Origin of the sequence: Rhodococcus artemisiae (assembly GCF_036327795.1) — a bacterium.
Taxonomy (GTDB): domain Bacteria; phylum Actinomycetota; class Actinomycetes; order Mycobacteriales; family Mycobacteriaceae; genus Rhodococcus; species Rhodococcus artemisiae.
Window position 1 is genome coordinate 227499 of sequence record NZ_JAUTXY010000004.1, and the last position, 56797, is coordinate 284295.

A 56797-nucleotide genomic window follows, 5' to 3' on the forward strand; every position below is an offset into this window, starting at 1 on the left:
ATGCCTCGGCGATGGTGCGTGGAATATCGGCCGGGTCGGTGACCAGGAAGTTGTGTTTCGTGATCGGCATCGTGATGCCGCAGATGTCGGCTTCTTGGAAGGCATCGGTGCCGATCAGGCCGCGTCCGACCTGTCCGGTGATCGCGACGATCGGGACGGAGTCCATCTGTGCGTCGGCGAGAGGCGTCACGAGGTTGGTGGCACCGGGTCCGGAGGTGGCCATGCAGACGCCGACCTTGCCTGTCGCCTGGGCATAGCCGGTGGCGGCGTGGCCGGCGCCCTGTTCGTGGCGGACCAGCACGTGTCGCACTTGTGTCGATTCGAGGAGTGGGTCGTAGACCGGGAGGATTGCACCGCCGGGGATGCCGAACACGCAGTCGACGCCGAGTTCTTCGAGAGAGCGCACGACGGCCTGCGCTCCGGTGAGTTGCTCGGGCAGGTGCCTGACCTCGGGTCGGGCCTGCTGGTCGTCGTGGGTTTGCTGATCGTCACGGAGTCGAGTCGGTGCACTCACGGAATGTCCTCTGAATCTGGTTCGGCTGTCGAACGGCGCCGCCGGGCGAAGGAGCAGATTGTGGCTTCGCGGGACTGCCGGACATCCTCGGGATCGGAGGATGGTGCGCAACACAAGCTTTGCTCGGTGGTGGGCGAGCACGCGTGAGGAGTGGACCACGCGCGCCGCTTCACTGGCAATCGGCGGCTATCGGCTTCAGCATTCTGCCCGCGCCCGGGCGTCGACCTGCATGGGTAGTGAGCACATTGCCCAAGAAGGATGCAATCATGGTCGGTCGATGAGTGGGGCCAGCAGCGGTGTCAGACGGAAGTCGATCAGCTTTCGCATGACGAGCGAGGTGGTGGTTTGCTCGACGCCGTCGATGTCGAGGATGCGGCCGGCGATGCGGTAGAGGTCGTCGGTGTCGTGGGCGACGACGTGGATGAGGAGGTCGGTGACGCCGCTGAGTCCGTGGACCTCGATGATCTCCGGCACTCCGTCGAGCGCCTGCGCGATCTGCGACAGCTTGCGCTGAGTGACACTGGTGAGGATGAAGGCCGTCAGCGGATATCCGAGGGCGCCGGGATCGATACGGCGTTCGAATGAATGCAGTACACCCTGCGTTTCGAGCTTGCCGAGCCGGGCCTGCACTGTGTTGCGGGACAGACCGGTTCTGTCGGCGAGGGCGATCACGGTGGCACGGGGCTCCTCGCTCAGGGCGGCGAGAATCTTCGCGTCTATCGAGTCGACTGTGGGCTTGGTGGGCATTCTGTTTACCTCCGAGGGGAGCGAGCCGGCGGTGCCGTGCAGAATGCTGAGATTCTGCGGTCGGTATTGCGGAAGTGTATGCCTGTGCTCGACTCTCATGAGAGATCTGCACAGGGATTCCGCATAGTTCGCCTACTGGACGGCGCATCTCGCAAACCGGCTATCTGCTACGACGGGCCGGACATACTGTGGTCTGGCGTGACCTAGATAACAATTCGAAGGGCAGGCCGGGCACACGGAACTTCGGTGTCACCACACCGGTTCGGTGCTCTTCTCTCGACCAGTCCACTCGGCTATATCAGGAAGTGACCCATGAGTACCTCGTCCGCTGATCTGCACGCACCGGTGTCCGGTGGAAGCTCGGACACACTGGCTGAGATCGAGCAGCGCGTGTTGTGGCTCTCGACCTCGATGATCCACCACGCCAACCGTATTCGACCGAACCCCACTGGCCTCAAGGTGGGAGGCCATCAGGCGTCGTGCGCATCGATGGTGTCGATCATGACATCGTTGTGGTTCGAGCAGTTGCGGCCGGGGGACCGCGTGTCGGTCAAACCCCACGCGTCCCCGGTGCTGCACGGCATCAACTACCTGCTCGGCGAGCTGGACGCGAAGTACCTGACGACACTGCGTGAATTCGGCGGACTGCAATCCTACCCGTCCCGGTCGAAAGACCCGGATCCGGTGGACTATTCGACCGGGTCGGTCGGCATCGGCGCGACCGCCCCGATCTGGGGTGCCATCGCCCGCCGCTATGTCGACACCGCCATCGGCGGCGCAGGCACCGGCAGGCAGTACTCCCTCGTCGGCGACGCCGAACTCGACGAAGGCGCTGTGTGGGAAGCGGTCCTCGACCACTCGGTCGCCGAACTCGGCGAGATCGTGTGGATCGTCGATCTGAACCGCCAATCCCTCGACCGGGTCGTGCCGAACATCGCCGCCGGCCGGCTCGAAGCCATGTTCGCGGCCGCCGGGTGGCAGGTGATCACCGTCAAGTTCGGGACTCTGCTGGAATCACTGTTCACCCGCCCGGGCGGTGCAGCGTTGCGCACCCGGATCCTGGACATGCCCAACCCCGAGTATCAGCGGATGCTGCGATGCGACGCCGACGAGGTGCGCACGCGGCTGCCCGGTGACGGCCCCGATTCCGCAGCGGTTGCATCGTTGATCGCCGAGTTGGACGACGCCACCCTGCTGCAGGCGATCCGCAACCTCGGCGGACACGATCTCGACGCGTTGCGCGCAGCGTATGCGCAGATCGACGACACCCGCCCCACGGTGATCATCGCCTACACCGTCAAGGGCCGCGGCCTGCCCACCGAAGGCCACCCGCAGAACCACTCGTCGCTGCTGACCGTCGAGCAGTACGACCAGCTCGCAGCAGGGCTCGGCATGGACACCTCCGACCCGTGGGCCCGGTTCGCTATCGACAGCGCAGCCGGACGTCTCTGCCGGGCCACCGCCGAGCGTCTGACCCGCGACAAGGTAGAACTCGGCACACCACCGGCCGTCCCGTCCGACATCGGACGCACCCCGTCCGGGACGTCCACCACCCAGGCCGCGCTGGGGCGGGCCTTGCTGGATTTGAGCCGTGAAGCACCGGATGCGGCGAAACGCGTCATCACCGTCAGCCCCGACGTTTCGTCCACCACCAACCTGGCGGGCTGGTTGAACAAGGTCGGCGTGTGGTCGCCGAACGAACGCCGCAACTGGTTCGACGACGATGCCGAGACGATCATGCACTGGCGGGAGAAGCCGACCGGGCAGCACATGGAGCTCGGCATCGCCGAGACCAACCTGGTCGGGTTGATGGGTGAGCTCGGTGCCACCTGGAGCCGCTGGGGTCAGCCGCTGTTCCCGATCGGGGTGATGTACGACCCGTTCGTCGAACGCGCGCTCGAGCCGTGGTCGTACGGGATCTATGCGGGCGGCCAGTCGATTCTGGTCGGTACCCCTTCCGGTGTCAGCCTCGCCGCGGAAGGTGGTGCGCACCAGTCGATCAAGACCCCGTCGATCGGGTTGGAGCAGCCCGGGTGCATCAGCTACGAACCGGCGTTCGCGATCGATGTCGAGTGGACACTGCTCGACAGCATTTCCCGGCTCGGCCGGCCCGACGGTTCGTCGTCGTATCTGCGCCTGTCGACCCGTCCGGTCGATCAGTCTCTCGCTGCTGTTCCGTCGGATCCGGCGGCGCGGGAACGTCGTCGCCGGCAGGTGGTGGCAGGGGCGTACACGTTGCGGCAGTGCGAGAATCCGGCGGTCACGTTGGTCGGTATGGGTGCGGTGATCACCGAAACCCTCGCTGCGGCAGATAGGTTGGCCGATCAGGGTATCGCGGCCGAGGTGGTGTGTGTGACCAGTCCCGGACAGCTGTTCGAGGCGGTGCAGGCCCGTCGCGGACTCGCCGATGGTCCGTCGTGGATCCTCGACCAGGTGTTCCCCGCTGATCGGGCGGCACCGATGGTGACCGTTCTCGATGGACATCCGCACACTTTGGCGTTCTTGACGGGTATCAACAATGTTCGTGGTGCCGCGTTGGGTGTGAGCAGTTTCGGGCAGGTCGGTTCGCTCGAGGATGTGTACAAGTATCACGGGATCGACACGGACAGTGTCGTGCGTGCCGGCCTCGATCTGATCGCCTGACCAAGGAAGACGAAGACATGACGACGACACAAGAAGGCATCTCGGTGACGCTGCCGTCCCTCGGCGAGAACGTCACCGAGGCCACCATCACTCGATGGCTCAAAGCGGTGGGCGACAGCGTCGAAGAAGGTGAGGCGTTGCTCGAGGTTGCCACCGACAAGGTCGACACCGAGATCCCCTCACCGACCAACGGTATTCTCGTCGAACTACTTGCCGCCGAGGACGAAGTTGTCGAGGTCGGTGCAGCGCTCGCATCGATCGGCTCTGCAGATCCCGAGCCGTCCGCACCAGAAGTACCGACCCCCGCACCCGCGGACCCGGTGACAGCGGCGGTGCCCACCGTGACGGTGTCTGCGCCGGCGCCGACAGACGCTGGGGACCGAGTCGAGAAGTTGCCCCGGATCCGCCAGACCATTGCGCGCCGCATGCTCGAATCTCTGCAGACCTCGGCGCAACTGACGACGGTGGTTGAGGTCGACATCACCGAGATCGCAAGACTACGCACCGCACACAAGGAGGAGTTTCTCAGCCGCACCGGTACGAAGCTTTCGTTTCTGCCGTTCTTCGTCGCCGCTGCCGTCGGCGCGCTCGCTGAGCATCCGGTGGTCAACTCGTCGCTCAGTACCGACTGCACCGAGGTCACCTACCACGGAGCGGTGCATCTGGGTATGGCCGTCGACAGTGACAAGGGGCTGATGGTGCCCGTGATCCGTCATGCCGACGGACTGACCATCACCGAACTCGCCCGTGTCATCGGCGATTCCGCGGACCAGGCGCGGTCGGGGACGATCCGGCCCGACGATCTGTCCGGGGGCACATTCACGATCACCAACACCGGCAGCCGCGGCGCACTGTTCGACACCCCCATCATCAACCAGCCCCAGTCCGCCATCCTCGGTATCGGGACCGTCGTCGAGCGCCTCGTTCCCTCCCGTGGCGTCGGCGGATCACTCCAGATCGAGGTGCGAGCGATGGCCTACCTGTCCCTCTCCTATGACCACCGCATCGTCGACGGTGCTGACGCTGCCAGGTACCTCGGATCCGTCCGGCAGCGGCTGGAGGCGGGATTCTCAGCGGAGGACCTTCGGTGATTCAGTATCCCAATTCTCAATCGGGCAAGTCGAATTGGACGACTCTTTCCACGATCACCCACTTGGGTCCGCGACGTTCGAGTGTGTCCAGGTATCGCCCGATCGCTGATGGGGTGAGGTGTGGTGCGACGGTGCCGGGTCGCTGGATGTATACGGTGAAGTACGACTCGGACTGCAGCCGGCAGTCGGGGAGGGTGGCCACCCGGGTATTCGTGACCACGTGTCGCATGACGGTACCCGCTGCGAGGTTGGCTACGAACTCCCTGATGCCGTCGTGTCCTGCGACGTCACCGTCGGGGCGCCGCCATACCCCGGATACCGCAAAGTGCTGGATCATCTCGTCGGCGTCGAGCCGATCGAGCGCTGCGGTGAACGCGAGGACTACTTGCTGGGCGGCCCAGGCGTCGAGTGGTGGGGCTGGACGGTGTCCTGTGCTGGCTGTGGTGGTCACGCTGAATGTCCGTTCGGTGCGGGTCGGGTGGAGAACGTGTGAACCATGGTCCCGATACCCTCTATGTACGTGGTCAACTCGTCGCCGGGGCGCAGTAGGACTTTCGGATCTCTGGTGGCGCCGATACCGCTGGGCGTGCCGGTGAAAACCACGTCGCCGGGGAGCAGGGGCACAATCGACGACAGGTATGCGATCACATCGGCGATCGAGAAGATCATGTCGCTGGTGCGAGATTTCTGCATCGACACACCGTTGAGTGTGCAGCCGAGCTCCAGGTCGGTCGGGTCGGTGAACTCGTCCGGAGTCACCACCGCGGGGCCGAGCGGGGAGAAGCCGGTGAACGATTTGCCGAGTCCGAACTGTTGAGGCGCCGAGCCTGCCCACTGGGTGATCCGCTCGGAGAGGTCCTGGCCGATCGTCAGACCGGCAATGTGGGTCCACGCATCTGCAGTGGCCACATTTTCGGCCCGCTTGCCGATGACAACAACCAGTTCTGATTCGAAGTCGACCTGCCCTTCGGGCAGTGAGATCGTGGTGCAGGGGCCCGTCACCGAAGCAGGGAACTTCGTGAACACCACCGGGATCTCAGGAATGGGAAGGCCGGCTTCGACCGCGTGCTCGCGGTAGTTCATACCGATCGCGAACACCTGGGGTGGCAACGGAACCGGGCTGTCGAGAGCGGACTCGTCGATAGTCAGCGTTGGCGATCCTGTGAAACCTGACGCCCACGCGGTGAACTCTTCCCACCGGGTATACAACTGTTGAGGGCTGGGAGAGAAGAGGCCGTGGCTGGCGTCTGCGATGTCGACGGCACCGCCGTCGACGCCGAGGGCAGCGCGCCCGGAGAGGTTGTAGATCCGCATGGTCGATTGCCTTTCGGAAGCATCTGTTATTGGACCCCGCGACGTAGCCCGACGAACTGGTCGAGCAGGTTCGGGTCGTCGAGGGCATCGCGCGAGGCGACGGTGGCCGGCGGGTGGCCGAGGAGGATCTTCTTGATCGGCACTTCGAGCTTCTTACCCGTGCGTGTATGCGGCAGCCCGGTCACCTCGAGGATGTCGTCGGGTACGTGCCTGGGCGACAGGTGAGTGCGAATCGCGGCGACAATCCGGTCGCGCAACACGTCGTCGAGCACATGTCCGTCGTCGAGGACCACGAACATCGGCATCCAGTAGTCGTCGTCCGGCAATTCCAATCCCACGACGGCACTCTCGGCGATTCCAGGCACAGCCTCGACGACAGCGTAGATATCTCCGCTGCCCATACGGACGCCGTTTCGGTTCAGTGTGGCGTCGGAGCGGCCGTGCAGCACCGCTGATCCTCGTTCGGTGAGCGTGAGCCAGTCGCCGTGACGCCACACACCTGGGTACTCCGCGAAATATGCATCCCGATAGCGCGATCTGTCCGGATCGTTCCAGAACATGACCGGCATGCTCGGCATAGGCGCGGTGACGACGAGTTCACCGACCTCGCCGGGCTCGACCGGAAAACCGCGTTCGTCCCAGGATTCGACCCGCACGCCGAGCGCGCGGGCGGACAACTCGCCTGCCCAGACCGGAACGTCGGGGGCGCCGAGAAGAAAAGCGCCGGCGACGTCGGTACCGCCGCTGCTGGAGTTGAGCGGGATGTCGCCGATGTGCTCGCGTGCCCAGCGGTGCACGTCTGCCGAGAGGGGGGAACCGGTGGCTCCCATCCCACGCAGCGCGGACATGTCCAACGAACGTGGCTCCACCCCGGCTGCGGCGCAGGACTGTAGGTATCCGGGGCTGGTGCCGAAGAAGGTGACCTCATGGTCGGCGACAAGGCGCCACATCGCTGACGGACCCGGATGTGCAGGAGCGCCCTCGTAACAGACGATGCTCGCACCAGTCGCCAGGGCGCTCGCGAGCACATTCCACATCATCCAGCTGGGTGAGGTGTACCAGAAGAACCGATCGCTGGGACCGATGTCCATCTGGAGTCCGAGCATGGTGAGCATCTCCAGAAGAACGCCGCCGTGACTGTGCACCAGTCCCTTCGGCACTCCTGTCGTGCCGGACGAGAACAGCACCCACAACGGATCCGAGAAGTCCACCGCCACCGGTTCGACCGTCGAGTCGCCCGCCACTGCGTCGTCCCACAGGTGACGGTTCGTTCCCGCAGTCGCTTCACCGATCCGGTCGATGACGACGGTGTGTCTGATAGTCGGTGTCGCGGTGAGGATGTCGTCGATGGCGGTGAGCCGGTTTTGAGTGCGTCCGTTGAACCGGTACCCGTCTGCAGTGATCAGTGCGACGGGGCTCAACTGGCTGAGCCTGCTGATTGCCGCACCGGAAGCGTAATCCTGGCCGACCGACGCCCAGATAGCGCCGAGCGTCGCTGTGGCTGTCAGGGCGACGACGGCGTGCGCGGTGTTCGGGAGGTAGCCGGCAACCACGTCACCGCGGCGCACGCCCGCACTTCGCAGGTGCGCGGCGAGCGCTCCGGTTTGGCGACGCAACTCGGCACGGTCCATCCACTCCGCAGAGCCGCGTTCGTCGATGGTGAGGATGGCACGGTCCGCCGGCTCACCGCGGGAGAGCAGATACTGCGCGAAATTGACTGTCGTGCCGGGGAACCATCGGTAGTTCGGCATTGGTCCACCCACCAGCACATCGGCTTCAGGGGTGCGGGTGCCGACATCGAAAAAGTCCCAGATTGCTGCCCAGAACTGCTCGATCTCGGCCACCGACCAACTCCACAGGGCATCGTGGGTCGGCAGATCGAGACCTCGGGTGTCTCTGAGGAATCTGCGGAACTGGGCGATCAGGGATTGCTCGACCACATCCGGGGTGGGCCGCCACAGCAACTCCGGTCGGCTGGTGTCGGTCAACGCCCGGCTCCCGTCGCGAATACGTCGTCGAGGAATTCGCCCACCGCGCGGGCGGTTGATGCAGGTGCGTCGAACGTCATGTGGTGCCCTGCTCCGGCAATGATCTCGAGGCGAGCGTGGGGGATCGCTTCCGCCATCGGCGGACCCCAGAACGCGCGCACGTCTTCCTCGCCCCACAGAACCAGAGTGCGGCACTCGATGTCTGGTAGCTGCGTCTCGACCGAGCTGTACGAAGCCGGAACCCGGACCACGAGCGGCATCGCGTCCCGGTCGTGTCCGAGCATCACCTCCAGTTCTCGCTGAGCGGCTTCGGGGTTGGCGTCCACCCAGCCATCGGCGTGGAACATCTGCTGCTGCCGGGTCGCGATTTCGAGGCGCTCGTCGTCACCCGCCGATCGAAGAACCCGGCCGAGTTCGGCCATCGCTTCCAGCGCTGGAGCGGCGGGACCGTCGGGCCCCGCATTCATCGTCACCAGGGCATCGACCACCTCGGGGTGGCGGAGAGCGACTCGCAGAGACACTGCGCCTCCCTGCGACAACCCGACGAACGCCGCCGACGGCTCACCGAGCGCGTCGAGGAACCGGACCAGGGACTCCACGAGATCGTCCGAGGTCCATCCATCGGGGTCGTATCCGCTGTGTCCATGGCCGGGCCAGTCCACCGCGATGCAGTGGTAGCGGTCGGCGAGGGAGTCGACGAGCGCGTCGAACATCGCCGAACTCGATAGGGTGCCGTGCAGGAACAGCACCAGAGGGCCGGAACCCTGCTCGGTGTACGCCCAGCGCACACCGTCGATTTCGATCGATTGTGGCGAAGTACCTTCAGTCGAGGTCATACGGCTGCCGATTCCACAGCTGCTTCCGAGCCGCTCGAGGGGACGGCAGCCGCGCCGCGGACCACATCCAGGAGGGGTCCGGCATCTACCGGTAGGACGTCGGCCCGCCAAGCCACGTGCTGATCCGGTCGGATCAGGGCGAACCGCGCACCGTACAACTCGCGCAGCCCTTGGTGGTCGGGGGTCAGCACGTCGAGAGGAATGCGCCGTTCGCGGGCGGCCGCCACGAACCGTCCGGTGTCAGCACCGCCTTCGGTGACGAGCAGGGTGTAGCCGACACCGAACCGGTCGTAGAGGGAGGTGGAGTCGTCGAGCCACACGTGCGGTGCCCGGCAACCTGGTACGGCGGACGGTGTGTAGTCACCTTGGGTCAGCAGCGGCGGCTCGGTGCCGTCCGGAATCACGATGGCCGAGCCGTGGTAGTTGGTACCGAGTTGGGCTCCGAAGCTCTTGAACTCCTCGACTTTGACAGTGGCAATGTGGTGGCCCACCTGTTCGCGCAGAGCAGCCGATTCGGGAGTGTTGCCGGAAAGTCCGTCGGTGGTGAAGGATTCGGCGTTGCGTTGGGTGTTGCCGATGCAAGCCTCCTGGATCCAGGTGATCACCGAGGACCGTTCGGCACCGTAGGACTCGAGCAGCGCGGGCCCACCCCAGCCACCCAGCACGGCGGCCAGCTTCCATCCGAGGTCGGCCGCGTCGCCGATACCGAGGTTCATGCCGAACCCGCCCATCGGGGAGATCAGGTGCGCGGCGTCACCGGCGAAAAAGACACGGCCCTCGTTGAACTTCGGGGTCAGTAGCGAGTGCACCCGCACCCGGCCGCCGGCGAGCGGTTCGACGTCGAACTCGAAACCGACGTTGCGGAACAACGCGGCGCGGGCTGCGTTCCAGTCCTCGGGGTCGACGTCGGGAGAGACAGGAAGCAGGCCGAACATGTAGTGGTCGTCGCTGTCCTGCGCGATGAGCATCATGTTGTCGCGGAATTCGTTGATGAAGAAGAAGAACGACGACCGGCCGACGGTCATGCGCTCCTTCAACCCGGGTGCGTGGATGTGCCAGATGCTGGCCTGTACCAGATCCGGTATGCCCTCCATGCGGATACCCAGCTCGTGCCGGATGGGGCTGCGACTGCCGTCTGCGGCAACGAGGTACTGCGCCGCGAGGGTGTGTTCGCCGATGGCGTCACGGTACGTGACGTGCACGCTGTCGCTGTTCTGCTGTACGTGGGTGACCTCGGAGCCGAAGCGGATGTCGATCGACTCGTTGGCGCTGGCAGCCTGCTGCAACGTCTCCTCGATGCCGGCGTTGGGTGCGAACTCGGGTCGGTCGGATGCGAACGGTATCTGGTCCTCGAACGCGAAGATCTTCGTCAGATCGGCGACGATGTGTCCGTTGAGCGCGGTGACGTAGGTGATGCTGCGGACGAAATCGTCGCCGACCGGGTCGTTTTCGCGTAGCAGGTCGGAGATGCCCCAGCGCCGGAAATGCTCCATCGAGCGCAGGTTGGTCAGGTTGGTGCGGGCGGGGTAGTGCTCCCCGCGGCGGCGCTGCTCGAGAATGACCGGCCGGACGCCGTGGCGGGCGAGTTCGATTGCGGTGCTGACGCCGACGGGACCGCCGCCGACGACCACGACCGGGTGCGTCGCAGCCTCGATGCTGTTCGACATTCGTGTGCCTTTCGCTGGAGGTGGCGCTCGGTCAAATGGTGACGTCGGTGGAGGTGAGCGCGATCATCGGATCGGGCAGCGTCGGTCCGGCGTGCGCCCAAGCGCGGGTGGTGAGCTCGTCGACCGTTGCGCCTGCCTTGCGGGCCTCGATCATCCGCTTGACGTCGAAAGCCGGGCCGACGCCGTCTTCGTCGTAGTCGGGGCCGCGCATATAGGCGGTGGCTTCGTCCGGGTCGGCAAAATTGTCGATCTGGAGTTCGACGAAGTTGCCGTCGGGATCGCGGTAGTAGAGAGAAGTCGTCACACCGTGCTGGATCGGTGTTGCTGGACGTATCCTCTTCGCCGCGAGTTTCTCGAAGCGCTCGAGTAGGTCGTCGAGGGTTTCGAAGGTGAAGGCCATGTGGTGCATTCCAGCGCTGGTGAGGCTTTTCGGCTCGACGCCCTCGGGTGGTGCGACGAACGCGATGCGGTGGTGTTCCTCGTCGCAGGTGATGAAGGTGAGGCCGTGGCCGGAGAAGACGACATGGCCGTCGAGGAGGGTGGTGTAGAACTCGGTCATCGCTTCGGGTTGACCGGTCTGGAGGACAACGTGCGCAAGCCGGGGGGCAGATCCCATGTGAACTCCTCGTTGGGCGCACCTGATGTGCGAACTCGCTTCGGGGTGTGACACACGTTACGATTAGATCTTATAAGATGTCAACTATCAAAATGTGGAAAGACGCGTTACGGTGGATGTCATCGTGGGTGTGCACCGAGGAGGGAACTTGTGACCCGGGAGAATGTCGTGCGTTCGGTCGCACCACGTGCCGCGTCGGCGGTGGATCTGGTGTTACATGAAATCCGACGCTCGATTCTCGACGGATCGCTGGCGCCGGGTGAACCACTGGTCGTCCAATCGCTCACTGAACAGTTGGGTGTGAGCCACGTTCCTGTCCGAGAAGCATTGCGCCAGTTGCAGGCTCAGGGAATGATCCGGCTCTCCCGGTCGCGGAGTGCTGTCGTGGCACCGATCGACCTGGACGACCTGCGCAGCATCTACCGGCTACGCCTCTGCATGGAACCGGAACTCGCCGTGCAATCGGCGATGAAACGCTCCGACGATGAGCTCGATGGGCTCGATGAACTCGTGACCGCCCTCTGCGACCACGACGACACCGAATCTCGATGGGATCTGCACCGAGAGTTCCATGCGCAGCTCATTTCCCCTGCTGCGGGTGAGTGGGGCATGCGTTTCCTCAACCAGCTCTGGGACGCGTCCGAGCGGTACACCCGGTTGACCTTCGACCCGATCGATGCTGCCTCAGAGGACCGAGTCAACCGCGAGCGGTCGCACAGGGCACTCGTCGACGCCGCTCGCAGCCGTCTTCCGGAGAAAATCAACGAGGAGGTGCGTAACCACCTCTTGGTCAACGAGGCCACTGCCGTTGCGAGACTCGCCAAGGCCGTGACGCGCGGCTGATTTCGGTATTCCGCGTTGGATTCTCGTCCTGAGAAGGGCAATCATGTCGCGGATGTGACATTGCAGGTCTCGGTGTCCCCTTCATCCGGGTCGAGCGGGATCCAGCGGTGGGACCACTCGATGACCGAGGCGAACACCGGCTCGAGCTGCCGGCCTTTGTCGGTGAGGTGATACTCCACCTGGACCGGTGAGGTCGGCAGCACGTGTCGTTCGACGATGACCTCCGCCTCGAGAGTACGAAGCCGCTGAGTGAGCATGGTGTCGCTCAGGCCCGGAACTGCGGTTTTGATCTGCGAATACTGATGTGCCCCTGTGAACATCGCACGCAGGATTGCGCCGGTCCAGCGTGCCCCGATCAGTTCGATCGCCGTATGGAAACGGGTGCAGACGGGGTGAACGTGATCCATGGATCCTCCTGTTCTGAGCGGAGGCCGTCGCTATTCGCCTGAGCGCAGTGGCCGCAATGCCTCACTGACCCGGACCAGTTCGTCGAACATCACCTTGGCGGAGCCCGTCATGGTGTCGTCCGGGACGAGGGATCCGTTCTCGTCGAGGAACTGGGCAACGAAGGGGATGGATACTGCTTCCATGACCGGGGTCATCTTCAGGGTGGTCACCACCTGTTTGATCATCTGGGCCGCACGCGTTCCCGCGGAGACGCCGCCATAGCTGACCAGCCCGACCGGCTTGTACTTCCATTCGTTGTGGAGGTAGTCGATCGCGTTCTTCAATTCGGCGTTGTAGCCGTAGTTGTACTCCGGCATCACGAAGACGAAGGCGTCGGCTTCGGCGACCTTTGCGCTCCAGTCGAGGGTGTGCTGGTGGGTGTACTGGCCCAGGCGGGGGTGATGGGGTTCGTTCATGAACGGCAGGTTCACCTCGGCGAGGTCGACGAGTTCGACCTCGGAGAAGCCGCCGTGCGCAACCGCGTCTGTGAGTATCCACTGACCGATCTGACGTCCGATCCGTCCGGGACGGGTGCTGGCAACGATGATTTCGAGTTTGGCCACAGGAAACCTCACTTGGTTCGGGGTACGGGAACAGTGTCACACCCAGCGGTGGGGGCGGACCTTGTGTTCGAGCCTATACTCAGAATAACTGAGTAACAAAGTTTGCCTGACTAGCGCGGCATTGGTGGCCACGCAGTGGGGTATCGCGTCGTCTGCCTTTACTGTCGAGTCGGTGCCACGTTCTGCCTGTCGGTGGCGCAGCGGAAGCCGACGTTGGCCGAGGTCGACTCGGGTGTATTCGATGATCGCGCCGACACCCGATACCGGTGGCAGTACGAGTCGTGACACAGGTAGGACCCACCTCGCATCACGCGTTGTGTGCCGGCCTCGGGACCGGTTGGGTCATGGGTGACGGAGCGTGCGTAGTAGTCGTCAGCGAACCAGTCGTGGCACCATTCCCAGGCATTTCCCGCCATCTGCCACAAGCCGTAGCCGTTGGGCCGGTATCTCTTTACCGGCGCCGTGGTCAGGTATCCGTCCTCGGCAGTGTTCTCCACGGGAAACTGACCCTGCCAGATGTTGCACCGCCACTGACCCCGGGGGTTCAGCTCGTCTCCCCACGGGTATCGCATGCGGTCCGACCCGCCCCGTGCGGCGTACTCCCACTCGGCCTCGGTGGGGAGACGACCTCCTGCCCACGTGCAGTATGCGTTTGCGTCCTCCCACGAGACGTGTACCACGGGGTGGTTCTGGCGACCGGAAATATCCGACGCAGGCCCGTCTGGATGTTTCCAGTCCGCACCCTTGACGGCGAACCACCACGGAGTTTCCCGGGCTCGGTGCAGTATGTCCGATCGGTGTCCTCGAAATGCCAGGTGGAACACGGCCGACACGCCGAATCGCTCTGCCGTCGTGATGTGCCCCGTCGCCTTGACGAAGGCGGAGAACTGCCGGTTCGTCACCGCCGTTGCAGCGATGCCGAAGTCCGACAGGGAAACCGCGTGTACCGGGGTTTCACCGTCTTGCGGGTAGCCCTCCCCGAAGTGGTCGCCCATGAGAAATGTGCCCGCGGGAATGGCGGTCACCGTGGGATGCCGATTCCCGCGAGATGGCGTCGATGCCTCATCCAGCTCGCTGGAGACGCGTTTGTCTGACTCGGTGAGCCGCGTGGGAAGATCCCCCGCAAGGTTCGTCGGTGTGCAGCACTTGCTCATTCCGAACGCCCTTCGCTGCCGGTTCCTTACTCTGCCCAATCGATCGAGTACATGATCCCTGCGGTACGGGGGGCGTCGGCATTCACTGCTTCGAATGTGGCTGGTACGACGCCGTTGTCGGAGGCGTACTGATCCCATCTGTCGGCGAGTTGTTGCGCGATGTCCGGGTGCGCGTCGATCAGATCGACGGTTTCGCCCGGATCGTTGCCGAGATCGTAGAGGGAGTAGCTGCCGCTACCTCCGGTGGTGGTGGGCGCGAAGACCAGCTTCCAGTCGCCGTCGCGGTAGACACGATGGCCGAACATTTCCATGCCGAACTCATCGTCGCCGATTGCGTCGGACGTGCCGTCGAGCAATGCCTTCGCCGAGTCACCCAAGAGCGCACCGGGGTTTTCCAGGTTCGCTCCCGCGTATTCGGCGAACGTGGGGTACAGGTCGCTGATGTGGGCGAAGGTGTCGACCACCCTGGGCTCGTCGCCATCAACGTTGTCGTCGCCGAGCGGTGTCTTGACGATCGCCGGTACCCGCGTCCCACCCTCGAAGACCGTGGTCTTGGAATTGAAGAAGGGTCCGGAAGAGACTTGAGCGTTGGGCAATCCGAGTGTGGCGTAAGAACCGGGCCGACCGTATGCCTCGACCTCGCCGGCCAGTGGATAGTGTTCGTTCTGCCATTCCAGGCTACCGGGCTGGGATGTGTACAGCTCCCGAGATGAACCGGCGGCACCGTTGTCGCTGGCGAGGACGATCAGCGTCTTGTCGTACTCGCCCACCTCCTTCAGATGGTCCGTCAGCCGACCGACCTGCGTGTCCACATCCTGAATCATTGCGGCGTACACCGCCATACGGTAGGCGAGGTCGTACTGTTGCTCCGGCGTCAGGGTGTTCCAATCGGGGGTTTGCGTCGGCCAGCGGGTGGCGACATCCGGATCGATCAGGCCTCTTTCGGACAACCGGTCTAGCCGCGCTGCGCGCAATTCGTTGTAGTTGTTGCTATCACGGTACAGATCGAGGTAGTGGTCGATCAGGTCCGTATCCGGTGCCTGCAGTGGATCGTGCACGGCGGTGTACGCGAGGTAGCCGAAGAATGGACCCTCCGAATCCTGTCCCTGATCGATCATGCGCAGCATCTCGTCCGTGTACGCGTGTGTGGAGTAGAAGTCTGCGGGCAGGTCGTCGACCCGTTCGCCGTTACGCTCGTAGTGGACGGTGTCCTCGGGTGGGGTGGTGCCGGGCGCGTGGCGGAGCATGTCCGCGTAGTGGGAAGCGGCGCCGTTGTACATGGTGAAGTTCTGGTCGAATCCGAGAGCCTGGGGTGTCTGTTCCGGTTCTTCACCCAGATGCCACTTTCCTACCTGGTAGGTCGCGTAGTCGGCATCCGACAGAACCTCTGCGATTCCCGTGTATTCGCCTTCGAGTGAGCCACGGTAACCCGGCGTGGTGGGTGGGACCCCTGCAGGTGCAAATCCCTCCATCGATCCCAGTCCCACTCGGTGGGGGTCCTGACCGGTCATCAGCGCTGCGCGGGTGGGGGCGCAGACGGGATATGCATGAAAGTTGCTGAATTGCACCCCTTCTTGCGTCAGGTCATCGATATTGGGTGTGGCTGCCTCCCCGCCGTATGGTCCCAGGTCGGTGTAGCCGAGGTCGTCGATGAGCACCATCAAGATGTTGGGCTTACCGACCTCCTGGGAAGCGGAGGGGGCGGGACCGCTCTCAGCTGGGCCGGCGCACGCGACGGTGACTCCCGTCAGGAGAGCGGATGCACATAGCGCCATGCCCAGTCGTCCTGAAGGTCGTTGCCGCGATATCGATCCCATTGAGGCTCCTCGTTGGTGTCGTGAATAACAGTCATGCACGGTGTGTTATCTGTCGCACTAGTTGGTTTGGGGATCACGGTAGAGAGCGCGCTTCTCGATGAATAGCCGCTTTGCGTCGACGACTGTCCACTTGGCGAACTGGAACAGGCCGCCGCCACCGCACAATGCAGCCGCGCCGACACCGCCACCACGACGCTTCAATTCGAGCGCGAGATGCAGTGCGATCCGGGCCCCGGACATACCCAGCGGATGACCGAGGGCGATCGCGCGGGCGGCCGCTGCTTCGCCGTTGTCGACGGAAGCGAGTATCACTGCTCGGGATAGGGTGTTGTTCCTGTATCAGCGGGAGGGGACGGGGAACTGGACAGAGCTCTTGTCCTGCAGGTGGGGCTCGATGAGTTCGGTGACGATGCGCTGGTGTTCGGGAGAGGCCATGTATGCGGTGAGGGCATCGTGGTCGGTGAAGACTGCGGAGACCGCGTAGTCGGCGTTTCCGGGACGAACCCCCAAATCAGTTCAGTGCCAGTATGATTCGATTCCGGTGACCGACGCTGACAGGGCGTCGAGGGACTCTCCGAGCGCTGTGACTTCCTCGGCGGACAGGTCTGGCGTGAAGGTGAAGGTGACGACATGGCCGATGGGCATGGCAGGCTCCTCAGTTGGTTCGCTGTGCAGGGGTGGACGCGGTGAGTGCAGTTCGTCGGTCGAGTTCGGAGGTTCCGCCATAGACGCCGTAGCGTTCGCGGGTCGGGAGGGGCATGCTCGGTGAAGGTGGGGTGTGTACGGGGTACGGCCTGGGAATTGACCACCAATTCCCAGGCCGCACCCACTTCGGCCCGTGCCTACGGGTGAAGAGGCGCTCCGGTCGCGGCACGGACCCGTTCTTGGCGGGATGGGTGCGCTATCACGCGCATCCCAACCGGTCTGCGGTCCCATCGACGGCGCGGAGTGAGTCACCCTGTTGTGGAGTGTGCTCCGGTCATCAGGGCCGCGAGGTCGTCGGGTTCGAGGAACGACGGCGGCGGCGGTGGACCCCAGGCGTACAGTCCTTGCAGGCCGTGTAGCACTTCCGGGCTCCAGAGTTCGTCTTCGGGGACGGTGTCCATGTCGGAGTAGTACTCGGAGAAGTTCCCCGCCGGGTCCTTGAGGTACCAGAAGAAATTCGCGCCGGCGTAGTGCCGGCCGAGTCCCCAGATGTGCCGTTCGGGATTGCCCTCGAGCATCGCGTGCGCGCCGCGTCCGACCTCGTCGATGTCGTCGACCTGCCAGCTGGTGTGGTGCATGAAGTTCACCGGTGCGGCCATGACGAGCACATTGTGATGCTCGACCGAGCAGCGTAGAAACGCTGCTTTGTCGCCCATGTAATCGCTCACCTTGAAGCCCAGGCCGTCGGTGAAGAACTTCATCGTCGTCTCGAGGTCGGTGGATCCGATCACCGCGTGCCCGAGCTTGCGCGGGCGCACCGGTTCGGTGCGGGAGAGGAACGGTGCCCGCCCCCAGCGGTCGATCCGGCCCGGGCCGTTGTACGGCGTCGGCGATACCTCGGGTGCGATGACGATCCGGGGACGGACCACCACCCTGACGATCGTGCCGGTGATCGGTTCGACGGCACTGACGGAGGTGCCGTCCTCGTCGACCGGCGAGCCGAGCCCACGCAACCGCCTGGCGATCGCGGCGATATCGTCGGTGTCATCGGCGGCGACGGCCAGTTCGACCAGCCGCCGGGTGGGGGCATGCACGATCTCGAGTTGTTCGCCGCCGTTGCGGGTCGCGAACAGTCCGTGCCCGCGGTGTTCGAGACCGAAATCGTTGTAATAGGCGATGGTGTCGTCGACGTTGGGGACGCCGATGGTGACCTTACCCAGTCCGTGCAGAGCCATGGTCCTGGTTCCTTACCTATTTCGCGTCGGGGTCGGTGACGAAACGCTGGTGCAGCTGACCGATCCCGTCGATCCAGCTGTCGAGTTTCTCGCCGGCCTGCAGGAACCGCTGCGGCTCGCGGCCGACACCGACCCCGGCCGGGGTTCCGGTGAAAATGACATCGCCCGGGTAGAGAGTCACGTTGCGGGAGAGGGTGGCGATGAGTTCGGAGACGGGGAAGATCAGGTCCCGGGTGCGGCCTTTCTGGACTTCTTCGCCGTCGATGGTGCAGCCGAGTTCGAGGTCGTCGGGGTTGGTGAACTCGTCGGGGGTGACCAGCCAGGGGCCTTGCGGGGAGAATCCGGCGAAGGACTTGCCGAGGCCGAACTGCGGTGCCGGACCACGGGTCTGGGTGATCCGCTCAGAGATGTCCTGCCCGGCGGTGAGGCCGGCGACGTGTGCCCACGCGTCGGCGGCGTCGATGTTGCTGGTTTCGCGGCCGATGACGGCGACGAGTTCGACCTCCCAGTCGACGTTGCCGCCGGTGGGGATGACCACGTCGGTGTCGGGGCCGGTGAAGGACGAGGCGTACTTGGTGAACACCGGCGGTAGGTGGGTGGGGGAGTCGAAGCCGGATTCGGCGGCGTGGGCGTGGTAGTTCAAGCCCACGGCGAAGACCTGACGCGGTGCCGGCGACGGCGCGCCCAGCAGGGTGCGGTCGATCGCGAAGCTGTCGTCGGCCAGGGCAGTCAAATCCTGGTCGGCGACCCAGGCGGTGACGGCGTCCCATGCCTGGTAAACGGCGGGCAGGTCGGGTCCGAACCGGCCGCCGGAGGCGTGGGCGAGGTCGACGCCTCGCTCGGAACTCTCGTCTCCGATGACGAGTGCGGCACGGTTGTCGATATTGGCGATACGCATGAAAGCAGTTCTCCTGGAGTGGTGTTGGTCAGGCGGACGTAGACGCGGGGTGCGAGACCGTCGGGACGATGGTGACGCGGAGGCGGTCACGGTATTCGGCCAGCAGACCTGGCAACTGCCCACTGTCTGTGACGGCCGCGAAGATGTAATGGTCGGGGCGAATGAGGACGGCTTCGATCCCGTTCCCGTCGAACCAGTGGGACCACGTGCCGGTCACGTCGTGCAGATTCGGTGCGCCGTGGTCGCCAACGGTGACCAGGTGGACCACGGTGTCGACGAGAAGCGTCTGTAACCCGGGATCGGGCTGCGCGGCGGCGTCACTGCGCACCAGCAGAACGCCGCCGTAGCCGGTGGCCTCGTCCAGCAGCTGTTCGCGGCCATTCGCGCGCACCGGGAACTGCGGCGCGAGAGTGCCCCGCAGGGCGGCGACGTCGCCGCTCTGCGCGGTGACCCCCTTTCCGAGGACGGGAAGAGCGGTGACGGGCAGAACCTTCGCAGGGTCGGCGCCGCCCGCGATCATCCGGGTGTCGCGTTCGGCGGCTTTCTTCTCGTCGAGGACGCAGATGACCCGGCCGAGTTCGACCGACATCGTGATCGCATGCTGCAGGTGCTCCCTGCGCTCGGAGGTGTAGGAATCGAGCAAGGCGAGGTCGGATTCTCCGCGCAGGACCCGGTCGAGCTTCCACGACAGGTTCGCTGCATCCCGGATTCCCGAGCACATGCCCTGCCCGGCGAAGGGTGGCATCTGGTGCGCGGCGTCGCCGGCGAGGGCCAGACGCCCGGCGTTCCAGCGGTCCGCCCAGCGTGCGGCGAAGGTATAGACGGCGTGGCGTTCGAGTTCGCTGTTCTCGGGGGTGCGGTCCCAGGCAGCGAGCAACTCCCACGCCTTTTCCGGAGTGTTCAATTCATCCCGGGTCTCACCGGGCAGGCGCATGAACTCCCACCGGCGGCGTCCCGGTCCGCCGGATACCACGGTGGTCGGCCGGGTGGGATCGCACAGTTGCCAGTTCTGGGGCGCCCACGTGCGGTCGTCGAGCGGAATGGTGTCGACGATCAGCCAGTCGAAGAAGAAGCCCTGATCGTGCATGGTCGCGCCCATGCGTTCGCGGACGAAGCTGTTGGCGCCGTCGCAGCCGATCACGTACCGGGCCGACATCTGGCGCTGCTTGACGACGGTGCTGGTGAAGGTCACTTCGACGTTGTCGGCGCGCTCGTCGATACCGACGACCTCGGCGCCGCGGAGCAGGGTGACGTTCGGCATCTCCTCGACCGCCGCGTCGAGGACCTTCTCGAGTTGAGGTTGGGAGAAGAAGCTGGCCGTCGGCCACCCGCTCGGACCGGTTCCGGACCAGTCGATCTTCACCAACGATTCCCCGGCGGCGTTGCGCCACTCGTAGTAGTCGGGTACTGCCTCGGAGATTGCCTTGATCTCCTCGGTCAGGTTCATGGACTGGAAGACGCGGCCGATCTCGTCGTCGAAATGGACGGCCCGGGGCAGTGGGTACGGCTCGGGCCAGCGTTCGAGGATCGTCACGTCGTGGCCGCGTAGGCCGAGCATTCGTCCCAGCGCCAGACCTACGGGTCCGGCGCCGACGATCACAACGTCGTGGGTCTTGTCCTGCATGGTGGTTGCTCTTCCTCGGGTTCGAGTGCAATAGGAACGGCAATTCAGCCCTATTGAGCATGTTCAATAGATACAGAATGCTGTGACCCACCTCGCATGTCAAGCATTTCGACCGAATTGATCCCTATCAAGCATGCTCAATGGGCTAAAATGGGCATGCCTCGCTCGACGGCGCCGAGAATGACACCGGCAATATGGGGCTGGGCACGACGGAACGAGGACACGATGACCGATCTCGCGCAGCGGATGATGATGGACGCATCGCTGAGCCGCACCGAGCAGGCCGCGCTGGCTGTCGGCCAACTCGCAGAGCAGGCGCCGCCCGGCGCGCGTCTCGGTACCAAGAAGGAACTCCAGGAGCAATGCGGCGTCGCGAAGGGCACCTTCAACGAAGCTCTGCGCATACTGCAGTCGCGCGGGGTGATCACCGTCCGCTCGGGGCCGGGTGGGGGATTGTTCGCTGCTTCACCCACTCCCATTGCCCGCCTGGGGAATTCCATCCTCTCCCTCGATGCAGCGGAAGGTGATGTCGCGGACGCCGTCCGCATCCGCGACGCCCTGGATCCGTTGCTCGTCGAGGACGCGCTTCAGTACGGTTCCGCGGCGGATATCGCTCGGATGCGGGTGGCTCTTGCCGTGATGCAGGAAGCAGTAGACGCCGGAGATCCGACGGGTTTCGTGCGTGCCAACTGGGACTTACATGCTGCGATCGCACGGGTCAGTCCCAATGGAATCTTGAAGTCGATCTATGTGAGCCTGCTCGATCTGATCGAATCCCACACGGTCTCCGTGGAACCCGTCGGTGATCGGCCCTTGTCGGAGTACATCGCCGAACGTCAGCAACTCCACGTCGATCTCGTCGACGCGCTCGACGCCCGTGATCGCGACCGCGCACTTCAACTCATTCACGAGCACAACACCACTCAGGCTTCGGTGCACTGACTACTTCGCACGCCGACGGACGACGATAGGCCGTTTCACCGGGCTGACAGGGCCATGCCGACGCGGTAGTTTGGTGTAACTCCAATTTCTACTCACCGGTAGGGGTGCGACATGCCTGCTCCGAACGCTGCGACCTTCACGAGGCTCGCCGACCTCATCGCGATCGAGGACACCTCCTCGCGTCCCACGCGACCCGTCGTCGAGGCCTTCACCGGCAGCGAGATCGCGACAGTGCCCGTCGGCACGGCCGACGACGCGAAAGCCGCGATCGACCGCGCACGGAAGGCGCAGGTCGCGTGGGTGCAAACGCCGGTCCAGGAGCGCGCCGAGATCTTCCACCGCTATCGCGACCTGCTGATCTCGAAGCGCGAGTCGCTCATGGACATGGCGCAGGCCGAAACAGGCAAATCCCGGGCATCGGCGCAGGAAGAAGTGCTCGACATCGCGATGACCGCGCGCTACTACGCGCGCACAGCCGCGAAACTGCTGCGCCCACGCAGTGCCACGGGAATGCTCCCCGTCCTGACGAAGACCACGGTGCGGCACCATCCCAAGGGGGTTGTGGGGGTGATCGCGCCGTGGAATTACCCGATGACCCTCGCCGTCTCCGACGCGATCCCCGCGCTGCTCGCGGGCAACGCCGTGGTGCTCAAGCCCGACAGCCAGACCCCGTACTGCGCACTTGCGGTCGCCGACCTGCTCTACGAGGCGGGGCTGCCGCGCGACCTGTTCGCCGTCGTGCCGGGCCCCGGTTCGGTGGTGGGTACCGCACTCGTCGAGAACACCGACTATCTGATGTTCACGGGTTCCTCGCAGACCGGTCGTCTCCTCGCCGAGCAGGCCGGGCGACGTCTCATCGGCTTCTCCGCCGAGCTCGGCGGCAAGAACCCCATGATCGTCACCGAGGGCGCCGACCTGCGCGAGGTGACCGAAGCCGCGATGCGCGCGTGCTTCTCGAACTCCGGTCAGCTGTGCATCTCGATCGAGCGGATCTACGTCGAGAAGTCGATCGCGCCCGAGTTCCTGCGGATGTTCGGTGATCGGGTGCGTAAGGTCGCGCTCGGTGCGAGCTACGACTTCGGCACCGAGATGGGATCACTCATCAACGAGGATCAGGTCAAGACCGTGTCGGGGCACGTGGACGACGCCGTCGCGAAGGGCGCGACCGTCGTCGCCGGCGGTAGGCCGCGCCCGGACCTGGGGCCGCTGTTCTACGAACCGACCGTCCTGACCGACGTTCCCGAAGACGCCGAGTGCTACGCCGATGAGACGTTCGGGCCGCTCGTGTCGGTGTATCCGGTGGACGATGTCGAGGATGCGATCCGTCGTGCCAACGACACCGAGTACGGCCTCAATGCGTCGGTGTGGGCGCGCACCAAGGCCGAGGGCGAGGCGATCGCAGCGCGTATCCACGCGGGCACCGTCAACGTCGACGAAGGGTACGCGCCGGCCTGGGGTAGTACCGACGCCCCGATGGGCGGCATGGGCATCTCCGGTGTGGGCCGGCGACACGGTCCCGACGGTCTGCTCAAGTACACAGAGGCGCAGACCATCGCAACGACGCGCTTGCTCAACCTGGACGGTCCACGGGGATTGCCGAAGAAGGCGTGGGCGAAAGTGCTGGCGCCGTTCGTCGCCGCGATGAAGTGGTTGCCCGGACGCTGAGCGTGCAGGGGTGTCAGACGCTGAGCGTGCAGGGGTGTCAGACGCTGAGCGTCAGGGTTTCGAGACTGTTGCTTTCCGCTCGATCGTCGTCGCGAGCGGTTTCTCGATCACGAAGAACAGGCACACCGCTGCGATGAGCGCGAGCGGAGCGATCGCGAGGTAGATCGGGGTGAGAGCCTCGTTGTACGACTCGATGACCGCCAGGTGCAGCGATTCGGGCAGACCTTGCACGATGGCGGGGGTGAGTGAGTCGGCGTGGATCCCGGCATCTGCTGCGTCGGGAATTCGCTCGGTGATCAGCGTGGCCACCCGGGTCGTGAACACGCTGCCGACGACGCCGACGCCGAGTGTCGCGCCGACCTGCCGGAAGTAGTTGTTGCTCGCCGTGGCGGTGCCGACCTCCTCGATGGGGAAGGAGTTCTGCACGACGAGGACCAGCAGCTGCATCGAGGTTCCCAGCCCCAGACCGAGGAGACCCACGAAACAGCCGAGCAGCCACAGCGGGCTGTCGACGGTGAGCGTCGACAGCGCGGCCATGGCCGCCGCAACGAGAACAGCGCCGAAGATCGGCCAGTTCTTGTAGCGGCCGGTGCGGGTCACGTATCGGCCGATGAGCGTGGAGGTGACGAACAGCGTGCCCATCATCGGAAGCATCATCAGTCCTGCGGCGGTGGCTCCCATTCCGGCAACCATCTGCAGATAGGTCGGCATGTAGGACGCCACACCGAACAGCGAGACGCTGATGAGGAGCCCGGCCAGGGTGCACATGTTGAAGTTGCGGTCACGGAACAGATGCAGCGGGATGACGGGCTCCGCAGTCCGGGATTCGATGACCAGGAACAGTACCGCCGCCACGACGGTCGCAGCGATCATCGTGAGAATGGTCGGTGACGACCACGCGAACTGCGCGCCACCCAAGGTGGCGACCAACACGAGAAGCGTTGTCGCGACCGACAGGACGGCCATTCCGGCGACGTCGATCCGGGGGCGTGTCCGCCGTCGCTCGGGCAGGCGCAGGAAGAAGGCTGCGGCCAGGAGCGCGAGTAGACCGACGGGGATGTTGATCCAGAACACCCAGCGCCATCCGGGGCCTTCGGTGAAGAACCCGCCCAGCAGTGGACCGCTCACCGACGACAGCGCGAAGACACTGCTCATGATGCCCATGTACTTGCCGCGTTCACGGGCGGGAATGACGTCGGCGATCGTCGCCTGGGAGAGGATCATCAACCCGCCGCCGCCGAGCCCTTGGATGGCTCGGCCGGCGATGAGCCAGATGATGTCCGGGGCGATGGCGCTGACCACCGAACCGATCACGAAGACCGAGATGGCAAACATCAGAATCGGTTTGCGTCCGAGCAGATCTCCGAGTTTGCCGTAGATCGGCATCATGATCGTCGACGCGAGGATGTAGGCGGTGATCACCCACAGCATCAGGTCGGCGCCGTGCAGTTCGCCCACGATGGTGGGAAGCGCGGGGTTGAGGACGGTCTGACTCAGTGATGCCGAGAGCATCGCCAGCAGCAGCCCTGCGAAGATGAAGCCGATCCGGATGGGGGGCGCCGACGATTCCTGTTCGGTCTTCGTGGATTCCGCAGTCATGGTCGCGTGACGCTTCTGAACTGTGCGCATTTGCGATGCAGGATCGCATCGGCATCGGTTCCCTCGAGGTCCGGGCGCGTGAGGATCGGGTGCATCGCGGCCCTCATCACGGCGCCGGCGACGGTGACGACCATCTGCGCTGCCTCTTCGGGGGATTCGTCAGGGTGGGCCGACGTCCAACCATCCGAAGCGACGAGTCGTTCGGTGACGAACTCGGCGACGAGTGCCTGCACGTCGTCGATGTACCGGAAGCGCCGGCGGGCGAGTTCGGGGTGACGCTCCATCAGATCGGCGTATTCGGTCTGCGTGATCTGCTTGTGGTTGGTGGTGCGGAAGACGGTGAGGAGAAGGAACGCGACCTTCTCGACGAGGTCGTCGCCGGGTTCGATGAGGAACTCGTCGACGACGGTGTCGCTGATGACGGCCGCGCGCAAGCCGAGCACTGCGTCTTCCTTCGACTTGAAGTAGTTGAAGAACGTACGCGGCGAGACGTAGGCGGCGTCGGCGATCGATTCGATGGTGATGTCCGACAGGTGGTCGTGCGTCGCGGCTGCGTTCGCGGCGGCGAGGTGGATTGCCGTCCACGTGCGGGCGCGCTTGCGCTCGCGATGCGATACCTGGTCGGTTGCAGTCATGAATATTTACATTATGGCAACTACCGGCGGATGCAAATCGGATTCTCGAATCTCGGAAAGTGGATCTGCGGAGAGGCGCTCTCGGTCGGGCGTCTCGATGCCCAGTAGTCTACGGTCCCTATATGCGACCCTCGGCTCAAAGTCAATGGTTGACGGGATCCAGTGTTCGAGGTTACATCTTAGCGGTAAGTCTTTAAGGGCTTAAGTAATGGCCTCCGACACCGAGGATCCCGATGACACCGGTATCGACCACCATGTCCACTAGCGCCGAGATGATCAGCGCCCGCCTCGAGCGGTTGCCGATGAGCCGATGGCACATCAAGGCACGCGTCATCGTCGGCGCCGTCACCTTCTTCGACGGCTTCGACCAACTGATGATCGCCTATTCGTTACCCGTCCTGATCCCGAAGTGGAACCTGACCCCGGCAGGCGTCGCGTGGGTGATCGCCATCGGCGGCATCGGCATGCTGGTCGGTGCGCTCGGCGGGGGCTGGCTCGCAGACCGAATGGGTCGTCTCAACGTCATCATCGTCTCGCTTGCGCTGTACGCCGTGATGAGCCTCGGCATGGCGTTCACCGATTCGCTGATGCTGTTCCTGGCGTTCCGATTCATCCAAGGGATCGGGCTCGGAGCCGAGGTGCCCGTCGCGGCGACCTACATCGGTGAGATCACCAAGGCGCACAAACGAGGTCGCTTCGTCCTGCTGTACGAGGTCATCTTCCCCGTCGGGCTCGTCATGTCCGCGATCGTCTCGGCCTGGGTGGTGCCCCGCTTCGGCTACGAGATCCTCTTCGCGCTCGGTGCTATTCCGATCGTTCTGCTGCCCGCCTTGTTCAAGCTCCCTGAATCGCCACGCTGGCTCGCGTCCAGAGGGAAGTACGACGAGGCCGATGCCGCCATGCGACGGATCGAAACCGAGATCACCGAGCGCTCCGGGAAGACTCTGCCCGAACCCGAGCCTCTCGCGACCGCCGTCGTCGACACGTCTCGTGGTCGATTCCGTGAGGCATTCCAGGGCATCTATCTGCGCCGGACGCTCATGCTCGCTGCGATCTGGGGCTGCGCCTACTTCGTCAACTACGGCATCGCGTCGTGGCTGCCGACGCTCTACCGCTCTGTGTTCGAGGTCAGTGTCGACACGGCCCTTCACTACAGCATCTTCACGACGGTGGCCGGGCTCATCGGTTGTCTCGTGGTGGCGTTCTTGATCGACAACCTCGGTCGACGCATCTGCATCACGGCCTCGATGGTGCTGTGCTCGACGCTGTTGTTCCTGCTCGCTGCCACCGGAACCGGTTCTGCCATGGCAGTGCTGGCCTGGTCGGCCGGTGCGGCACTGTTCGTCTTCGCCGTCAATATGGCCCTGTACGTCTACACCGCGGAGCTCTACCCGACCCGGATGCGGGCGATCGGCTGCGCAATCGGTGGAGCCAGCGGCCGGCTCGGCATCATCGTCGGCCCCCTGGTCGTCGGTGGAATTCTCGGAGCCGGCGGCACCCTGGCGCTCGTGTTCGGAATGTTCGGTGTCGTCGCGCTGATCGGCGCCGTCGTCGTCGGATTCTTCGCGATCGAGACTCGCGAAAAGACTCTCGAGGAGATCTCCCAGTGACCACCGCACTACGTACCGGCGCCGCACTCGACTTCGTGCCCGTCGCCGACGAGATCCTGGTGGGCGGCACCTGGCGCCGCGCCACCGGCCCCGCCTTCGCGGTCACGGATCCCGCCGACGGGGAAACCCTGCAGATCGTCCACCAGGCCACCGCCGAGGACGTCGACGAGGCCGTCGCCGCGGGCCGCGTCGCCGCAGCCGACCCGGCCTGGCGCGGGATGCTCCCACACGAACGCGCCCGGTACCTGCACCGCATCGCGGACGAGATCGAGCGGGAAGCATCGCGGCTTGCGCTGCTCCAGAGCTACAACACCGGCAAGATCCTCGCCGAGACGACCGCGCTGGTCGGCAGTGCCGCCGCAACCTTCCGGTACTTCGCGGCGGTCCTCGAAACCTCCGACGACGACCTGACGACGCAGCGCGGCAACTACCTCACGATGAGCATTCACGAGCCGATCGGTGTGATCGGTGCGATCGCCCCGTGGAACTCGCCGATCGCCAGCGACGCGCAGAAGATCGCGCCCGCGCTGGCCGCCGGGAACGCCGTTGTGCTCAAGCCCGCAGAATGGACGCCGTTGGTTTCGATGGCGCTCGCCCGCGCGATCCACGACACGGGGTTGCCGCCGGGGCTGCTGTCGGTGCTCCCGGGCAAGGGCTCGATCGTCGGCGACGCCATCGTGCAGCATCCGCATGTCGGCAAGGTGACCTTCACGGGCGGTACCCGCACCGGGCGTGCCGTCGCGCATGCCGGGGCCGAGAAGTTGATGCCGGTGTCGCTGGAACTCGGCGGCAAGTCGCCCACCATCGTGCTCGACGACGCCGATATCGAAGCCGCGGTGGCCGGTGTGATGTACGGGATCTTCTCGTCGACCGGTCAGAGCTGTATCGCCGGGTCGAGGTTGTTCGTCGACCGGTCGCTGTACGAGCCGTTCATGGAGCGGCTGGTCGAGCGGACCCGCACGCTCAGAATCGGTAACGGGCGCGACCCGCACACCCAGGTGGGGCCGCTGGTACATCACACGCATCGCGCTTCCGTCTCCCGCTATGTCGACCTCGCTCGTCGCGAGGGTGGTCGCGTGCTGTGCGGCGGCTCTGCCCCCGACGACCCGGAGCTGGCAGCGGGCGCGTACTATCTGCCGACCGTCATCGACGGCCTGAGCAACGACTCCGCGGTATGTCAGGATGAGATCTTCGGCCCCGTCCTCATTGCGCTGCCGTTCGATGGTGAATCGGATCTTCTTGCCCAGGCCAATGATTCGGTGTTCGGATTGGCTTCGGGTATCTGGACTCGTGATTACCGTCGGGCATGGAGGCTGGCGCGACAGCTCGAGGCGGGCACCGTGTGGGTCAATACGTACAAGCGGTTCAGCATCTCGACCCCGTTCGGGGGTATCAAGGAGAGCGGTCTCGGTACCGAGAAGGGGCGCGCCGGCATCGCTGCGTATTCGCGGCAGAAGAGCGTCTACCTCGGGCTGGACGACGAGCCTGATCGCTGGGCCGACTGACGCCGACGTATGGCCGAATGTCACCTTCGGCCACATGGATCGACCGAAGGTGACATTCGGCAAAATGGGGGCTGTACAAGTAAATATCTTAGCGCTAAGATAATATCCATCGCTCCATCGGAGGAATTCTCATGAATCAACCTATCGCCCGGCTGCGGCGCCTGCGCTCGGTCGAACTGCGCACCCATGCCGCCGCCGACTCCGCCGAGTTCTACTCCGAGGTCTGGGGTCTGAGTGTCGTCGAATCGGGCCGGGAAGGCGCCTGGCTGCGCGGAACCGGCGACCAGCACCACGCCCTCCAGCTCACCCAGGCGGACCGAAACGGACTCGGGCGCATCAGCTTCGCGGTGTCTACGCCGGCCGAAGTCGACGAAGCGGCCCGACGTGTCGCGGAGCGCGGCATCCTCGTCGTGCAGGGACCCGGCCCGGTGGACGACGCCGGAGGTGGATACGGCCTGCGCATCGTCGACCCCGAGGGGCGCATCATCGAGCTCATCGCCGACACCCTCGCGGTTCCGGCTCTCGGCGGCGATGATGCCGTGCCGGTGGGCGTCACCCACGTCGTCCTCAACACCGTCGACATCGACGCCGCGGTGCAGTTCTACTGCGATGTCCTCGGAATGCGTGTCTCCGACTGGTCGGAACACCAGATGGCATTTCTGCGCTGCAATTCCGACCATCACAGCATCGCTTTCAACCAGGCGGAATGGGCGTCGGTCAATCACGTCGCCTACGAGATGCCGAGCGTCGACGATTTCATGCGCGGCATCGGCCGTCTTCGCCACCACGGACAGCTCCCACTGTGGGGTCCGGGCAAGCATGGCCCGGGCGACAACACCTTCTCGTACTTCGCCGATCCGGCCGGCCTCGTCTGTGAATACACCTCGGGTATTGCGCAGGTCGATGAAGACCGCTGGCTGTGCCGTGTGTGGCGTCGGGTGCCCGAACTCTCCGACCTGTGGGGAACTGCCGGTCCGCCGTCGCGCCAGGTGCGCGAGCACATGGCAGGTATCCCGGACCCGGGCGCGTTCGAACGCCACGATCTGGAACGAGCATCATGACGTACGCAATCGACTACGGGACCGGACCCGCCGTACTGATGCTGCACGGAATCGGCGGTAGCTCCGACAGTTTCGCGTCGCAGGTCGCCGGGCTCGGTGATTCGCTCCGGGTGATCGCTTGGGATGCACCGGGATACGCCCGAAGTGAGGACCCTTCCCGGGAGCTCGATCTCGACGACTACGCCGACGCTGCGGCCGAACTCATCCGTGACAAGTGCGCGGATGCGGGCGCACACGTACTCGGTATGTCGTGGGGCGGAGTGATCGCGACGCGATTGGCGCTGCGACATCCGGAACTCGTACGCAGCCTCGTTCTCGGAGCGTCGACCGTCGGGTCGGGCACCGACGCCGACAGCGCCGCAGCCATGCGATCGCGGATCGCCGATCTGGGTCGCAGCGGGCCCGGGGACTTCGCCGTCCGCCGCGCGCCGCGACTGTTGTCCCCGAACGCATCCGACGACCTCGTACAACGCGCGACCGGCATCATGTCCGACGCGGTTCGGTTGCCCGGATACGGCTACGCCGCCGAATCGATGGCTGCGACCGACCACACCGATGATCTGGAGAAGATCGACGTCCCGACCCTGGTCATCTGCGGTGATGCCGACACCGTGACGGGTACTCCGGCGAGCCAGGTGCTCGCCGGCGGAATCCCGGGCGCCGTCTACGTCACCCTTCGCGGCGCCGGGCACCTCGCCAACCAGGAGCAGCCCGACGCCTTCAACGCCTGGACCGAATCATTCGTGCAGATCACCGAACGACTGCGCATCCACAGCACCGTCCCTCACTGAATTGGAGACAGCTATGACACTCGACTACGAGACCGCAGACCTGAAGGAATTCACCGACTCGCTGATCCTCAGCCGCGGCACCCGTCATGAGGACTGGGACACGCTCGGATTCCAGGCCAAGGCCGGCGATCGCTTCAAGCGCGCACAGATCCGCTACGTCGGATCCGGTGCCACCGGTAACCACGAGAACGACAACCGCACCATCGCGTCGCAGGGGTTCACCTTCTCGAACATGCTCCTGCCGGCCGGTGCGGAAGGCCCCGAGCACACGCACCATGACGCCGAAGAGGCCTTCTTCGTGCTCGAGGGCGAGGTCGAGGTGGGCGTCCACCGCGACGGCGTCGTCGAGAAGCGCACCCTCGGCTACCGCGACATGATCGTCGTCCCGGCCGGGGTTCCCCGCAGCCTGAAGAACACCGGTACCACCGACGCGCTGTTCTGCGTGATCATCGGGACGCAGAAGCCGCAGGTGCCCACCTACCCGGAGACGTCCGCGGTCTTCGGCATCTCCCGGGACTGACGGTGGGTGCCCTGGACGATCGCGTCGTCGTCGTCACCGGTGCGGCACGCGGGCTCGGTCTCGCGATCGCCCGTCGACTCGGTGAGGACGGAGCGAGTATTGCGCTCTGCGACATCGATGTTCGCCGCGGCGAGGACAGCGCCGGGAAACTGCGCGCCGACGGCATCTCCGCCCGATTCGTGCGCGTCGATCTCTCCGATGCGGATTCGGTCGACGAGATGGCCGCATCCGTCACCGCGGACGGGCCGATCTACGGCCTGGTAAACAACGCAGCGCTCGCCGACGGTGTGGGTGGCAGGGCAGTGCACGAACTCGCGGTCGAGGAGTGGGATCGCGTGCTCGATGTGAACCTTCGCGGAACGTTCCTCGTCAGCCGTGCGCTGATCCCCTCGATCATCGGGCACAGCGAGAAGCGCGGGGGAGGGCGCGTACTCTCGGTCGGATCCGATGCTGCGCTGTACGGTTCGCCGAAGCTCACCCACTACATCGCGTCCAAGGGCGGCGTGTCGGCACTGACGCGCACCATGGCGCGCGACCTCGGTCCCTACGGGATCACCGTCAACACGGTGTCTCCCGGGCTGACGGAAAGTGAGTCAGCACAGCATGTTCCTGGCCACCGGCATGAACTGTACCGGCTCAACCGGGCGCTCACGCGGCCGCAGCAACCGGCGGACCTCGTCGGCGCCGTCTCCTTCCTGATGGGCGACGAGGCGTCGTATATCACCGGACAGGAACTCGTCGTCAACGGCGGATTCGTCCTGCACTAGCACCATAGGAGGACCGGGTCGTGGACCTGAACCTGAAGAATCGAACCTATCTGGTCACCGGCGGCAGTTCCGGTGTCGGCCTCGCGACCGTCGCAATGCTCCTCGAGGAAGGTGCGCAGGTCGTGACATGCGCCCGCGACGTCGATCGACTCGATACCGCACTGAGCGAACTGCCCGGGCGTGATCGTGTCCTGACCGCCGCGTGCGACGTGCGCGACCGTGATGCCGTGGCCGGGCTCGTCGAGATCGCTCAGAGCAGGTTCGGGGGCCTCGATGGGCTGGTCAACAACGCGGGAAGCTCGCGAATGAAGCCGCGCGCCGAGACCACGCTCGACGACTGGCGCGACGAGTTCGATCTGAAGTTCGGGGGCGTACTCAACACTGTCGAGACAGCATTGCCTGCGCTGCGCAAGTCCTCGGCGCCGTCGATCGTCAACATCTCGGCCGTCCTCGCGCGTCAGCCGGAGACACGACTGGTCACGACGAGTGCGGCCCGGGCGGGCCTGCTCAATCTGAGCAAGTCGCTGTCGCTGGAACTGGCCGCCGACGGCATCCGCGTGAATTCGGTGGCCCTCGGGCTCGTCGACACCGGTCAGTGGCGTCGGCGTTACGAGAATTCCGGATATGCAGGAAGTTTCGAGGAGTGGGAATCCGAGATCGCGGCCGATCGCGGTATCGCGCTCGGACGATTCGGCCATGCAGACGAGGTGGCCCACATGATCGTCACCCTGCTCTCACCTCGCTCGTCGTATGTAACGGGCACCAGCATCGATGTGTGCGGCGGTGTCGCACGCTATGTCTGAAAGGACTCCGAACATGTCCAGCGAAACCCGGGTCGGGAACGGCGGCGATCTTCTGGTGCAGGTGCTGCGTGAGGCGGGTGTCGACACCGTGTTCGGCATCGTCAGCGTGCACAACCAACCCCTCGTGGAGGCCGTCAGCAGGGAACTGCGGTTCGTGCCGGTACGGCACGAAGCGACCGCTGTGAACGCAGCCGACGGATACGCGAGGGCCACAGGCCGGCTCGGATGCGCACTCACGAGCACCGGCACCGGTGCGGGTAATGCGGCGGGCTCGCTGATCGAATCGCTGAGCGCCGGGACCTCTGTCCTGCACGTCACCGGGCAGGTCGAATCGCAGTATCTCGGTTCGGGGCGCGGATTCATCCACGAGACCAAGGACCAATGGGGGATGCTCGACGCGGTGTCGGCTCACGCCGAGACCGTGCGTGATGCGGACACCGCAGGAAAGGTGCTGCGGGAGGCCGTCGCCCGGGCCTCGGCCACACCCGGCGGTCCGGTGAGCGTCGAGTGGCCGATCGATCTGCAGTACGCGCAGTGTGCCCTCGAATCGGTCCCGGTTGTCGAACACCATGTTCCGCCGCTGGATGTGGCCCAGGTCGACGCGGCACTCGCGGCGATGGCCCGGGCCCGCCGGCCTGTGATCTGGGCGGGTGGTGGTGTGGCGCGCGCAGGGGGCGAGCTCACCGCGCTGGTCGAGACATGGGGTGTGCCACTGCTGACCAGCAATTCGGGCCGGGGTGCGGTGCCGGAGGATCATCCGTTGTGCATCGGGAACTACGCGTCGTCGCCGGTCGGACGCGCCCTGCTCGCCGACGCCGATCTCGTATTGTCGCTCGGGACGCACTTCCGCTCCAACGAGACCGGTGATTATTCGATTCCGATGCCGCGCACTCATATCCAGGTCGATCTGGATCCGGCTGCACCAGGCCGGGTGTTCCCGGTCGATCTACCCGTGGTCGGGGAGATCGGAGCCTTCCTCGACGCGGCATCGGCTGTCGCGGAACTCGGTGAATCGGTGGACGCTGCATGGACGGAGCGGGCTCGCGAGACCCGCGACCGGGTTCGCGCGACCCAACGTGCGGGACTCGGCGACCATGCCGTCCTGTGCGACGCGGTGCGCGCAGCGTTGCCGCGGGAAGCGGTGATCGCGCGCGACGTGACGATTGCATCGAGCTCGTGGGGAAACCGGCTGCTGCCGATGTTCGATCCACGCTCGAACATCTTCCCGCGCGGTGGTGGGATCGGGCAGGGGCTCGGCATGGCGATCGGTGCTGCGCTCGCGGACGAGACCCGGCCGACACTCGGCCTGGTGGGGGACGGTGGAGTGGCCGTGCACCTCGGCGAGATTCTCACGATGGCGCAGGAGAAGCCCTGGCTGGTGCTGGTCGTGTGTAACGACGGCGGCTACGGCGTCCTCCGCAACATGCAGTCCGGTGCAGGTCAGGATACCTACGCCGTCGATCTGACGACACCGGACTTCGCGCTTCTCGCGCGGGCAGTCGGTGTCGAGTACCGGCGGATCGGTGGAGCTTCCGAGGCGCACGCGGTGCTCGTGGACGCGGTGTCGTTGCGGGCGCCTGTCATCGTCGAGGTCGATCTCGCGTCGTACGGCGAGATGCCTACGCCGTTCACGCCGCCGGTGACTGTTCCGGTGTCGTAGACGACCTCGGAAAGAAAAATCCCCGCGACTGTGGCGCAGCTAACATCTTAGCGCTAAGATAATGAGCACTGAAGTAAAGCGTCTTCGAGGAGAATCATGACCGCAGACACCGTCGACCTCATGGTCCGTCAGATGAGGGTCGAGTCCGCAGGCGTCGTCTCGCTCCGGCTCGAGCATCCCGATGGCGCGGCAGTCGACCGCTGGACGCCGGGTGCCCACCTCGATCTCCACCTCGGAGGTGGGCTCGTCCGCCAGTACTCGTTGTGCGGCGACCCCGACGACAAGACCGGATACCGCGTGGCCGTCCTGCACGAGCGTGCCGGGCGTGGCGGGTCGCGTCGAGTGCACGAGGCCCTTCGCCCCGGCGACTCGGTCGCGGTGAGCGCTCCGCGCAACAACTTCGAACTGATCCCGTCGACGCGTTACGTGTTCATCGCCGGCGGCATCGGAATCACCCCGATCCTAGCGATGATCGGTGAGGCCGAACGCGCCGGTGCCACATGGGAACTCCACTACGGGGGGCGGGACCGCACGACGATGGCCTTCGTCGACGAGCTCGAACGCTACGGCGACCGCGTCCACATCGTCACCGAGAACGTCGACGGAATCCTCGATCTCGCGACCCTGCTCGGTGCCGCCGAGCCCGACACCCTCGTGTATGCGTGCGGCCCCGACGGATTGCTCACGGCGATCGAATCGTATTCCGAGGTCTGGCCGGAGGGTGCGATCCGCCTCGAGCGCTTCAAGGCGAAGGAACGTGTCGCGGATGACGGAGGGGACGCACCGTTCCGGGTCGTGTGCGAGCAGTCCGGTGTATCCGCGACCGTGTCGCCGGAGAAGACAATTCTCGAAACACTCGAGGAATCCGGCGTGAACGTTCCGAATTCGTGCCGCGAGGGCTTTTGCGGCACGTGCGAAACCCGTGTTCTCTGCGGCACTCCCGACCACCGCGACTCCCTGCTCACAGCCTCCGAGCAGGAGTCCGGCGCCACCATCATGCTCTGTGTCTCCCGCGCCCGCTCCGACGAGCTGGTGCTGGATCTGTAGAAAGGATTCGCGATGACTCGGTATCTCGAGATTCATCAGGCCCGGACGGCCGACCCCACCCCCTACGAGATCAAGCTGGCCAAGGCCATAGAGCAGGTCTTCGGTACGGGAGTTCACGATCTCGAAGGACTTGTCCAGGGCCTCAACGGTTCCGGGATTCATGCGCCCGACGGGCAAGAGTGGACACCCACCTCGTTCACCACCGAAATGCAACGGATCGGAGCGTAACCATGGTGAATCGACTTCGTACCGCGTCGATGACCGCCGACGAGATCTTCGCGACCGGCATGCGCGACCAGTGGCATGCGGTCTGCCCGTCCGACTTCGTCGAGCGCGGAGGCATCAAGAAGGTGCGTCGTCTCGGCGAGGACTGGGTGTTGTACCGAGGGTCCGACGGTGACGTGCGGATGCTCGCGGACCGGTGCCCACACCGCGGCGCTCCTCTGTCGCAAGGCGTGCACCTCGGCGACCGGATCGCGTGCAAGTACCACGGTGTCGAGGTCGACGGAACCGGTACCGTCGCGAAAGTCCCGGGGATGCCGGGCTGCAACCTCGAAGGGAAGCGACTGGTGACCTCGCTGCCCGTCCGCGAGGTCGGCGGCGCGATCCTCGCGTGGTTCGGAACCGACCCGGATGCCGAACCGGGCCCCCTCGAACTCCCGGATCCGCTCGTCGACGAGAACGTCTCCGCGTTCCTCTGCTATGCCGAGTGGGAAGCGCCGTGGCGATTCGCCCTCGAGAACCTCCTGGACCCGATGCACGGCGCATTTCTGCACCACGAATCGCACTCGATGTTCGGTGGTGAGACGACGGCACGCTTCCGGATCCGCGAAACCGACCGGGGATTCTTCTTCGAGAAGACCGACCAGCGCGGCGTCAACTTCGACTGGGTCGAGTACTGCCGGACCGGCGCCGACTGGGTCGACCTAGAGATTCCCTACCCGGCCACCGCCGGGCCCGGCGGTTCGTTCGGCATCGTCGGCATGGGCACCCCCATCGACGCCGAGACCACCGCGGTGTTCTTCTGGCGGTACCGGCGAGTGGAGGGCTGGGAACGCGACGTGTGGCGCTTCCTGTATCGCACCGTCCTCGAAGAGCGGCACTGGGAGGTCCTCGAACAGGATCGGGTCATGCTCGAGGCCATGGCACCCGACGCAGACCAGGCCGAGAACCTCTACCAGCACGATCTCGGTGTCATGCGGTTGCGTCGACTGTATCGGGGCCGTGCCGAAGAGTTGGCGAAGCAGATGGCCGGATAGCCGGCCCCTGCGGGAACTGCGGCACGAAAAGACAGAAACACACTTCGCGGAGGTGTGTTTCTGTCTTTTTCGAGGTATGGGCGCCGAGAGCCCCTACTCGCCCTGGTGCTGGGCGAGAGAATGTTCGAGTTTGCGCAACAGCTGCACCAGCTCGGCCTGGTCGTCCGCCGACATACCGGAGAGCATGCGGGTCTCGTTCTCGAAATGAGCGACCGCCACCTCGTCGATGAGCTTCTTGCCGGCATCGGTGAGCTCGGCGTGCACGATGCGCCGGTCGTCGACGTCGCGTTCACGTCTCACCAATCCTGCCTTCTCGAGACGATCGATGCGGAGGGTGACGCCGCCGGTGGTCACCAGGGAACTCTCGGCGAGTTGCCCGGGCGTCATCCGGTAGGGCGTGCCCGATCGGCGCAGCGCGGCAAGGACGTCGAACGAGGCCATGTTCAGGTCGTACTCGTCGAAGATCCGCCCGATGGTGCTCTGATAGCGCAGGTAGGTGCGGTGGAGGCGGCCGAGTACCTCGAGAGGTGTGACGTCCAGGCCGGGCCATTCGCGAGTCCACTGACTCACGATGTCGTCGACGGCGTCATGGTCGGGAACGTTGTCGCGCCCCACGCGGGCCTCCTCGTGTCTTCGGCTTGCCGCTCGATTGTTGAGCGCCAAAGCATTGTTCACGATACGGCCTGCGCGGGGCGCGTGGGGATGTCAGGGATCAGCGTGGTGCTGTGGCAGTGGCGACTGCGTCGATCTCGACGGTCGCGCCGTACGGAAGCGCACTCACCTCGACGAAGGTCCGGGCCGGGCGCGGTTCGGCGAAGAGTCGCTCGAACTGGCGGTTGGCTTCCTCTCTCAGCGACAGGTCGGTGACGAAGTAAGTGAGTTTGACGACGTCGGAGAGCTTTCCTCCGACGACGGCGAGTCGGTCGGTCATGCGGTCGATCGCGGCGTCGAGAGCTTCGGTGCGGCCCTCGACGGCGATGCCCTCGGGATCGATGGACAGCGCGCCGGATACGAAGACGAGACCTCCTGCGACGTACGCCGGGCTGTACGGATGATGGGTGCTGACGGAGGTGAGTGACATCGGTGATCGCTCCTGAGGTCGGGTCGCGGTTCTCCAACTATCTTAGCGCTAAAATATCATCTGGGAAGAGGGCTTTTCATACCGATACGGACACGTCCGCCGCGTCGTCGTAGAAACATACGTGCCCCGCGATCGGTTCCATACCGGCGAGAGGCTCCTCGTACGACCACGCGACGTTCTCGGCCGGTAGCTGTCCCGAGGACGGCTGCCCCGTGAACGACCAGTACCGGGCGGTGCCCTTGTACGGGCATCCCGTGCGCAGCGCCGATTCCTCGAGCCGGGAGAAATCCACATCGGCGGGGGGAACGTAGTAACGCGTCGGCAGGCCTGTCTCGAAGACCAGCACCGGTGTGCGGGTTTCCGCGACGACCGTGTCGCCCACCGTGACGAGGACGTGGCGGGAACTGGGCAGCGCGTCCACACGATGGTGCGGGTCGCGCGGATGGGTGAATACCTCGGCCTCCTCCTCGAACCAGTGCTCGTCCTCATCGACGTAGACCGTGTCGCCCGGCTCGGGTTCGCCCTGCCGGAACCATGCGAAGGCCAACCGGTCGTCGAGACCGTCGATGTCCAACTGGAACACCGGCGAATACGCGCGCTGGTCGTCGACCACGATGTCGTACCACTGCCACACGTCGGGACGGCTGCGGCTCGGTGACAGTGACGCCGACAACAGATCGAAACGCACGTCGTCGCGCGGGAACGCATAGAACGGCACGGGTTTGCCCGGCGCCCACACCAGCACCGCGCGGGTGCTGTCCACGACCGTCCGCCCGAACCACTTCCCCCGGATCCTGCGCTCGCAGGGTTCGTACAGGTAGTTGTCGGATTCGAGGGTGGGCCGGGGCGCGGCGATCTTGCGGGCAGACATACATCGACCGTATCGCGCATGAACACGACGCGGCCGTATCCTGCGACGTCCTGGCGAGGCGATCGGCGGGATACGCTGCTCGGCGATGATCGACGACCCGCTCGAACTCATCCGGACACTGGTGGGAGTCACCGCGCTCGCCGCCGTGGCCACCGCCGCCCTGTGGGCGTTCGGTGTTCCGCACCGCTTTGCGCCGGTGTACGCAATCGCGCGCGGCACAGTGCAACTCGCATTCGTTGCCCTCGTGCTCACGGGAGTCATCTCCGACGCCCGGTGGGTCGCGCTGGTGCTCGTGATCATGTTCGGCGTTGCGCTGTGGACCGCGTCGCGGCGGGTCGGGCGAGGAATCGGGACGACAGTGATGGTCGGTGTGTCCATGTTCTTCGGAATCGGTACCGCCCTCGCCATCGTGTTCGTCAGCGGTGCCATCGAGCTGACACCCCGCTACGCCCTCGCGCTCGGCGGAATCGTGATCGGCGGTGGGATGACGGTCGCCGGACTTGCCGGCCGGAGATTCACCGAGATCGTCGACGACCGGTGGACCGAGGTCGAAGGGTGGCTCGCGCTCGGCGCGACCATGCGGCAGGCAACGCTCGGCCACGCCCGGCTCGCGGTGCGGGCAGCTCTGATCCCGTCCCTCGATCAGACGAAGACCACCGGACTGGTGACGCTGCCGGGTGCCTTCGTCGGCGCGATCTTCGGCGGGCTGTCGCCCCTCGAAGCCGGTCGTTTCCAGGTGGTGGTGCTCGCGGCGATCATGGCGGCGGGATCGATCACCGCGGTGGTTCTCGCGATCGGCCTCGGACGTCTGCGGGTGCGTCCGAGACCCCAGGAGTGAGCTGCGGTATGAATTGAGGTCGACGTCAACTTCGACCTGGGGGTGCATAGGCATGCTGCTCGTAGCCAACCGCGGTGAGATCGCCCTGCGAATCATCCGAACGGCCACCGAACTCGGCCTCGATACCGTCGCCGTCTATGCGGAGGACGATTCCGCGAGCCCGCATGTCGGTGCCGCCACCAGGGCCGTTCCGCTCGCGGGATCCGGTCCCGCCGCCTACCTCGACCAGGACGCGATCCTCCGCATCGCCCGCGACACGGACTGCACTCTCGTCCATCCCGGCTACGGCTTCCTCAGCGAGAACGCCGCGTTCGCGGACCGCTGCGCCGACGCGGGCGTGACGTTCGTCGGACCCGACCCGGACGCGCTGCGGACGTTCGGCGACAAGCAGACCGCTCGCGCCACGGCTGCGGGCCTGGGCATTCCCGTGGTTCCGGCCTCCGGCTCGGGGGACCCGGAGGATCTGCGTGCCTTCCTCGCGCAGCACCCGGACGGCATCGTCGTCAAAGCTCTCGCCGGAGGTGGCGGCCGCGGCATGCGGATCGTGCGCGACGCCGGCGACCTCGTCGACGCCCACCGGTCGGCCGCGGCCGAAGCGCTGGGTGCGTTCGGCGACGACCGCCTGTACGCCGAAGCGCTCATCACCCGGGCCCGACACATCGAGGTGCAGATCGTCGCGGCACCGGACGGTGTCGGCGGGACCGTCGCGCGTGCGCTCGGCGACCGTGACTGCAGCGTGCAGCGTCGGCACCAGAAACTCGTCGAGATCGCTCCCGCCCCGGCGCTGAGCGAGGCGTTGCGACGCGACCTGCACGTCGCCGCCGCCCGACTCGGCACTGGCACGCACCTGCGCGGGGTGGCGACGGTCGAGTTCCTCGTGGCCGGCTCGGGCATGGTGTTCCTCGAGGTGAACCCGCGGATCCAGGTCGAGCACACCGTCACCGAAGAGGTCGCCGGAATCGATCTCGTGACCGTGCAGATCGCGGTCGCGCGCGGAGCATTGTTCGACGAACTCGAGCTCCCCGAGGGCATCACCGCCGACTCCCACGGTGTCACCGGAGCAGCGACCCGTGCCCGGGGAGTGGCCGTGCAGGCACGCGTCAACACCGAAACGCTGCGTCAGGACGGACAGACCGTCCCCGCGACCGGAACCCTGTCCGCATTCACCCCGCCGTCCGGCCCCGGCATTCGAGTCGACACCCACGGCCGCCTGGGCCTCGAGGTAGGGGCTCGCTACGATTCCCTGCTCGCGAAGGTCATCGCACACGTGCGGGTCGGGGCGAGCGAAGCGACGGGGGATTTCACGCGTGGAGTCGGCGCCGCGTTCCGGAAACTCGAGGTCGCGCTCGGCGAGTTCGTCGTCGACGGCGTCGCCACCAACCGGAATGTTCTCCGGAAGATTCTCACCGACACGGAATTCCGGTCCGGTCCGGTCACCACGTCGTGGCTCGGTGAGCGTCTCACGGAGTTCGTCGACCTACACGCGGAGGTACCGGTCGCGGCGGAAGCGCCCGAACTGGGCGCCGGGGAGCATGCGGTGCGTGCCGAAATGGTCGGCACCGTCGTCGAATCCGCTGCCGAGGGCGGCGCCGTGCCGGCCGGTGCGCCCATCGTGATCCTCGACGCGATGAAGATGCAGCACGCCATCACCGCGCCGGGGGCCGCCACCGTGACTCGGATGCTCGTGCAGCCCGGGCAGACCGTGCAACCCGGAACGATGCTCGCCGTGGTCCATCTCGACGACGAAGCCGGGTCGAACACCGCCGCAGACGCATTCGACCTCGATTTCGAGCGCGCCGACCTCGACGAGATCCGTGCGCGGCACGCTGCCACCCTCGACGCCGCCCGTCCCGGCGCGGTCGCACGCCGGCACAACCGCGGCCGACGCACCGCGCGCGAGAACATCACCGATCTCGTCGACGCCGACAGCTTCGTCGAGTACGGCGGTCTCGTCCTCGCCGCGCAACGCGCACGCCGCAGCGAAGAAGACCTCATCGCGAACACCCCCGCCGACGGACTTGTCGGAGGCACGGCACGTATCGACGGTGCCGACGTCGTCGTCATGTCGTACGACTACACCGTGCTCGCCGGAACCCAGGGCAGGTACAACCACAGCAAGACCGACCGACTCCTCGAACTCGCTGCGCGCCGCGAGGTGCCGGTAGTGCTGTTCGCGGAGGGCGGCGGTGGACGACCGGGCGACGTCGATGTAGCGCACGGCGCGGGCCTGGAACTGTCGACGTTCCGGTCGATGGCGGCGCTGCACGGTCGTGTGCCGACTGTCGCCGTGGTGTCGGGCCGGTGCTTCGCGGGCAACGCCGCACTCGCCGGCGTGTGCGATGTGCTCATCGCGACGCCCGACGCCAACATCGGGATGGGCGGGCCCGCCATGATCGAGGGCGGCGGACTCGGAGAGCACCGACCCGAGGAGATCGGTCCGATCGACGTGCAACGCCGCAACGGCGTTGTCCACCTGGCCGCGCGCGACGAGGAACATGCCGTCGCGCTGACCCGGCAGTACCTGTCGTATTTCACCGTCCGGACAACCGGATTCGAGGCACCCGACCCGCGTCTTGCGCGACACGTGGTTCCCGAGGATCGCCTCCGCGCCTACGACGTCCGTGCCGCTCTCACTGCCGTCGCCGACGTCGATTCGGTGCTCGAACTGCGCGCGGACTACGGCGTCGGTATCGTCACCGCACTCGTGAGAGTCGAGGGCACGGCCTACGGAGTGCTCGCCAACAGCAGCCACCACCTCGGAGGGGCGATCGACGCCGAAGCCGCCGACAAGGCCGCAGACTTCCTCGAACTGTGCGAAGAGCACCGAATTCCCGTGGTGAGTCTGTGCGACACACCGGGTTTCATGGTCGGTCCGGAATCGGAGAAACAAGCGACCGTACGGCGATTCGGCCGGTTCTTCATCGCGGGTGCGCGCTTGACAGTGCCGTTCGGCACGATCATCCTCCGCAAAGGATACGGGCTCGGTGCCATGGCGATGGCCGGTGGATCGTTCCACTCACCGCAGTTCACGATCGCGTGGCCGACCGGCGAAATCGGCGGGATGGGACTCGAGGGCGCGGTGCGGCTCGGCTTCCGCAAGGAACTCGATGCCGCGCCCACCGCCGAGGCTCGCGAGGAACTGTTCGGGCAACTGGTCGCTGCGGCGTATCAGCGGGGTAAGGCACTGCAGGCGGCGACGATCTTCGAACTCGACGACGTCATCGACCCCGCCGAGACGCGCACGTGGATCTCGGGGCTGCGATGATTTCACGGTGTTGACAGGGGTACTTCTTCGACATGGTCACCTATCGCGGAGCACAGGGTTATCTGCCCGACACCCTCGACCTCCTCTCACTCGAGACAGCGGCCCGGGGGTGTCGCGGGTGCGACCTGTTCAAGGCCGCCGAGCAGACGGTCTTCGGCGCCGGCCCCGCCGACGCACGTCTGATGCTCGTCGGCGAGCAACCCGGCAACGACGAAGACCTCGAGGGGGAGCCGTTCGTCGGCCCCGCAGGCCGATTGCTGGACAAGGCGCTCGCAGCCGCCGGTGTCGAGCGCGACACCGTGTACGTCACCAATGCCGTCAAGCACTTCCGGTTCGACCGGGCCGCGGGCGGAAAGCGTCGCATCCACAAGAAACCGTCGGGCGGGCAGATCACCGCGTGCCGGCCGTGGCTCGTCGCGGAACTCGACGTGGTGCGTCCCGACGTCGTGGTGTGTCTCGGCGTGACGGCGGCCCGCGCGTTGGTCGAGAAGAATTTCAAGCTCACCGTGCACCGCGGAGAAGTGCTGCAACTCGACGAAGAGTTCCGGGGCACGCTCGATCCGAAGGTGGTCGCCACGATCCATCCGTCCGCAGCGCTGCGCGCCCATGTGGACCGCGACGCCGCGTTCGACTCACTCGTGCGCGATCTTCACCGCGCCGCCGGGTTGCTCTGATCTGATCATGCGGTCGTGGCGAGCGCGGCGGCGAGCCCGAACGCCACCGACATCGCACACACTTCGATGACGGCATTGCGCAGCGAGACGTCGGCGGTGCTCCGATGGGCGCCTGCCGCGGGCACCCACGTGCGCCGCCAGATCCATGCCAGCCCGAGCAGCGCCACGAGCACCGCGACCTTGGCGAGCAGAACACGCCCGTAGCCGGTGTCGACGAGCGCGGCCACCGACTCGAGGCGCACGGCCGCGTCGATCACACCGGTCACCCCGAGCACGACGACGCATGTCGTCGCCAGGTCCGAGTAACGCGGCAGCAGCCGGGACCATGCCCCGCGACCGCGGACCAACAGGGCGAGCGCCGTGAGCACCCCCAGCCAGACCGCGGCCGCGAGGACGTGCGCCGCGTCGAGCAACGACCCGAACGGCTGCTGCGACATGTGGCCGGTGACGGGTCGCGCGACGAGTGCCAGAGCGGCGGCGACGAGAACGGGTGCGGTCGACCACGTGGCCCCTCGCCGGTAGGCGAGAGCCGCCGCGACGGTGAGTGCGCCGACACAGACCCACGCGGCCGCGGCGACCCGACCGGATCCGGCGGTGCCGATGTACTCGACGAAGAGTCCGGCGCTGAGCCGGGCCACGGGCACGTCGACCGTCGCGGCGGCTTCGATGACGAGTTGAACGGTCTCGAGCAGCAGCCACACCCCGCCGAGGGCGGTGGTCGCGCGCCACACGTCCTCGGTCGAGACATCCGGGCGTCGTTGACCGCGTGTCATCGTGGCGAGGACAGCGACGCCGAGCACCGTGGACCCGACACACAGCGACAGCGCGCGTGTCCACGCGGACAACTCCGGGGCCGCCAGCAGCACGCCGAGCGCGACCCCGATGACGGCGCCGGCGGCGGCTCCGAGGAGCCACCGCCGGCGAATGTTCGGCACGAGTGTCAGGCCTTCGGCTTGCGCAACACGAACCACAAGGCAGCGACCACCACGATCACACCGGCGACCACGAACCACCAGACGGCGGGACCCCCGCCGTCGTCGGTGGCGACGTCGGATGCCGGTGCGGCGTCGCCCGCCGCGGCCTCACCGGGAGTGCCGGTGCCCTCCTGAGTGAGGGTGAAGGTGCGCGTCCCGCTGACGGGATGCCCGTCGGCCGACGTCACGCGATAGGCGATCGTGTATTCACCGACCGGGCCGAGACCGTCGATTTCGACGCTGACGGTGGGTCCGTCGACGATCGGGTCGCCCTTGGACCACAGATTGCCGTCGGGCCCGACCACGGTGAGCGCTGCGAACTGCTGCTGTAGCGCTTCGTTGAAGGTCACGCTGACCTGCTCGGGCGCCTCCGCGATCTCCGAGCCTTGCTCTGGACTGCTGCCGAGGACGACCGAGTGCGCCGCGGCGGGGCCCGCCGCGAGCATCAGTGCGCCGACGAGCGCGAGGAGTACGGTGCCGAGACGCTTCATGCCTGCTGTGCCGTTCATGCTCGCCGTCCCCGGATCACTGCGCCGAGGCCCAGCGCGGCGCCGAGCGCGCCGAGAACCAGGCCGATGCCACCGAGCCACCGGGCGGTGCTGTCGGTGCTGCTGCCCGACTCGGCTGCGGCCGTGGTGTCGGTGTTCTCGGTGCTGTGGGGTGCACCGCTTGCGTGCCCGTCACCGCTGCTCGCGGCGAGCGCGAGAGAGGGCGCGGGCTTCTCCGGTTCCTCGTCGCCGGTCGCGGCCTGGTCCCACGCGACGACCTCGCCGTCGCTGTAGGTCTGCGTGGCCGGGAACGCGACTTCTTCCTCTTCGGGGAGCGGTCCGGCGGAGAGCACGAACTGCTGGAACTGGCCCGGGCCGACTTCGACGCCGGGGTCGGCCGTCCAGGTGACCGAGGTTGCGAGCTGTTCGGGGTTTTTCTCGATCGTTGCCGTCCAGCCGGGCATCGGCTCTGTGCGCGCCGACCGCAGACCGGGCAGTTCGACGGTGAGCGCCGTGGTGCCGGCGGTCTCGGATTCGGTGGGAACGCGGAACGTGAGGACGGAATATCCGCCCTGCTCGGCGCCCGGTGCGACGACGGTGACGTGTGCAGCGGCAATGCCGGAACCGGCCAGGAGCAGTGCCGCGGTGGCACCGGAGCCGACGAGGGCCCGGGTGATGTTCTTCATGAAGATGTAGTTGCTTTCTCGAAAGAGGGTCAGGACACGGCGAACCGTGCGGCCGGCGGACCTCGTCGAGAGATGCAGGAGGGGAATGGGCGGACGATGTACCGATCGGTGTCGATCCGCGGTACGAGAACCGCGGGTGCAGCGATCGTGGGACGCCACGGCCGCGTGTGCTGCACCACCGATGTGCACGCAGCGTAGAGGCGGTCGGCGATGCCGATGAGCAGTGCGCATCCGACGACAGCGGCGGTGTGCGCGGCCAGCATCGACACCGAGAGGTGCAGGTGCCCGTCCGTCAGCGTGGACAGGACGAGGTGGGTGCCGAGCTGGCCCGCGGCGAGCAGCGCGACCGGCGACATCGCCGGTCGCCCGGCGCCCACGATGCCGACCCCGACAGCAACCGCCGTCAGCAACGCCACGGCCGGGTTCGTCGGTACCGAACCTCCGGCCGCGCCGTGTGCTGCGACGGCGAGCGCCGCGGTGGAAACCCCCGCGGTGCCGCCGAGCAGGGCCGGACTCGTGGTCACCGGTCGGTCAGCGCACACCGAGGCGGGCCAGCAGGTCCGCCTCGATTCCGTCGAGTTCGTGGCCGATGGAGGCGTGTGCGGCTTTGCGACGCGCGGCCGGCATCTGCTCGGCGGCGGACACCGCAGCGGTCAGGTCGGTGAGACGACCGCGGATGGCTTCCGCGAACTTCTTCGTTTCGGCGTCCTTGGGATGCAGCTCCTCGGTCTTCGTGACCGACTGCTCGGCGGCCGCGATGCGGGCGCTGAGCCGCGCACCGTGACCGGTGAACTCCCCGAGCTGTTCGACGCCGACACCGAGTTTCTGGGCGCGGCGGACGTCGAGCTGCCCGCGGACGGCGGTCGCGGCCTGGTAGGCGAGGGGGGCGAGCACGGGCACGAGCAGGCGCGCGATCCCGAGGTAGCGACGGATCTTCGCTGCGGTCAGCCCCTGGTTCTCGGCGGCCTTCTTCTGAGCCTTGAGCGTGGCGATCTGTTCTTTTTCGACCTTGGCCTGCGACTTCACGAGCTCCTTGTCGAGCTTGGCCTGCGACTTGGCGAGTTTCTTCGCGAGCTTGTCCTGGGACTTCGCTGTGCGCCGATCACTCCTGGATTGGTTCTTCGCGCCCAGCTTGGCCTCGAGCGTCGCCTTGTGCTTGAGAGCCTTTGCCTCCGCCTTGCGGGTGGCACGCCGCTTCCGCCGTGTGAACAACCCCATCGAACAGCACCCTCCATTCGGTACGACCGCAGCGCGCCCGCGCTCCTGGTCAGCCTAACGTGACGGTGCTGCTTCGAGGCGCCGCACGTCGAGCGAATACCCTGGACTGTTGTGGAGAAGACCGGTGAGCAGCGACGCAGGCCCGTCTCGATCGAGGCGAGCGCACTGACGCGGTGCCGACACCGGGTGTTCCTCGACGCCACGTTCCCCGAGGAACTGTCCGCTGCACCCAAGAACCCGGGTGCTACCCAACGTCAGGAAGCCGCCGCAGCGCACCGCGAGGCGATCCGGCAGCGGATGTTCGACGCCGACCCGGACGGGTGGGTGCACATCGCCGCAGAAGGGACCATGGCGCAGCGCGCCGACCGAACTCTCGACGCGTGCCGATCCGGCGCAGATCGCATCTGGGGCGCGGTCCTGCCCGTCGAACCCGACACCGGCCGCCGGGGCCGCTCCGAGATCCTGCTCCGCGACGCGGAACGCGGCGGCTACATTCCCGTGATCGTCGTCAACCACAAAGTCACCGACCCGGGGCGAGGCGCCACCACCACCGATCTGTTCGGGTGGGCACCCGCGGTCGACGAGAACCGCAAGGTGCGGGCGCACTCGGGCGACCAGATGCGCGTCGCCCATCTGTACCGGATGCTCGAACGGCACGGGCTGGCCGGCCCCGCGCAGGTGGCCGGAGCGATCGGATACAACGCCGACTGCATCCTCGTCCACGACCTGAGCGCCGTCCTCGACGACTACGACGCGCGGCTCGCCGACCGTCTCGCCATCGCGCGCGGCGACGTGCCGACCGTGCCGTCGCAGATCGGGGAGTGCCGTACGTGCCCGTGGTGGGACCGGTGCCGTTCGGAGCTGGCCGAACGGCACGACGTGTCGCTGGTCGCGCCGGGACAGCGCGCCGACGTGCTGCGCGAACTCGGCGTCACCACAATCGATGGGCTCGCCGACTGGACGGGCGAGCAACCCGAGGTGTGGCCGCAGGGGCCGTTCGAGGACGCGGTGGTGATCGCGAAGGCGTGGCTTGCGGGGGCGCCGCTGGTGCGCCGCTACCGGCAGGTGCATGTCGCGCGCGCCGATGTCGAGATCGACATCGACATGGAGAGCTACCACGAACACGGCGCATATCTGTGGGGGACGCTGCTCAATACGGACGTGCAGTCCGTCTACCGGCCGTTCTCGACGTGGCAGCCGGTGCCCACGGCGGACGAAGCCCGCTCGTTCGGGGAGTTCTGGACGTGGTTGTCGGCGGAGCGTCGCGCAGCAGAGCGTCGCGGGAAAACATTTGCTGCCTACTGCTATTCGCGGTCCGCGGAGGACAAATGGTTGCTGTCGTCGGCCCGGCGTTTCCACGGCTATCCAGGTGTGCCGTCCGAGGTGGAGGTCAAGGAGTTCATTTCGTCGCCGCAGTGGGTGGACATCTACCAGGCGGTCACCGACCAGTTCGTGTGCCCGAACGGTAAGGGACTCAAGAAGATTGCGCCGATCGCTGGTCACCACTGGCGCGACGACGAGGCCGGGGGAGAGGCGTCGATGGCCTGGTACCGCGAGGCGGTCGGCTACGAGGGTGGAGAGGTGGTCCCGTCCCAGCGGACCCGGCTGCTCGAGTACAACGAGGACGACGTGATCGCCACCAAGGTGCTGCGCGAGTGGATGAGTGGTCGTGCAGTGCTGGATATTCCGCACATCGACGATCTCTGATACGACCGGCCGGGTCATCAGTAGCCGCCGGCCACTCCGGCATTGTCCAGGTAGAGCCCTTCGTTCGACAGCCCCCGCGCCCGGAAGGTGAGCGCCTCGACCGCGCCCAGGTCCACTGCACCGTTCGCGATGCAGTCGGCGGATGCAGTGTGGGTCTGCAGTGTCGGTTCGCTCGTAGCGCCGTTATTCAGCGCCTGCAGCTTCACGGTCGTCGCGGGCATCTGTCCGGAGAGGCCGGCCGGGCCGGTCAATGGGCAGGTCGTGGTCCGTCCCGCGGAATCGGTGATGTCGACCTCGACGGTTGCGGATTCGCCGGGAATCTCGTGGGGACGCGCGTCCGCGAGGTCGACCACGACCCTGCCCTCCGGTACGGGCGAGGAGTCGCTCACGTCGACGGTGACGGCCGCTTCCCCGCCGGGCCGGTCCGGGCGTAGGTGCAGCACGGTGTTGTCCGAGACACCCGTTCGAAGCGGTAGCGCGGTCATCTGCGCGGTGCCCTCACCGGCCGTCGGTCCGGGCGTGTTCACGTCACCGGCGCTGTGGTCCACGTCGGCGAATCCGATGACTCCGGTCTGGTCTCCGGAAGCAACTGCGATGCGGTAGTCGGTCCGAGGAAGCCACTCCGCATCCGGTGCAGGAGTTTCGAACAGTCGCATGGCAGCTCGATCGTAAGACAGGGTCACGTCGAGGAATGCGGATACGAAGACGGCGGCCGCCTGCTGCTGATCCGGGGCGCCGAGTAGCGCCTCCGTGTCCAAGAGATGCTTGCTGAGACCGAGCCCGGCATCGTAGCTACCCCATCGGGTGTTGAACTGACTGTGGTTGGCCCGGTATATCGAGACCGCGGCTTTGACCTGCCCGGGGGCGATTCCGGTGCGGGCGTACTGCTTCGTACCGGCGAAGGCTCCGACGTCGGCGTCATGGGTACCGCCTATGGTCAGGTAGTTGACGCCCTCCAAAGTGGCCGGTTCGCCGTCCACCGGAATGATGCCATCGCTGGGTGCGAGGGCGACAACGCTGGTGATGTCGATTCCGGCGGACGAATCGGCCCCGGGCAGCTCCGATTCCACGTCGGCCTGTCGCAACGCGGCTGCGACCGCGGCCGCCTCACCGCCTCGCGAATGTCCGATGAGAGCTACCCGGCTCAGATCGGCCGTCGCCTCGACCGGCGCCGCTCCGTCCTGCGTCCATGCGGCCCATTGATCGAGATGCGCAAGTATGAGCCGGGCCCGGGCCAGGTCGGCCCCGTAGATACCCCCGGCTCGATCCAGCACGCTGGTGTTCAGGAAACTCTGATCGATCGATGCGACGATATATCCACGGGTGGCCAGCAATTCGCCGAGATAGTCGAATCCGAGTTCGCTGTCTTCGTGCGGGGAGTTGCCATGCGCGAGAAGAAGAAGAGGGTATGTCCCCTCGTCCGCCGGAGCCCACACCGCTGCGTTGACGGGAAGTGCGGACGCGTCGAATCCCCAGACTTCGCTACGTACGTCATCGGCATCCCACCCTTCGATGATCGCGGATGCATCGAGCGGCGCGGTGGCAGTCTCCGACGAGCCATAGCGGTCGGACGCTCCTGGTGTGGCAGTTCCGTACGCGGTCACGGTCACCGGGTGCACTCCCGCAGCCGTCGGATCCGGTGGAGCCTGCCCGGCACGAGCAGCGGCCTGTTCGGGCGCCCCCGGCCCCGGCCAGGTCAACCAGCCCGCACCGGCGGCGGCTACCAGCAGGGCAACCGCTGCGGCCGCGCTATGCCGCCTGTCGGGGCGGCGGCCGTAGCCGGATGCCGCGCCGATGAGTGTGCCGATCCAGCTCCCCAACAGCGGAGCGGTGAGCAGCACGATCAGGCAGACCACCAGCCAGCCGACCGGTGATGGCCCGGCCCCCATGGTCAGCAGCACCAGCACGGACATCACGAGCACGCTGAGGAACGGCACCGGTACGCGCCGCTTCAGGAGTGCGGCCGCCGCGGTGCCCACCAGCGCTGCCACCGACCCCACCGCAGCCGTCAGCAGGAGATCTTGCGCCGAGATCCGCCAGGAGACGGCCGCTGCACCGGGCATTGCCTGCTCGATCGCCCGCCACAGCCACAGCAGGACAACCACTACGCCCAGGAGTGCGGTCGCTCCGGTCCATCCCGGTCCGGTGATCCATCGGTGACCGATATTCTGCGGGCGCCACCGCCACCCGTGGTTCTGTCCTGCTTCCGGTCGATCGGACACCGAAGCACTGTAGCCAGCGTCGAGGTGGTGTGCGTGGTAACCGGACTGCCGTTGCCGACCGCGTCGCCGGCGACCGCAAGTGGCCACCTAATCTTGAACCGAGTCGGCCAGACGGGACAAAGCGTCCACGACCGGTGCTCCGAACATCGGCGGGTCATTGTGTTCGAGCCCGGGAAGTTCGACGCGCTCGACGAGGTACCGCGCACTGTCCGCAACCGCTGCACTCTGCTGGGCCGGCACGATGCTGTCGGCGGTTCCGTAGACCACGGTGAGGGGCACATCGAGTTGCGCGACGATGTCGGCGACCGGGAACCTGTCCTTCAGGACTATGTCCGGCACGAGTCGGTAGTGGTGACGCGCCACCGATCCGAGGTCGGTGAACGGCGAGCGCAGAAGCATTCCGGCCGGAGGTGATTCGGCGGCGAGCGCAGTCACCACGGCGCAGCCCAGACTCTCCCCGAAGTACAGCACTCGATCCGAGTCGACATCCTCTCGGTCCAGCAGATGCTGCAGGGCTGCGCGGGCGTCGCGGGCCACTCCGTCTTCCGACGGGCGACCGGGGTTGCCGCCGTATCCGCGGTAGTCGAACAACAGCGTAGAGAATCCTGCGGCGGAGAGGTCGGCGGCGGTCTGCGCGCGCCCGAGGCGGTTCCCACCGTTGCCCGGAGCGAGAAGAACCGTGAACTCGGCGCCCGGTCCGGTCGGGTTGCGCCCGGGGACGAACCATGCCCCGAGCTCGAGGCCGTCCGACGTCGTCAGCACCACGTCCTCGGCGTTCGGCAGCAGAGTCGCGGCGGCAGGCGGGGTCGATGTATCGGGCAGGAAGATCAACCGTCGTTGCAGCGCCCACGCCGCGACCCCGGCGATCACGGCGACCAGCACGACGACGAGAGCGATCCGCACAGCCCCCTGTCTAACCGATCGTGCGCGGTTTCGGTAGTGCCCTTGACCGAAACCGCATCACGAGAGCAGCGAAGCTGCCTATCGCGGTGCCATGCGCAGCGCGCCGTCCATCCGGATGGTCTCGCCGTTGAGGTAGTCGTGCTCGACGATCATCTGCGCGAGCTGCGCGTACTCGGCGGGCTGTGCGAGCCGCGACGGGAACGGCACACCGGCTTCGAGACCCTTGCGGTACTCCTCGGTGACACCGGCGAGCATCGGGGTGTCGACGATGCCGGGGGCGATGGTGTTGACGCGGATGCCGAACTGCGCGAGATCGCGTGCCGCGGGCACCGTCATGCCGTGCACGCCACCCTTCGACGCCGAATACGCGATCTGGCCGATCTGGCCTTCGAACGCGGCGACGGACGCGGTGTTGATGATGACGCCGCGCTGGCCGGAATCGTCCACGGTGTCGGTCTTGGAGATCGCGTCGGCAGCGAGGCGCATGACGTTGAACGTGCCGAGCAGGTTCACCGTGATGACCGTGCGGAACAGCTCGAGGTCGTGCGGGCCGTTCTTGGACAGGATCCGCCCCGCCCAGCCGACACCGGCGCAGTTGACGACGATGCGCAGCGGCACTCCGGATTCGGTGATACGCGTGATCGCAGCCTGGACCTCGTCGCCGCTGGTGACGTCGGTGGGAATGAGGGTGACGCCGGCGGGTGCGTTGTCACCGACCCGTTCGATGGACTGTTCGAGATCGAGTCCGAACACCGTGGCCCCGGCGTCGGCGAGGCGGCGAGCGGTGGCGGCACCGAGACCCGATGCAGCACCGGTGACGAGCGCGGCAGAACCTTGAATTTCCACAGTCTTGCTCCTGTTCCAGGGGACACGCGTTTCGCGTCGAACCTTAGCGCGACAACGACCCCGAATCCGCTGCGTCGCTGCTCTGGTGCGCCGGTCGCCGCAGTACGGCGGTGCCGATCAGCGCGGCCACCACACAGGCACCGGCACCGAGTAGCAATCCTGCGCGGCCACCCCACTGTTCGACGACCCATCCGGCGATAGGGCCGCCGATCGCTGTGGATCCGAGGAATGCGACCGCCCACAGTGCCATCACCCGGCCCCGCATCTGCGGCGAGGCGGCGAGCTGCAGTGTGCTGTTCGCGCTCGTCGTGAACGTGACGCTCAGGGCGCCGACGATCACCATGAGTGCAATCAGGATCGGCAGGGACGGTGCTGCGGCCGCGACGGCCATGGCCACGCCGAATGCGAGTGCGGCGAGCACGAGCGGTTTGATACCCGTGCGGCCCCACGTGGCGACCACGAGGCCGCCCACCACGGATCCGGCACCCATCGCAGCGGTGAGGAAGCCGTACGCGCCGGCCCCTGCCTCGAAGGTGTGGTCCGCCAAGACCGGGAGCACAACCTGGAATTCGTATGCGAGACAGCCGACGAGCGCCATCATCGCCAACGGCACAGCCAGATCGGGCGTTCGTCGCACATACGCGAGTCCTTCGCGCAGCTGACCGCGGGCGCGCGTGGTCGGGGGAGAGGGGCGGAGTTTCGACACGTCGAGGGTGAGCAGCGAGGTCACCACCGCGACGAAGCTCGCGGCGTTGAGAAGGAAGCAGATCCCGATGCCGCCCGCGGCGATGACGATGCCGGCCACCGCGGGGCCGATCATGCGCGAACACGCGGCCAGGGTGGACTGCAGGCTCACTGCGTTGCGCAGATCCTCGGGTCCGACCATCTCGAGCATGAACGACTGCCGCGCCGGATTCTCGAAACATTGGTTGAGTCCGAGCCCGAGGGCAAGGACGTAGACGTGCCACAGCTCGACGGCATCGGTGATGACGAGCAGTCCGAGGATCAGCGCGAGCAGGCCCATCATCGACTGCAGTCCGATCATGAGCTTGCGTTTGTCGGAGCGGTCGGCGATCACACCGCCGTACGGACCGAGCAGCAACATCGGGACGGTCTGCAGCGCCAGCACGATGCCGATCGCGGTGGCCGATCCGGTCAGTTGCAGGACGAGCCATGATTGCGCGACGGTCTGCATCCACGTGCCGACGAGGGAAATCGCCTGGCCGGTGATGTAGCGGCGGAAGTTGGGTCCGCGCATGGCGGCGAATGTGTTTCCACGGATATCGGCGAGGACGGTCAATTGCGAGCCTCGCTTCTGCCGCATCCCATGCTGTCGGCGAGGGCTTCGAGTGCGGGAAGCGCGTCGTGCAGTGCGTCGACGTGGTGTTCGCTCAGTTCGGTGAGGTGTTCGGTGAACAGGGCGGTGCGTCGGATCCGGAGTTCTTCGGCGAGCGCCGCGCCGTCGGTGGTGATGTAGGCGAGGACGACGCGTTTGTCGTCGGCGTCGGACGAACGTGACACGAGCCCGGCGTCTTCGAGTTTGCCGAGCATGCGTGAGCACATCGTGGGGTTCAGGCCTTCGAGGTCGGAGAGTTCGCGTACCCCGATGGTCTTTCGTCGCGCGACCGTGGCGAGCAGGGATGCCTGCGAGGGTGTCAGGCTGCCGTCGCCTGCCGGCCGGGAGACGCGGCGTGCGATGCGGCCGAGTGCGATGCGGAGGCGATTCACCTCATCGGGATCGAACGACTCTCTGCTCATCGGTTCCGCGCCTCCTCAGGTATTTGCCTATCGGCAAGCATATACCTGCGGAGGGTGCGGGGTCGTCGGTCTGCGCGGAACCTCACACGTGTGTGGCGGGGGCGGACTCGGTGGTGTTGGGCCGCTTGGTGCGCCGCGTGAACAGGTACATGGCCAGTGCGGTGACCACGAGGGTGACGCCACCGGCGACGGGGCCGACCGCGGACGCGTCGGGAGCGAGACCGGCCCCGAGCATCCACGCGCCGAAGGCGAAGAACAACGCCGAGGCCCCGAAGCGGATCGCGTTCTCCGGCAGGTGTCGCCCGAGGACGACGCCGGCGACGATCGCGAGTGCGTCGGCGGCGACCATGCCCACCGTCGACCCGACCCAGACGCCGATCCAGTCGTTGTCGGTCGCGAGCGTGATGGTCGCGAGCATGGTCTTGTCGCCGAGTTCGGCGAGGAAGAACGCGGAGGTGACGGCCAGGAACGCCGAGCGCGTGACACGGCCGGCCTTCGACTGCTCGTCATCGTCGAGGGAATCGCCACGCAACGTCCACGCGCCGAACAGCAGGAAGGCGACGCCACCGACAAGTGAGATGGCCACGGTCGGGATCGCGACACCGAGATAGTGGCCCACCGCCACTGAGACGAGGTGCACGGCGGTGGTGGCGAACAGGATCCCCGACAACACCACCCACCAGCGGTAGCGCAGCGCGAACGTCATGGCCATCAGCTGGGATTTGTCGCCGAGTTCGGCGATGAAGATGATTGCGAAGCTCAGAACGACTGCGGACCACATGAGCGGGTTTTCCTCCTTCGTCTGTGGAGGAATCGGGCTTCCTCCGGACGTCGGACGCGTGGTGCGTCGACGACCGAAGGTCTCGCCCACCGGAGGTCGTCCGGTTCGCCGTGCCGGGCCGATGGCGGCCAGTGTGTCGACAGGGCGATTGGGGGCTACTCCCCTTCGCTTTCACGACACTAGCGCGCCAAAGCCGCGGGTGTAAAGGTAATGCTAAGTTTAGTAGAACCGAACTCTCATTTGCGGCATAGCTTCATGCCGCGAGCAGCATGGCCAGAACTGCGGTGTCGGGATCCCTGCCGGGATCCACGTTCACCTTACTGACCAGCGACGTCACGGTTCCATCCGCTTCGGCCTCTACCCATGCGGCGCGATGGTCGAGCCCGAGATACGGCAACCCGGGCAGGAGCACACACCCCGAGGCTGCGCCCGCATTCTCGGGCAGCGACGGTGTGGTCTCCGATGGAGGATGCAGCATGATCAGTGCCGGGGGCTGATGCTGCGCGAAGCATCCCGGCTCCACGGCGGTCTCCCCGAGGACCGGTCCGGCGGCGAGGACCAGGCCGACGGTTCCCGGCTCCGGATCGTCCGGAAGTTCCTCACGGACCCCGAACACTGTCGAGGTCGGCAGCAGTCCCGGCAGCGAGGCCACACGCACCGTCAGCGCGAGCAGTTGTGCCCATTCGCGGGTGGTCGAAGGCCACCGTCCCGTCACTACGAATCCCCGCAGCGACCCACCGGAATGAAACGCGGCAATCCCGATCTGATCCCTCATGGCGTCCCTCCGATCCCTCCTCGGGCGATGAGGGAAGAATGCCCGTTTTTCTCGCTGGCACACAAGAGGCGCCGAGTGCCAGGTGTATTCGGTGCCCGGTGCTAAGCGTGTGGTCGGCCCGACACGTCGACTCCCGGCACGTCGACACGCAGCCGCACGATCGCCCCGGTGCGTTCACGCGCCGCGACCTCGGGTTGCCAGTTCTCGGCGGTGCAGACGAACAGGTCGCAGCCGTCATGACCGCCGAGTGCCACCGCATACGGATTCGCGACGGGCACCCGGTCGGTGATCACCCCGGACTGCGACACCCGGATCACCTCGTTGCCGAACGGCGATGCGACCCACACGGCGTCGTCACGGTCGATGGCGAGCCCGTCCGGGAACACCGATCGATCGAACTCGATCACAGTGCGACGGTCGGTGAGCGAGCCGTCGTCGCCCACCGTGAACGCGGTGAGCCGGCCCGGGATCGCGCGGGTCTCGGCGACGACGAGCGTGCGACCGTCGGCCGTCGCGACGATCCCGTTGGCGAACAGCAGGTCATCGGCGACGGCCCGCACGGTTCCGTCCGGTTCGACGAGCGTGAGCACCGCGGGACGGACCGGATCGGGTGGGGCGCTGCCGTCGCCGTAGTTACCCACATATGCGCGCCCGGCACCGTCGACGTACATGTCGTTCAGATGCCAGGTCGCGAACCCGGACAGATCCGCGTGTGGGGTGAGCATGCCGTCGGATTCGCGCCGCATCACCGTGCGGGGGTGACCGACGGCGATGAGCAGGCGCCCGTCGGGAAGGAACCCGAGGCCCGCTGGATGCCCGTCGATGTGGGCGACGATCTCGGACGCTCCGGTGGACGGATCGAGGCGATGTACGTCGTTCGCGTACACGTCGGAGAACCAGAGCCGGTCGTCGTGCCAGCGTGGGCATTCGGGAAATGCCAGGCCGGAGCACACGGTGTCGAGGGGAGGAGTCGTCATGGCCGCACACGCTAGCCGTCGGCCGGAGGCAACGGTGTCCCGAAACGCAGAAGAGGGCCACCCGCTGGGTGACCCTCTCCTCATGGTGCCGGTGACTAGACGATCAGGCCGGCGGTCTGGGTGCGTGCGCGCTCGAAGCGAGCCTGCACGTCGGCCCAGTTGACGATATTCCAGAACGCCTTGACGTAATCGGCCTTCACGTTCTGGTACTGCAGGTAGAACGCGTG

General features: G+C 66.1%; 56 protein-coding genes and 1 pseudogene (2 of these 57 only partly in view). 20 read left to right on the top strand and 37 right to left on the bottom strand.

Translation table 11 applies throughout. The features are described 5' to 3' along the window. On the bottom strand, positions 1-514 hold the beginning of the coding sequence (locus Q7514_RS11090; protein WP_330133302.1) for an acetolactate synthase large subunit. Its footprint begins 1355 nt before the window's first position; the window shows 514 of its 1869 coding nt (coding positions 1-514); the start codon lies at positions 512-514; its stop codon lies beyond the left edge, outside the window. A 264-nt stretch (positions 515-778) separates the two neighbouring features. Then, positions 779-1261 carry an Lrp/AsnC family transcriptional regulator gene (locus tag Q7514_RS11095; RefSeq protein WP_330133303.1) on the bottom strand — a complete coding sequence of 161 codons (483 nt, stop codon included), beginning with the start codon at positions 1259-1261 and terminating at the stop codon, positions 779-781. Between the two features lie 312 nt (positions 1262-1573). Here Q7514_RS11095 and Q7514_RS11100 point away from each other — a divergent pair, with 312 nt between their 5' ends. Then, positions 1574-3904, top strand: a complete 2331-nt coding sequence (locus Q7514_RS11100; protein WP_330133304.1) for a transketolase-like TK C-terminal-containing protein — start codon at positions 1574-1576, stop codon at positions 3902-3904. A gap of 17 nt (positions 3905-3921) precedes the next feature. Next, complete coding sequence (locus Q7514_RS11105) at positions 3922-4995, top strand: 2-oxo acid dehydrogenase subunit E2 (protein WP_330133305.1); 1074 nt, start codon at positions 3922-3924, stop codon at positions 4993-4995. A gap of 16 nt (positions 4996-5011) precedes the next feature. Here Q7514_RS11105 and Q7514_RS11110 read toward each other — a convergent pair whose 3' ends face one another. From Q7514_RS11110 to Q7514_RS11135, 6 genes are read right to left on the bottom strand one after another with little or no spacing between them, the layout of a single operon-like run. After that, entirely contained in the window at positions 5012-5446 is a 435-nt protein-coding gene (locus Q7514_RS11110; RefSeq protein ID WP_330133306.1) for a nuclear transport factor 2 family protein, read from the bottom strand. Further along, on the bottom strand, positions 5443-6309 hold the full coding sequence (locus Q7514_RS11115; protein ID WP_330133307.1) for a fumarylacetoacetate hydrolase family protein: 867 nt from the start codon (positions 6307-6309) through the stop codon (positions 5443-5445). The genes Q7514_RS11110 and Q7514_RS11115 overlap by 4 nt, the downstream gene beginning before the upstream one ends. A 26-nt stretch (positions 6310-6335) precedes the next feature. After that, positions 6336-8297 carry an acetoacetate--CoA ligase gene (locus tag Q7514_RS11120; protein ID WP_330133308.1) on the bottom strand — a complete coding sequence of 654 codons (1962 nt, stop codon included), beginning with the start codon at positions 8295-8297 and terminating at the stop codon, positions 6336-6338. Then, positions 8294-9133 (bottom strand): alpha/beta fold hydrolase, encoded by an 840-nt coding sequence (locus Q7514_RS11125; RefSeq protein WP_330133309.1) that lies wholly within the window; start codon positions 9131-9133, stop codon positions 8294-8296. The genes Q7514_RS11120 and Q7514_RS11125 overlap by 4 nt, the downstream gene beginning before the upstream one ends. Beyond that, positions 9130-10800, bottom strand: coding sequence for an FAD-dependent monooxygenase (locus Q7514_RS11130; protein ID WP_330133310.1), 1671 nt, complete (start codon positions 10798-10800; stop codon positions 9130-9132). Before Q7514_RS11130 ends, Q7514_RS11125 begins: the two co-directional genes overlap by 4 nt. A 31-nt stretch (positions 10801-10831) precedes the next feature. Then, entirely contained in the window at positions 10832-11416 is a 585-nt protein-coding gene (locus Q7514_RS11135; protein WP_330133311.1) for a VOC family protein, read from the bottom strand. 150 nt (positions 11417-11566) lie between these two features. On the opposite strand from Q7514_RS11135, the gene Q7514_RS11140 reads away from it, so the two are divergent. Continuing rightward, complete coding sequence (locus Q7514_RS11140) at positions 11567-12259, top strand: GntR family transcriptional regulator (RefSeq protein ID WP_330133312.1); 693 nt, start codon at positions 11567-11569, stop codon at positions 12257-12259. Positions 12260-12300: 41 nt separating this feature from the next. On the opposite strand, the gene Q7514_RS11145 is transcribed toward Q7514_RS11140, so the two are convergent. From Q7514_RS11145 to mhpA, 10 genes and pseudogenes are all read right to left on the bottom strand, one after another. Further along, entirely contained in the window at positions 12301-12666 is a 366-nt protein-coding gene (locus tag Q7514_RS11145; protein ID WP_330133313.1) for a winged helix-turn-helix transcriptional regulator, read from the bottom strand. A 30-nt stretch (positions 12667-12696) separates the two neighbouring features. Continuing rightward, on the bottom strand, positions 12697-13269 hold the full coding sequence (locus tag Q7514_RS11150) for an NADPH-dependent FMN reductase (RefSeq protein ID WP_330133314.1): 573 nt from the start codon (positions 13267-13269) through the stop codon (positions 12697-12699). 158 nt (positions 13270-13427) lie between these two features. Further along, the gene (locus Q7514_RS11155; RefSeq protein WP_456239142.1) at positions 13428-14423 is read right to left on the bottom strand and encodes a formylglycine-generating enzyme family protein; all 996 of its coding nucleotides are present in this window, start codon (positions 14421-14423) and stop codon (positions 13428-13430) included. Between the two features lie 26 nt (positions 14424-14449). After that, positions 14450-16198 (bottom strand): sulfatase-like hydrolase/transferase, encoded by a 1749-nt coding sequence (locus Q7514_RS11160; RefSeq protein WP_330133316.1) that lies wholly within the window; start codon positions 16196-16198, stop codon positions 14450-14452. A 99-nt stretch (positions 16199-16297) separates the two neighbouring features. Continuing rightward, positions 16298-16507, bottom strand: a pseudogene (locus Q7514_RS11165) (hypothetical protein); the annotation flags it as partial. Positions 16508-16579: 72 nt separating this feature from the next. Beyond that, positions 16580-16750, bottom strand: coding sequence for a Dabb family protein (locus tag Q7514_RS11170; protein WP_330133317.1), 171 nt, complete (start codon positions 16748-16750; stop codon positions 16580-16582). Positions 16751-16756: 6 nt separating this feature from the next. After that, on the bottom strand, positions 16757-16885 hold the full coding sequence (locus Q7514_RS11175; protein ID WP_330133318.1) for an antibiotic biosynthesis monooxygenase family protein: 129 nt from the start codon (positions 16883-16885) through the stop codon (positions 16757-16759). 308 nt (positions 16886-17193) lie between these two features. Then, a complete protein-coding gene (locus tag Q7514_RS11180) occupies positions 17194-18120 on the bottom strand; it encodes a VOC family protein (protein WP_330133319.1) in 927 nt (308 codons plus the stop codon). A gap of 16 nt (positions 18121-18136) precedes the next feature. Next, on the bottom strand, positions 18137-19018 hold the full coding sequence (locus tag Q7514_RS11185; protein WP_330133320.1) for a fumarylacetoacetate hydrolase family protein: 882 nt from the start codon (positions 19016-19018) through the stop codon (positions 18137-18139). A 28-nt stretch (positions 19019-19046) separates the two neighbouring features. Further along, positions 19047-20642 carry a bifunctional 3-(3-hydroxy-phenyl)propionate/3-hydroxycinnamic acid hydroxylase MhpA gene (mhpA, locus tag Q7514_RS11190; RefSeq protein WP_330133321.1) on the bottom strand — a complete coding sequence of 532 codons (1596 nt, stop codon included), beginning with the start codon at positions 20640-20642 and terminating at the stop codon, positions 19047-19049. A gap of 225 nt (positions 20643-20867) precedes the next feature. On the opposite strand from mhpA, the gene Q7514_RS11195 reads away from it, so the two are divergent. Further along, on the top strand, positions 20868-21584 hold the full coding sequence (locus Q7514_RS11195; RefSeq protein ID WP_330133322.1) for a FadR/GntR family transcriptional regulator: 717 nt from the start codon (positions 20868-20870) through the stop codon (positions 21582-21584). Positions 21585-21695: 111 nt separating this feature from the next. Further along, a complete protein-coding gene (locus tag Q7514_RS11200) occupies positions 21696-23249 on the top strand; it encodes a succinic semialdehyde dehydrogenase (RefSeq protein WP_330133323.1) in 1554 nt (517 codons plus the stop codon). A gap of 51 nt (positions 23250-23300) precedes the next feature. Here the strand turns inward: Q7514_RS11200 and Q7514_RS11205 are convergent, their stop codons facing one another. Continuing rightward, positions 23301-24848, bottom strand: coding sequence for an MDR family MFS transporter (locus Q7514_RS11205; RefSeq protein WP_330133324.1), 1548 nt, complete (start codon positions 24846-24848; stop codon positions 23301-23303). Next, entirely contained in the window at positions 24845-25483 is a 639-nt protein-coding gene (locus Q7514_RS11210; RefSeq protein ID WP_330133325.1) for a TetR/AcrR family transcriptional regulator, read from the bottom strand. The genes Q7514_RS11205 and Q7514_RS11210 overlap by 4 nt, the downstream gene beginning before the upstream one ends. Before the next feature lie 233 nt (positions 25484-25716). Here Q7514_RS11210 and Q7514_RS11215 point away from each other — a divergent pair, with 233 nt between their 5' ends. The 11 genes from Q7514_RS11215 (at position 25717) to Q7514_RS11265 (ending at position 36506) form a co-directional block, all read left to right on the top strand. Then, on the top strand, positions 25717-27093 hold the full coding sequence (locus Q7514_RS11215) for an MFS transporter (RefSeq protein ID WP_330133326.1): 1377 nt from the start codon (positions 25717-25719) through the stop codon (positions 27091-27093). After that, a complete protein-coding gene (locus Q7514_RS11220; RefSeq protein WP_330133327.1) occupies positions 27090-28598 on the top strand; it encodes an aldehyde dehydrogenase in 1509 nt (502 codons plus the stop codon). Before Q7514_RS11215 ends, Q7514_RS11220 begins: the two co-directional genes overlap by 4 nt. Positions 28599-28729: 131 nt before the next feature. Next, the gene (locus tag Q7514_RS11225) at positions 28730-29659 is read left to right on the top strand and encodes a VOC family protein (RefSeq protein WP_330133328.1); all 930 of its coding nucleotides are present in this window, start codon (positions 28730-28732) and stop codon (positions 29657-29659) included. Further along, a complete protein-coding gene (locus tag Q7514_RS11230) occupies positions 29656-30450 on the top strand; it encodes an alpha/beta fold hydrolase (RefSeq protein ID WP_330133329.1) in 795 nt (264 codons plus the stop codon). Before Q7514_RS11225 ends, Q7514_RS11230 begins: the two co-directional genes overlap by 4 nt. A 13-nt stretch (positions 30451-30463) precedes the next feature. Beyond that, positions 30464-30970, top strand: coding sequence for a cupin domain-containing protein (locus Q7514_RS11235; protein ID WP_054719833.1), 507 nt, complete (start codon positions 30464-30466; stop codon positions 30968-30970). Between the two features lie 2 nt (positions 30971-30972). After that, positions 30973-31737 carry a 3-oxoacyl-ACP reductase family protein gene (locus Q7514_RS11240; protein ID WP_330133330.1) on the top strand — a complete coding sequence of 255 codons (765 nt, stop codon included), beginning with the start codon at positions 30973-30975 and terminating at the stop codon, positions 31735-31737. A gap of 20 nt (positions 31738-31757) precedes the next feature. Next, entirely contained in the window at positions 31758-32540 is a 783-nt protein-coding gene (locus Q7514_RS11245; protein ID WP_330133331.1) for an SDR family oxidoreductase, read from the top strand. After that, on the top strand, positions 32533-34200 hold the full coding sequence (locus Q7514_RS11250; protein ID WP_330133332.1) for a thiamine pyrophosphate-binding protein: 1668 nt from the start codon (positions 32533-32535) through the stop codon (positions 34198-34200). The genes Q7514_RS11245 and Q7514_RS11250 overlap by 8 nt, the downstream gene beginning before the upstream one ends. Before the next feature lie 96 nt (positions 34201-34296). Further along, positions 34297-35247, top strand: coding sequence for a PDR/VanB family oxidoreductase (locus Q7514_RS11255; RefSeq protein ID WP_330133333.1), 951 nt, complete (start codon positions 34297-34299; stop codon positions 35245-35247). Between the two features lie 12 nt (positions 35248-35259). Further along, positions 35260-35475, top strand: a complete 216-nt coding sequence (locus Q7514_RS11260; RefSeq protein WP_330133334.1) for a recombinase-like helix-turn-helix domain-containing protein — start codon at positions 35260-35262, stop codon at positions 35473-35475. Positions 35476-35477: 2 nt separating this feature from the next. Next, positions 35478-36506, top strand: coding sequence for an aromatic ring-hydroxylating dioxygenase subunit alpha (locus Q7514_RS11265; RefSeq protein WP_330133335.1), 1029 nt, complete (start codon positions 35478-35480; stop codon positions 36504-36506). 93 nt (positions 36507-36599) lie between these two features. On the opposite strand, the gene Q7514_RS11270 is transcribed toward Q7514_RS11265, so the two are convergent. From Q7514_RS11270 to Q7514_RS11280, 3 genes are all read right to left on the bottom strand, one after another. After that, positions 36600-37121: a MarR family winged helix-turn-helix transcriptional regulator gene (locus tag Q7514_RS11270; RefSeq protein ID WP_330133336.1), complete on the bottom strand. Its 522-nt coding sequence runs from the start codon at positions 37119-37121 to the stop codon at positions 36600-36602. Between the two features lie 97 nt (positions 37122-37218). Then, positions 37219-37587 carry a RidA family protein gene (locus Q7514_RS11275; RefSeq protein ID WP_330133337.1) on the bottom strand — a complete coding sequence of 123 codons (369 nt, stop codon included), beginning with the start codon at positions 37585-37587 and terminating at the stop codon, positions 37219-37221. A gap of 76 nt (positions 37588-37663) precedes the next feature. Continuing rightward, a complete protein-coding gene (locus Q7514_RS11280) occupies positions 37664-38458 on the bottom strand; it encodes a DUF427 domain-containing protein (RefSeq protein ID WP_330133338.1) in 795 nt (264 codons plus the stop codon). Positions 38459-38546: 88 nt separating this feature from the next. Between Q7514_RS11280 and Q7514_RS11285 the strand changes: the two genes are divergently transcribed. Genes Q7514_RS11285 through Q7514_RS11295 form a run of 3 tightly spaced genes read left to right on the top strand, consistent with a single transcriptional unit; the run spans position 38547 to position 43235 of the window. Then, positions 38547-39296 carry an ABC transporter permease gene (locus Q7514_RS11285; protein ID WP_330133551.1) on the top strand — a complete coding sequence of 250 codons (750 nt, stop codon included), beginning with the start codon at positions 38547-38549 and terminating at the stop codon, positions 39294-39296. A gap of 52 nt (positions 39297-39348) precedes the next feature. After that, positions 39349-42561 carry an acetyl-CoA carboxylase family protein gene (locus tag Q7514_RS11290; RefSeq protein ID WP_330133339.1) on the top strand — a complete coding sequence of 1071 codons (3213 nt, stop codon included), beginning with the start codon at positions 39349-39351 and terminating at the stop codon, positions 42559-42561. 32 nt (positions 42562-42593) lie between these two features. Further along, the gene (locus Q7514_RS11295; protein ID WP_330133340.1) at positions 42594-43235 is read left to right on the top strand and encodes a UdgX family uracil-DNA binding protein; all 642 of its coding nucleotides are present in this window, start codon (positions 42594-42596) and stop codon (positions 43233-43235) included. 5 nt (positions 43236-43240) lie between these two features. Here the strand turns inward: Q7514_RS11295 and Q7514_RS11300 are convergent, their stop codons facing one another. From Q7514_RS11300 to Q7514_RS11320, 5 genes are read right to left on the bottom strand one after another with little or no spacing between them, the layout of a single operon-like run. Next, complete coding sequence (locus tag Q7514_RS11300) at positions 43241-44170, bottom strand: copper resistance D family protein (RefSeq protein WP_330133341.1); 930 nt, start codon at positions 44168-44170, stop codon at positions 43241-43243. Between the two features lie 5 nt (positions 44171-44175). Further along, a complete protein-coding gene (locus tag Q7514_RS11305) occupies positions 44176-44700 on the bottom strand; it encodes a copper resistance CopC family protein (protein WP_330133552.1) in 525 nt (174 codons plus the stop codon). Between the two features lie 14 nt (positions 44701-44714). Next, positions 44715-45383 (bottom strand): YcnI family copper-binding membrane protein, encoded by a 669-nt coding sequence (locus Q7514_RS11310; RefSeq protein WP_330133342.1) that lies wholly within the window; start codon positions 45381-45383, stop codon positions 44715-44717. Between the two features lie 29 nt (positions 45384-45412). Next, entirely contained in the window at positions 45413-45907 is a 495-nt protein-coding gene (locus Q7514_RS11315) for a hypothetical protein (protein WP_330133343.1), read from the bottom strand. 7 nt (positions 45908-45914) lie between these two features. Continuing rightward, positions 45915-46601: a DUF6474 family protein gene (locus tag Q7514_RS11320; protein ID WP_330133344.1), complete on the bottom strand. Its 687-nt coding sequence runs from the start codon at positions 46599-46601 to the stop codon at positions 45915-45917. Positions 46602-46712: 111 nt separating this feature from the next. On the opposite strand from Q7514_RS11320, the gene Q7514_RS11325 reads away from it, so the two are divergent. After that, positions 46713-48308: a TM0106 family RecB-like putative nuclease gene (locus Q7514_RS11325; RefSeq protein ID WP_330133345.1), complete on the top strand. Its 1596-nt coding sequence runs from the start codon at positions 46713-46715 to the stop codon at positions 48306-48308. Positions 48309-48325: 17 nt separating this feature from the next. On the opposite strand, the gene Q7514_RS11330 is transcribed toward Q7514_RS11325, so the two are convergent. The 9 genes from Q7514_RS11330 to Q7514_RS11370 all read right to left on the bottom strand — a co-directional run. Then, a complete protein-coding gene (locus tag Q7514_RS11330) occupies positions 48326-50530 on the bottom strand; it encodes an alpha/beta hydrolase (RefSeq protein WP_330133346.1) in 2205 nt (734 codons plus the stop codon). 87 nt (positions 50531-50617) lie between these two features. Next, complete coding sequence (locus Q7514_RS11335; protein WP_408016070.1) at positions 50618-51433, bottom strand: alpha/beta hydrolase; 816 nt, start codon at positions 51431-51433, stop codon at positions 50618-50620. 78 nt (positions 51434-51511) lie between these two features. Next, a complete protein-coding gene (locus Q7514_RS11340) occupies positions 51512-52279 on the bottom strand; it encodes an SDR family NAD(P)-dependent oxidoreductase (RefSeq protein WP_330133347.1) in 768 nt (255 codons plus the stop codon). 43 nt (positions 52280-52322) lie between these two features. After that, entirely contained in the window at positions 52323-53579 is a 1257-nt protein-coding gene (locus tag Q7514_RS11345; RefSeq protein WP_330133348.1) for an MFS transporter, read from the bottom strand. Then, a complete protein-coding gene (locus Q7514_RS11350) occupies positions 53576-54037 on the bottom strand; it encodes a MarR family winged helix-turn-helix transcriptional regulator (protein ID WP_330133349.1) in 462 nt (153 codons plus the stop codon). Before Q7514_RS11350 ends, Q7514_RS11345 begins: the two co-directional genes overlap by 4 nt. An 82-nt stretch (positions 54038-54119) precedes the next feature. Beyond that, a complete protein-coding gene (locus Q7514_RS11355; RefSeq protein ID WP_330133351.1) occupies positions 54120-54818 on the bottom strand; it encodes a TMEM165/GDT1 family protein in 699 nt (232 codons plus the stop codon). Positions 54819-55071: 253 nt separating this feature from the next. Continuing rightward, the gene (locus Q7514_RS11360) at positions 55072-55593 is read right to left on the bottom strand and encodes a peptidase (protein WP_330133353.1); all 522 of its coding nucleotides are present in this window, start codon (positions 55591-55593) and stop codon (positions 55072-55074) included. A 101-nt stretch (positions 55594-55694) separates the two neighbouring features. Then, positions 55695-56570 (bottom strand): SMP-30/gluconolactonase/LRE family protein, encoded by an 876-nt coding sequence (locus Q7514_RS11365; protein ID WP_330133354.1) that lies wholly within the window; start codon positions 56568-56570, stop codon positions 55695-55697. 95 nt (positions 56571-56665) lie between these two features. After that, positions 56666-56797 carry the 3' portion of a superoxide dismutase gene (locus Q7514_RS11370; protein ID WP_132472709.1) on the bottom strand. Its footprint extends 492 nt past the window's final position, so 132 of the gene's 624 nt are visible here — the last part of the coding sequence; its start codon lies off the right edge, out of view; the stop codon is at positions 56666-56668.

What these genes read in the sequence shown, in the direction of transcription:
- Q7514_RS11095 (WP_330133303.1), bottom strand. Translation starts at nt 1,261, where the DNA reads ATGCCCACCAAGCCCACAGTCGACTCGATAGACGCGAAGATTCTCGCC.
- Q7514_RS11100 (WP_330133304.1), top strand. Translation starts at nt 1,574, where the DNA reads ATGAGTACCTCGTCCGCTGATCTGCACGCACCGGTGTCCGGTGGAAGC.
- Q7514_RS11105 (WP_330133305.1), top strand. Translation starts at nt 3,922, where the DNA reads ATGACGACGACACAAGAAGGCATCTCGGTGACGCTGCCGTCCCTCGGC.
- Q7514_RS11115 (WP_330133307.1), bottom strand. Translation starts at nt 6,309, where the DNA reads ATGCGGATCTACAACCTCTCCGGGCGCGCTGCCCTCGGCGTCGACGGC.
- Q7514_RS11125 (WP_330133309.1), bottom strand. Translation starts at nt 9,133, where the DNA reads ATGACCTCGACTGAAGGTACTTCGCCACAATCGATCGAAATCGACGGT.
- Q7514_RS11130 (WP_330133310.1), bottom strand. Translation starts at nt 10,800, where the DNA reads ATGTCGAACAGCATCGAGGCTGCGACGCACCCGGTCGTGGTCGTCGGC.
- Q7514_RS11135 (WP_330133311.1), bottom strand. Translation starts at nt 11,416, where the DNA reads ATGGGATCTGCCCCCCGGCTTGCGCACGTTGTCCTCCAGACCGGTCAA.
- Q7514_RS11145 (WP_330133313.1), bottom strand. Translation starts at nt 12,666, where the DNA reads ATGGATCACGTTCACCCCGTCTGCACCCGTTTCCATACGGCGATCGAA.
- Q7514_RS11155 (WP_456239142.1), bottom strand. Translation starts at nt 14,423, where the DNA reads ATGAGCAAGTGCTGCACACCGACGAACCTTGCGGGGGATCTTCCCACG.
- Q7514_RS11160 (WP_330133316.1), bottom strand. Translation starts at nt 16,198, where the DNA reads ATGGCGCTATGTGCATCCGCTCTCCTGACGGGAGTCACCGTCGCGTGC.
- Q7514_RS11175 (WP_330133318.1), bottom strand. Translation starts at nt 16,885, where the DNA reads ATGCCCATCGGCCATGTCGTCACCTTCACCTTCACGCCAGACCTGTCC.
- Q7514_RS11180 (WP_330133319.1), bottom strand. Translation starts at nt 18,120, where the DNA reads ATGGCTCTGCACGGACTGGGTAAGGTCACCATCGGCGTCCCCAACGTC.
- Q7514_RS11185 (WP_330133320.1), bottom strand. Translation starts at nt 19,018, where the DNA reads ATGCGTATCGCCAATATCGACAACCGTGCCGCACTCGTCATCGGAGAC.
- mhpA (WP_330133321.1), bottom strand. Translation starts at nt 20,642, where the DNA reads ATGCAGGACAAGACCCACGACGTTGTGATCGTCGGCGCCGGACCCGTA.
- Q7514_RS11195 (WP_330133322.1), top strand. Translation starts at nt 20,868, where the DNA reads ATGACCGATCTCGCGCAGCGGATGATGATGGACGCATCGCTGAGCCGC.
- Q7514_RS11200 (WP_330133323.1), top strand. Translation starts at nt 21,696, where the DNA reads ATGCCTGCTCCGAACGCTGCGACCTTCACGAGGCTCGCCGACCTCATC.
- Q7514_RS11205 (WP_330133324.1), bottom strand. Translation starts at nt 24,848, where the DNA reads ATGACTGCGGAATCCACGAAGACCGAACAGGAATCGTCGGCGCCCCCC.
- Q7514_RS11210 (WP_330133325.1), bottom strand. Translation starts at nt 25,483, where the DNA reads ATGACTGCAACCGACCAGGTATCGCATCGCGAGCGCAAGCGCGCCCGC.
- Q7514_RS11215 (WP_330133326.1), top strand. Translation starts at nt 25,717, where the DNA reads ATGACACCGGTATCGACCACCATGTCCACTAGCGCCGAGATGATCAGC.
- Q7514_RS11225 (WP_330133328.1), top strand. Translation starts at nt 28,730, where the DNA reads ATGAATCAACCTATCGCCCGGCTGCGGCGCCTGCGCTCGGTCGAACTG.
- Q7514_RS11230 (WP_330133329.1), top strand. Translation starts at nt 29,656, where the DNA reads ATGACGTACGCAATCGACTACGGGACCGGACCCGCCGTACTGATGCTG.
- Q7514_RS11235 (WP_054719833.1), top strand. Translation starts at nt 30,464, where the DNA reads ATGACACTCGACTACGAGACCGCAGACCTGAAGGAATTCACCGACTCG.
- Q7514_RS11250 (WP_330133332.1), top strand. Translation starts at nt 32,533, where the DNA reads ATGTCTGAAAGGACTCCGAACATGTCCAGCGAAACCCGGGTCGGGAAC.
- Q7514_RS11255 (WP_330133333.1), top strand. Translation starts at nt 34,297, where the DNA reads ATGACCGCAGACACCGTCGACCTCATGGTCCGTCAGATGAGGGTCGAG.
- Q7514_RS11260 (WP_330133334.1), top strand. Translation starts at nt 35,260, where the DNA reads ATGACTCGGTATCTCGAGATTCATCAGGCCCGGACGGCCGACCCCACC.
- Q7514_RS11265 (WP_330133335.1), top strand. Translation starts at nt 35,478, where the DNA reads ATGGTGAATCGACTTCGTACCGCGTCGATGACCGCCGACGAGATCTTC.
- Q7514_RS11275 (WP_330133337.1), bottom strand. Translation starts at nt 37,587, where the DNA reads ATGTCACTCACCTCCGTCAGCACCCATCATCCGTACAGCCCGGCGTAC.
- Q7514_RS11280 (WP_330133338.1), bottom strand. Translation starts at nt 38,458, where the DNA reads ATGTCTGCCCGCAAGATCGCCGCGCCCCGGCCCACCCTCGAATCCGAC.
- Q7514_RS11290 (WP_330133339.1), top strand. Translation starts at nt 39,349, where the DNA reads ATGCTGCTCGTAGCCAACCGCGGTGAGATCGCCCTGCGAATCATCCGA.
- Q7514_RS11295 (WP_330133340.1), top strand. Translation starts at nt 42,594, where the DNA reads ATGGTCACCTATCGCGGAGCACAGGGTTATCTGCCCGACACCCTCGAC.
- Q7514_RS11305 (WP_330133552.1), bottom strand. Translation starts at nt 44,700, where the DNA reads ATGAAGCGTCTCGGCACCGTACTCCTCGCGCTCGTCGGCGCACTGATG.
- Q7514_RS11310 (WP_330133342.1), bottom strand. Translation starts at nt 45,383, where the DNA reads ATGAAGAACATCACCCGGGCCCTCGTCGGCTCCGGTGCCACCGCGGCA.
- Q7514_RS11320 (WP_330133344.1), bottom strand. Translation starts at nt 46,601, where the DNA reads ATGGGGTTGTTCACACGGCGGAAGCGGCGTGCCACCCGCAAGGCGGAG.
- Q7514_RS11350 (WP_330133349.1), bottom strand. Translation starts at nt 54,037, where the DNA reads ATGAGCAGAGAGTCGTTCGATCCCGATGAGGTGAATCGCCTCCGCATC.
- Q7514_RS11355 (WP_330133351.1), bottom strand. Translation starts at nt 54,818, where the DNA reads ATGTGGTCCGCAGTCGTTCTGAGCTTCGCAATCATCTTCATCGCCGAA.
- Q7514_RS11360 (WP_330133353.1), bottom strand. Translation starts at nt 55,593, where the DNA reads ATGAGGGATCAGATCGGGATTGCCGCGTTTCATTCCGGTGGGTCGCTG.
- Q7514_RS11365 (WP_330133354.1), bottom strand. Translation starts at nt 56,570, where the DNA reads ATGACGACTCCTCCCCTCGACACCGTGTGCTCCGGCCTGGCATTTCCC.